Genomic DNA, 56,669 nt, shown 5'->3' on the forward strand with positions numbered 1-56,669 from the left:
CAACGTGGTGGTGTTTGTCCGCGTCTATAACCAGCAGCGCGTGCTGGTAGCCATCAACCGGGGCGAGGCGTGCGAAGTGGTGCTGGATGACTCTCCGCTGCTTAACGTGAGCGCGTGGCAGCTAAAAGAGGGGAAAGGGAGCGTGCAGGAGGGGATCCTCTCCCTGCCGGCGATTTCTGCTTCCGTCTGGGTTGGCTGACGGCGTGATAACAAAAAGGCCCGCATAAGCGGGCCTTTTTCGTAAACCGTGCCGATTACAGGCTGGATACGTTCTCGGACAGGTATTTCGCAACGCCGTCTGGGGACGCAGACATACCTTCTTTACCTTTTTCCCACTGAGCCGGGCACACTTCACCGTGCTCTTCGTGGAACTGCAGCGCGTCAACCATACGCAGCATTTCGTCGATGTTACGACCCAGCGGCAGATCGTTCACAACCTGGTGACGCACGATGCCGTTTGCGTCGATCAGGAAGGAGCCACGCAGCGCAACGCCAGCGTCCGGATGTTCGATACCGTAAGCCTGCTGGATTTCGCGTTTGATGTCCGCAACCATTGCGTATTTCACCGCACCGATGCCGCCTTTGTCGACAGGGGTGTTACGCCATGCGTTGTGTACAAACTCAGAGTCGAAGGAGACGCCAACCACTTCTACGCCACGCTTCTGGAATTCTTCATAACGTTTGTCGAACGCGATCAGCTCAGACGGGCAAACGAAAGTGAAGTCCATTGGCCAGAAGAACAGAACGGTCGCTTTACCGTTGGTGTGCTGTTTGAAGTTGAAGTTTTCAACGATTTCACCGTTGCCCAGAACTGCTGCAGCTGTAAAATCCGGAGCCGGACGAGTTACCAGAACCATATGATTCTCCTGTAGATACTAAGGTTATTTGGAACGCAACGCGAGCCAGTATAGAGAGTGTTCATGGATAAGACAAAGAGGTGGTGACAATCGTTCCGCCAGCTTTTACCTATCAATGCGAATTCTGTCAGAGCTGTTTGTTTTTCGCCTGCGTCATCATTCGCGGGTAAAACTGCCAGAAACGCGTTTCCAGCGCATCGTAATGTTCGTCCAGGTCATGCCATGAGTCGCGTAGTGCATCCAGCCGCGGTCGGCGGCTCGCCATCCCATTTAACACATTCTGGATGAAGTCCATCTCGCGATAGCGCTCCAGCCAGCGTTCCGACCACAGGTAATTACTCAGATTCACAAAGCGCGGCGGCGAGTCAGGCAGAATGAGCGACACCTGCTGGTGAGCATAATGCACAAAATCCGGCAATGGCATCTCCGGCGACAGCTGCTCCCAGTGGCGCGACAGGAAATGGTCCCACATGACATCAAGCGAGATTGGCGCAACGCGGCGCGTTTCGGGGCGAAACCACGCTTTGGCCTCGGTTACTTCTGGCAGATTATCCGTCATGACATCGATACGACGATGCATAAAAATCCCGTCGACAACCTCAGCGGGCCAGGTCTCGGCGGGGTTGCCGCGGACGAAATCGGCCAGCAAATTGCCGGAAAGGGAGCTGTCAGCGAGGTGAGCGAGGTGCAGGTGAGCGAGAAAATTCATGCGTTTTATTTGTCCGGGGGCGGCTAGTTGTTGCAGCAAAAGGGTGTGAGCACTAGACTATGCCGCCTGTTTTTAAGTCACGAGTATACGTCATGCGCGTCGCCGATTTCTCCTTTGAACTACCTGAATCCCTGATTGCTCACTATCCAATGCCTGAGCGCAGTAGCTGTCGCTTGCTGTCACTGGACGGGCCAACGGGCGAGCTGACGCACGGTACTTTCACCGATCTGCTCGACAAGCTCAACCCTGGCGATCTGCTGGTCTTTAACAATACCCGCGTGATCCCGGCGCGTCTGTTTGGCCGCAAGGCCAGCGGCGGCAAGATTGAAGTGCTGGTCGAACGTATGCTCGATGATAAACGTATTCTGGCACATATTCGCGCCTCTAAAGCACCTAAACCGGGTGCCGAACTGCTGCTGGGCGATGACGAGAGCATCAAAGCAACCATGACCGCGCGCCACGACGCGCTGTTTGAAGTGGAGTTCAACGATGAGCGCACGGTGCTGGATATTCTCAACGCCATCGGCCACATGCCTTTGCCGCCGTACATTGAGCGCCCGGATGAAGAGGCCGATCGTGAGCTCTACCAGACCGTCTACAGCCAGAAGCCTGGCGCGGTAGCGGCGCCGACGGCGGGTCTGCACTTTGACGAACCGCTGCTGGAAAAATTACGCGCGAAAGGCGTGGAGATGGCGTTTGTGACGCTGCACGTCGGCGCGGGCACCTTCCAGCCGGTGCGGGTAGACAGCATTGAAGATCACATCATGCACTCTGAGTATGCTGAAGTGCCGCAGGAGGTTGTTGATGCGGTTCTGGCGGCAAAAGCGCGCGGCAGCCGCGTTGTTGCGGTGGGCACCACCTCCGTACGTTCACTGGAGAGCGCTGCCCAGGCGGCTCAAAAAGATCTGATCGAGCCATTCTTTGGCGATACGCAGATCTTTATCTATCCGGGCTATCAGTACAAAGTCATCGATGCTCTGGTGACCAATTTCCATCTGCCTGAATCAACGCTGATTATGCTGGTCTCCGCCTTTGCGGGGTATCAGCACACCATGGCGGCATACAAGTCTGCGGTAGAACAAAAATATCGCTTTTTTAGCTACGGGGACGCGATGTTTATCACGTACAATCCGCTGGCTTTGAATGAGCGTGTCGGGGAATAAGTCCGCGGCACCGGAATAATGTGTTGGACTGTTTTTCTGGCACAGAGGAATAAAAATGAAATTTGAACTCGATACCACCGATGGCCGCGCGCGTCGCGGTCGCCTGGTGTTTGATCGCGGCGTGGTGGAAACCCCCGCGTTTATGCCTGTGGGGACTTACGGCACCGTAAAAGGGATGACGCCGGAAGAAGTAGAAGCCACTGGCGCCCAGATTATCCTCGGTAATACCTTCCACCTGTGGCTGCGTCCTGGTCAGGAGATCATGAAGCTTCACGGCGATCTGCATGACTTCATGCAGTGGAAAGGCCCGATCCTGACCGATTCTGGCGGTTTCCAGGTCTTCAGCCTGGGTGATATTCGCAAGATCACCGAGGAGGGCGTCCACTTCCGTAACCCGATCAACGGCGATCCGATTTTCCTCGATCCTGAAAAGTCTATGGAGATTCAGTACGATCTCGGCTCTGACATCGTGATGATCTTCGACGAATGTACGCCATACCCGGCGGACTGGGATTACGCTAAACGTTCCATGGAGATGTCGCTGCGCTGGGCGAAGCGTAGCCGCGACCGTTTTGACTCCCTGCAGAACAAAAATGCGCTGTTCGGCATTATCCAGGGCAGTGTTTACGAAGATTTACGCGATATCTCTGTTAAAGGTCTGGTAGAGATAGGTTTTGATGGCTACGCTGTCGGCGGTTTAGCTGTGGGTGAGCCGAAGGAAGACATGCACCGTATTCTGGAACATGTCTGCCCGCAAATCCCGGCGGATAAACCCCGTTACCTGATGGGTGTGGGTAAGCCAGAAGATCTGGTTGAAGGTGTGCGCCGCGGCATCGATATGTTCGACTGCGTCATGCCAACCCGTAACGCACGTAACGGTCATCTGTTTGTTACCGATGGCGTGGTGAAAATCCGTAACGCGAAGCATAAGAGTGACACCAGTCCGCTCGATGCCGAGTGCGATTGCTACACCTGTCGCAATTATTCTCGCGCGTATTTGCATCATCTCGATCGTTGCAATGAGATTTTGGGCGCGCGTCTCAATACCATTCATAACCTTCGCTATTATCAGCGCTTAATGGCTGGTTTACGCAAGGCTATCGAAGAGGGTAAATTAGAGAGCTTCGTGACCGATTTTTACCAACGTCAGGGTCGAACCGTTCCACCTTTGAACGTTGATTAATATTAATAATGAGGGAATTTGAATGAGCTTTTTTATTTCTGATGCGGTAGCGGCAACAGGTGCTCCAGCGCAGGGCAGCCCGATGTCTCTGATTCTGATGCTGGTTGTGTTCGGTCTGATCTTCTACTTCATGATCCTGCGCCCACAGCAGAAGCGTACCAAAGAGCACAAAAAGCTGATGGACTCCATCGCGAAAGGTGATGAAGTCCTGACTAACGGTGGCCTGGTCGGTCGCGTAACCAAAGTGGCTGAAAATGGCTACATTGCTATCGCCCTGAACGACACCACTGAAGTGGTTATCAAACGTGACTTCGTAGCTGCCGTTCTGCCGAAAGGCACCATGAAGGCGCTGTAATCCCAACTTTTCCCAAAGGGAACTGCCGTGTTAAACCGTTATCCTTTGTGGAAGTACATCATGCTGGTCGTCGTGATTCTCGTCGGCCTGCTGTACGCGCTTCCCAACCTGTATGGTGAGGATCCGGCTGTTCAAATCACTGGCGCGCGCGGTGTCGCCGCCAGTGAGCAAACGCTGATCCAGGTCCAGAAAACGTTACAAGAAGAAAAAATTACCGCTAAGTCTGTGGCTCTGGAAGAGGGCGCAATTCTTGCTCGCTTCGACACCACCGACACGCAGCTCCGCGCTCGTGAAGCGCTGATGGGCGTGCTGGGTGATAAATACGTCGTGGCGCTTAACCTTGCTCCTGCTACCCCACGTTGGCTGGCTGCGCTGAGCGCAGAGCCAATGAAACTCGGTCTTGACCTCCGTGGCGGCGTACACTTCCTGATGGAAGTGGATATGGATACCGCGCTGGGCAAACTGCAGGAACAGAATATCGATAGCCTGCGCAGCGATCTGCGTGAAAAAGGCATCGCGTATACCACTGTTCGTAAAGAAGATAACTACGGTATGAGCATCACGTTCCGCGACAGTGCGGCGCGCGATCAGGCTGTAGATTACCTGACCCAACGTCACCGTGACCTGGTGATCACCGCTCAGGGCAGCAACCAGCTGCGCGCGGTAATGACCGACGCCCGTCTGAAAGAAGCGCGTGAATATGCCGTTCAGCAGAACATCAACATTCTGCGCAACCGTGTAAACCAACTGGGCGTGGCTGAACCGCTGGTGCAGCGTCAGGGTGCTGACCGTATCGTTGTAGAACTGCCGGGTATTCAGGACACCGCGCGCGCGAAAGAGATTCTGGGCGCCACTGCAACGCTGGAATTCCGTCTGGTGAACACCAACGTTGACCAGTCTGCTGCCGCTTCTGGCCGTATTCCGGGTGACTCGGAAGTGAAAGAGACCCGCGAAGGTCAGCCCGTTGTGCTGTACAAACGCGTGATCCTGACCGGTGACCATATCACCGACTCCACCTCCAGCCAGGACGAGTACAACCAGCCGCAGGTTAACATCTCGCTGGACAGCGCGGGTGGTAACATCATGTCTAACTTCACCAAGGACAACATCGGTAAACCGATGGCGACCCTGTTCGTGGAGTACAAAGACAGCGGTAAGAAAGACGCTAACGGCCGTGCGGTGCTGGTGAAAGAGGAAGAGGTGATTAACATCGCCAATATCCAGTCTCGTCTGGGTAACAGCTTCCGTATTACCGGTATCAACAACCCGAACGAAGCGCGTCAGCTCTCTCTGCTGCTGCGTGCCGGTGCGCTGATTGCGCCAATTCAGATTGTTGAAGAACGTACCATTGGTCCAACTCTGGGTATGCAAAACATCCAGCAGGGGCTGGAAGCATGTCTGGCCGGTCTGGCGGTCTCTATCCTCTTCATGATCTTCTTCTATAAGAAGTTTGGTCTGATTGCCACCTCCGCGCTGATTGCGAACCTGGTGCTGATCATCGGCATTATGTCCCTGCTGCCAGGGGCGACGCTGACCATGCCGGGGATTGCGGGTATCGTTCTGACCCTTGCGGTGGCGGTCGACGCCAACGTACTGATTAACGAACGTATCAAAGAAGAGTTGAGCAACGGTCGCTCTGTTCAGCAGGCGATTGATGAAGGCTATAAAGGCGCGTTCAGCTCCATCTTCGATGCGAACGTAACAACACTGATCAAGGTTCTTATCCTGTATGCAGTGGGGACTGGCGCAATCAAAGGCTTTGCGATTACCACCGGTATCGGTGTTGCAACGTCAATGTTTACTGCTATTGTCGGCACCCGTGCCATCGTGAACCTGCTGTACGGCGGCAAGCGCGTCAAAAAGCTGTCTATCTGAGGAGTGCGTTGTGGCACAGGAATATACTGTTGAACAATTGAACCACGGCCGTAAAGTCTGGGACTTTATGCGCTGGGACTACTGGGCCTTCGGCATTTCAGGTTTACTGCTGATTCTGTCCATCGTCGTTATGGGCGTAAAAGGCTTTAACTGGGGGCTGGATTTCACCGGTGGTACGGTGATTGAAATCACCCTGGAAAAACCGGTCGATATGGACCAGATGCGTCAGTCACTGCAGAAAGCGGGCTTTGAAGAGCCGCTGCTGCAGAACTTCGGCAGCAGCCGCGACATCATGGTGCGTATGCCGCCGGTACACGATGCCAACGGCAGTCAGGAACTGGGCAGCAAGGTTGTTAGCGTGATTAACGAAACAACCAGCCAGAACGCCACGGTTAAGCGTATTGAGTTCGTCGGCCCGAGCGTGGGTGCGGACCTGGCGCAAACCGGTGCGATGGCGCTGCTGGTGGCGCTGATCTCCATCCTGGTGTACGTCGGTTTCCGCTTTGAGTGGCGACTGGCGGCGGGTGTGGTTATCGCACTGGCGCACGACGTGGTGATCACCATGGGCGTACTGTCTCTGTTCCATATTGAGATTGACCTGACAATTGTGGCATCCCTGATGTCCGTTATCGGTTACTCCCTGAACGACAGTATCGTGGTATCTGACCGTATTCGTGAAAACTTCCGTAAGATCCGTCGCGGTACGCCGTACGAAATCTTTAACGTGTCGTTGACCCAGACGCTGCACCGTACCTTGATCACATCCGGTACCACCTTGATGGTGATCCTGATGCTGTATCTCTTCGGTGGTCCAGTGCTGGAAGGCTTCTCGCTGACCATGCTGATCGGTGTGTCTATCGGTACTGCGTCGTCAATCTACGTGGCGTCCGCTCTGGCACTGAAACTTGGCATGAAGCGCGAGCACCTGCTCCAGCAGAAAGTCGAGAAAGAAGGGGCGGATCAGCCGTCTATTCTGCCGTAAGACGTTTATCGCGTTATCGAAATCCCGGTCTGTTGACCGGGATTTTTTTTATCTGCTCCTGACAAACACTCCTGACAGTATGCTGTCAGGAGCCCTGTCGTAGACTCCTGTTGAACCCAAACAAGAGGCAGGAGGATGTATGAAAAGTGTGATTAACTGGTTTGAGATCCCGGTCGCGGATATGGATCGCGCCATCAAATTTTATGAGCCGGTGATGCAGGTTTCACTGAGGCGCGAGAAAATGGACAGCGCCGAGCTGGCGGTATTCCCGCATGAGGATCCGGCCACCGGCGGCGCGCTGGCAAAATTTGAGGGGATTATTCCCTCGATGCAGGGGGCCATTATCTACCTGCATACTGACAATTTGACCGCTACGCTCGATCGCATTGCCTCTGCGGGCGGCGAGTGCGTGTTTGGCCCGCTGGAGTTACCGCGCGGTATTGGTACTATTGCTTTATTTACCGACAGCGAAGGTAATCGCGTCGGCCTTCATCAACCTGCCTGAGAGCGTAAGCAAAAATGACCCGACGCGCTGACCGTTTGTTTCAGATAGTACAGATCCTGCGGGGCCGACGTCTGACAACGGCAGCGCATCTTGCGGACCGGCTGGGCGTTTCTGAGCGCACGGTGTACCGCGATATCCGCGACCTGTCGCTTTCCGGCGTGCCGGTGGAGGGCGAAGCGGGGAGCGGTTACCGGCTGATGTCGGGGTTTGACCTGCCGCCGCTGATGCTGACAAACAAGGAGTCTGAGGCGCTGATTGTGGCTATTCGCCTGCTTACCACCTGGGGTGGGGAGTCGCTGTCGCGCGAACTGGAGTCTGCACAGGAGAAAGTGCTCGCGATCCTGCCCGAAGAGAGCCGCCGAAAGGCAGAGCAGACGCGGATCTACGCCCCGGATTTTGGCATGAAAAGCCACTCCCGCAGTGATTTTGATGTCATACATCAGGCGATCTCGGCCCAGCGCGTGCTCGTGCTGCATTATCGTGACGAAGCGGGGCAATTTTCAACGCGTGAGGTTCAGCCGCTGGGGCTGTTTTTCTGGGGAGAACGCTGGCTACTGGCGTCATGGTGTGAACTGCGCGATGACTATCGCTGTTTCCGTCTCGACAGATGCCTCAAAATTGTCCTTACGGAAAGACGCTTTAGTGAGAGTGCAGACCGATCGCTGGCGGATTTTTTGCGCAAGGTGAAGCAGTAACAAGCCACGGGGAGAGGCAGCCCGCACAGGTTTTGTAGGCCGGGTAAGCGTCAGCGCCACCCGGCAACAATCACATGATTAGAAGTTGTAACCCACTACCAGGTAACCACCCCAACCGGTAGAACGGACGCTGAAGTCGCCGTTGCCGAAGTTCAGGCTGGCGTCGTCGTTCCACTGTCCGCCGTTGTGCCAGTAACGCGCAACAACAGAGTAGTGCCAGTGATCGTAGTTCAGCGCCAGGATGTGGCTGGAGGCGATGGAGTCGTTGGTGCGCGCTTTCTTACCGTTCAGATCGCGGAAGTCGTTGTCGCCCAGATCGGAACCCCAGTCAAAGTTGGTGAAGCCGATATAGCTCAGGTTGCCGCCCCACAGCTGGGTGATTGGCACAAAGTATTTCACTTTGAAACGGTACCCATCCCACTCGTTTTCGTTCGCGGCACCGTAGTTCTGCCATTGATATTTAGCGTACACGTTCAGAGACAGGCTCATTGGCAGGCCCGTGTCGATGTCGGTACCCAGACCCATATACCAGGTGCTCTGGCGACCGGACTTGTTACGGCCCATGTCGTAGATATAGTTGTTCGCGAAATACCACTCTTTGAACGGACCAAACGCCAGGCTGGTACCAGTCAGTTTATCAATAGAGAAGCGCGGTTCGATCTCCATGAACAGTGGGGAACCGTGGTTCCAGATACCTTTTGCGTCGGTGTTACCACCGAAGAAGACCGGTGCATCCATATAGCCGTAGAAATCAAACCAGTCTTTCTTGGCGAACGCTTCGTACTCCAGGTAGGTATCGTTACGGATCTGAGGTCCGAAACGGGTGTGGTAGCTGCCGACCACGTTAACGCTCTGGTGCCACCAGTCGGAGAGGTATTGTGGTTTATCGTTTTCCGCTGCGTTAACAGTGAAAGAGGAGGACAATGCCAGCACGGCGCCGGCTGCGAGTAATGTTTTTTTCATAATCATGCCACTGATTGAAATTCCCTTCCGGGAGTGAAAAATGCGCGAATTGCGTTTCTAAATATTTCGTGTTTCTGCGGAGCCTATTATAGGAATCCTTGCTCACAAAAATATGTGTTGTTTCACATATCTCTCACACGCGTAATCGATTGCGTTCACGTTTGCGTACTTTAAACGGCCGGGATTGTAGCGGCAATCATTTATGTTGCCAATCCATACGAAATGTAAATGTTAGCGGAGTGACATTTCACTCCGCTCAAAAGGAGGGGGATTACTGTGCGGCGGGTTGGATGTCGTGAATGCGGATAAAGCCTAACTGATCGGGCGTAAGGCCGCTTAACTGAAGCGGAATATCCACATCACTCGGCGCTAAAACACTGGCCGGGGCGGTGAAGAGCTGATTCTTCACGTTCACCTCCTGGTAATTCTCGGTGGTGCCCTGGATCTGGCCCCACTCGACGGTGCCGCTAAAGGCTGGCAGCGGATCGTTGGACTCACCCTGAATGCGTAATGTTGCGCGAGTACCATCCGCATTTGCCGCCACATTCACCAGCGACATTTTTAACGTGCCAACCTGGCTGTTGAGACGGGCAGGGGTGTTGGCCCCAGGCAGCAAATACACTCCGCTGGTGGATTTTGCATTCAGCGCGTTTTGCTGGGTGATCTTCACGGTCTCTTTGTTCAGTTTGTCCATTGCCGTATTGAGCGTATTCACGCTCTGTTTCATCTGGCGGACTTCGGTTTGCTGTGCACAGGCACTAAGGGTGAAGAGGCTCCCCACCAGCAGAATTTTCAGGTAACGTCTTGTCATTGCGTTTAATTCCTTGAAATAACGGATCACCGTAATGGTAGCCAGCATCATCCCGACAGACATAGATCCTTTGTCTCAAAAAGCTCTTCCTTTGTTGTCAGGCCAGTTCAGGGTAAAATGAAAGTCAGTTAACCAGATAACAGGGATACCGTATGCATTGCCCATTCTGCTCCGCTGTGGATACCAAAGTCATCGATTCTCGTCTTGTGGGCGAAGGGTCTTCCGTACGCCGCCGTCGGCAGTGTCTGGTATGTAACGAGCGTTTCACGACCTTTGAGGTGGCAGAGCTGGTCATGCCGCGCGTGGTAAAAAGTAACGACGTGCGCGAGCCGTTTAACGAAGAGAAACTGCGCAGCGGAATGCTTAAGGCGCTGGAGAAACGCCCCGTCAGCGCGGATGACGTCGAAATGGCGTTAAACCACATTAAATCTTACCTTCGTGGTCTGGGTGAACGTGAAGTGCCCAGCAAGATGATCGGCAATCTGGTGATGGAGCAGTTGAAAAAGCTTGATAAGGTTGCCTATATCCGCTTCGCCTCTGTCTACCGCAGTTTCGAAGATATCAAAGAGTTTGGCGAAGAGATCGCCCGCTTACAGGATTAAGTCCATGCAGGATGAGATGTACATGGCGCGCGCCATGAAGCTGGCGCAGCGCGGTCGATTTACCACCCATCCCAACCCCAACGTCGGGTGCGTCATTGTTAAAGATGGCGAGATCGTGGGCGAAGGTTTCCACTACCGCGCGGGCGAGCCCCATGCTGAAGTGCATGCCCTGCGTATGGCGGGTGAAAAAGCGCGCGGAGCGACGGCCTACGTGACGCTTGAGCCATGCAGCCATCACGGGCGCACGCCGCCATGCTGTGAAGCGCTGATCGCGGCGGGAGTGTCACGCGTTGTCGCTGCGATGCAGGATCCTAATCCCCAGGTGGCCGGACGTGGTCTGTACCGTCTGCAGCAGGAAGGGATCGATGTTAGCCACGGCCTGATGATGCAGGACGCGGAAGCGATTAACAAAGGCTTCCTGAAGCGCATGCGTACCGGGTTCCCGTATATTCAGCTCAAGCTGGGCGCCTCACTGGATGGCCGCACGGCGATGGCGAACGGCGAAAGTCAGTGGATCACCTCGCCGCAGGCAAGGCGCGATGTGCAACGTCTGCGTGCGCAAAGCCATGCTATCCTCACCAGCAGTGAAACGGTTCTCACGGACGATCCGGCCATGACCGTACGCTGGAACGAACTGAATGCCGATACCCAGGCGCTGTATCCGCAGGAAAACCTGCGTCAGCCGCTGCGTATTGTCATTGATAGCCAGAACCGCGTCACGCCTGAACACCGCATTGTGCAGCAGCCCGGTGAAACCTGGATTGCCCGCACAAAAGAAGATTCACGCGACTGGCCGGAAAGCGTGCGCAGCATTATGGTGCCGGAGCACAACGGTCATCTGGATTTAGTGGTGCTGATGATGCTGCTGGGTAAGCAGCAGGTGAACAGCATCTGGGTGGAAGCCGGCCCGACGCTGGCAGGCGCACTGCTCCAGGCAGGTCTGGTCGATGAACTGATTGTCTACGTTGCGCCTAAACTGCTGGGTAGCGACGCGCGTGGCCTGTTTGTGCTGCCCGGCCTTGAAAAACTGGCCGATGCACCACAACTCAAATTTAGCGAGATTCGTCCGGTGGGTCCGGATGTTTGCCTCCATTTAACGACAGCGTAATTGCTCCTGAAATAGGGAAGCAGTGCGCAAAGTATTATGATAAAATCCGCCCCCCTGCGGGGCCAAATGAACCCGTAAAGGAAGAGTATGAACATTATTGAAGCTGCTGTAGCTACCCCGGACGCTCGCGTCGCCATCACCATTGCGCGTTTCAACAACTTCATCAACGATAGCCTGCTGGAAGGTGCGGTTGACGCCCTGAAACGTATCGGCCAGGTTAAAGATGACAACATTACCGTTGTATGGGTTCCAGGTGCTTACGAACTGCCACTGGCAGCGGGCGCGCTGGCGAAAACCGGTAAATACGACGCGGTGATTGCGCTGGGTACCGTTATTCGTGGCGGCACTGCGCACTTCGAATACGTTGCGGGCGGTGCAAGCAATGGTCTGGCGCACGTTGCACAGGACGCTGAAATTCCTGTCGCGTTCGGCGTGCTGACCACCGAAAGTATTGAACAAGCCATCGAACGTGCTGGCACTAAAGCCGGTAACAAAGGTGCAGAAGCTGCACTGACCGCGCTTGAAATGATCAATGTATTGAAAGCCATCAAGGCCTGATTTTTTTGTAAGGGGAATTCCGTGAAACCTGCTGCTCGTCGCCGCGCCCGTGAATGTGCCGTTCAGGCACTTTACTCCTGGCAGTTGTCCCAGAACGACATCGCTGATGTTGAATACCAGTTCCTGTCAGAACAGGACGTGAAAGATGTTGACGTTCTGTACTTCCGTGAACTGCTGTCGGGAGTGGCGACTAATAGCGCGTATCTCGATGGTCTGATGAAACCCTACCTCTCCCGTCTGCTCGAAGAGCTGGGTCAGGTAGAAAAAGCAGTGCTGCGCATTGCGCTGTTTGAGCTGTCTAAACGTGATGATGTGCCGTACAAAGTGGCCATCAACGAAGCGATCGAACTGGCGAAAACCTTCGGCGCTGAAGACAGCCACAAGTTTGTAAACGGCGTTCTTGATAAAGCAGCACCTGCGATCCGTCCCCACAAAAAGTGATCCGCAAACCGGAGCTCTGCATTGCCTGACGGGCAGTGCGGCTCCGGTTTTTTCTTTTATTTGCTGAGGCATAACGTATGGCATGCGGCGAATTCTCCCTGATTGCCCGTTATTTCGACCGTGTCAGAACCTCTCGTCTTGATGTTGAAACCGGCATTGGCGATGACTGTGCACTTCTCAATATTCCCGAAAAACAGACGCTGGCAATCAGCACCGACACCTTAGTGTGCGGGCGCCATTTCTTACCTGATATCGATCCTGCCGATCTGGCGTATAAAGCGCTGGCGGTCAACGTGAGCGATCTGGCTGCGATGGGGGCCGATCCGGCGTGGTTAACGCTGGCCCTGACGCTGCCAGAGGTCGATGAACCCTGGCTTGAAGCCTTCAGTGACGCTCTGTTTGAGCAGCTTAACTACTACGACATGCAATTGATTGGCGGCGATACCACGGCGGGGCCGCTATCGATGACGCTCGCGATCCACGGTTATGTGCCGGCTGGGCGCGCGCTGAAACGCTCCGGGGCGAAACCTGGCGACTGGATCTACGTCACCGGTACGCCGGGCGACAGCGCAGCGGGACTGGCGATCCTCCAGGATCGCTTAACCGTGAATGACACTGACGACGCGGCGTATCTGGTCAAACGGCATCTGCGGCCAACGCCGCGTATTCTTCACGGCCAGGCGCTACGCGAACGGGCAAGCTCAGCTATCGATCTCTCGGACGGGTTAATCTCAGATCTCGGTCATATTCTGAAGGCCAGCGGTGTCGGCGCGCGCGTTGACCTGGATCTGTTCCCGCTATCAGAGCAGCTGCTTCGACACGTCGAGCCTGAGCAGGCGCTGCGCTGGGCGCTCTCCGGCGGCGAAGATTATGAGCTGTGCTTTACCGTGCCTGAGCTCAACCGTGGGACGCTGGACGTGGCGTTAGCGCATCTCGGCGCGAAATTTACCTGTATCGGCCAGATCATGCCGGAGAGTGAAGGGCTGAAGTTTGTGAAAAATTGTGCGCCCGTTACGCTGGACTGGAAAGGGTACGATCACTTCGGGTGATGTTGTGCTATCTGTACTGCCGGGTGGCGGCTTCGCCTTACCCGGCTTACGTATCAGAGGGTTAGGGAGAGGGATTACTTAAACCCTACCACCGGATGCTGCTGATACGGTGTCTCCAGCTCGGCAACTTGCTCCGGCGTCAGCGTGATATCCACCGCATTCAGTAGTTCATCAAGCTGCTCTTCCCGCGAAGTGCCAATAATCGGTGCCGCGATGCCGCGTTTACCCAGCAGCCATGCCAGCGCGACCTGGGCGCGGGTGGCTCCAGTATCGTCGGCGATCCCGGCTAACCGTTCGGCAATTAACGCATCGCTGGCTTCTGTACTGGAATAAAGATTTTTTCCTACTTCATCCGATACCAGGCGGGCCGTGGTTTCCCCCCACGGACGGGTCAGGCGACCACGTGCCAGCGGGCTCCACGGGATCACCGCCACGCCTTCCTGATAGCAGAGCGGTAGCATCTCGCGTTCTTCTTCACGATAGATAAGATTGTAGTGATCCTGCATGGTGACGAAACGCGCCCAGCCATGTTGCGCCTGCAGAGCCAGCGCCTGGGCGAACTGCGACGCGTGCATAGACGATGCGCCGATGTAGCGCGCTTTACCGGCTTTCACCACATCGTTGAGCGCTTCAAGCGTCTCTTCAATGGGCGTGTTGTAATCCCAGCGGTGAATTTGCAGCAGGTCGACATAGTCCATGTTCAGGCGTCGAAGGCTGTCATCAATGGAACGCAGGATCTGGGCGCGAGAAAGGCCCTCAGCCAGATCGCCCACCGGGTAATAGACCTTGGTGGCGACGACGATTTCATCACGACGCGCAAAATCGCGCAGGGCACGGCCGACGATCTCTTCACTGCTGCCGTCGGAGTAGCTGTTGGCGGTGTCAAAGAAGTTAATGCCACCTTCAATGGCGCGTTTGATGATAGGGCGGCTGCTCTCTTCCGGCAGCGTCCAGGCGTGATTACCCCGGTCAGGCTCGCCAAAGGTCATACAGCCCAGGCAAAGTCGGGAAACGTTAAGATCCGTTTTTCCTAATGTCGTGTATTGCATGGTTCCACTCCTGCTTTTTTAAACAATACGTTTAAGCATAGCAGGAGCGGAAAAGGGGAAGGATCAGGCAAGCCAGCTACGAATTTTGGCTTCAATACCAGCGGCGTCCAGGCCAATTGCCGCGCGGGCTTCGTCCTGAGTACCTTGCGGAATGAAGTGATCCGGCAGACCAAGGTTCAGTACCGGAACGGCTTTACGGTTCGCCATCAGCACCTCGTTTACGCCGCTACCTGCGCCGCCCATGATGGCGTTTTCTTCCAGCGTCACCAGCACCTCATGGGTTTCTGCCATTTCCAGGATCAGGGATTCATCGAGCGGTTTCACGAAGCGCATATCCACCAGAGTGGCATTAAGCGCTTCAGCGACCTTAGCGGCCTCTGGCATCAGGGTACCAAAGTTCAGAATTGCCACTTTCTCACCGCGACGTTTCACCAGACCTTTACCTATCGCCAGTTTTTCCAGCGGCTGCAGCTCAACGCCTACCGCGTTACCGCGTGGATAGCGAACCGCGCTTGGACCATCCTGGTAGTGGTAGCCGGTATACAGCATCTGACGACATTCGTTTTCGTCGCTTGGCGTCATGATAACCATGTCCGGAATGCAGCGCAGGAACGAAAGATCGAATGCACCCTGGTGCGTCTGGCCGTCAGCACCCACGATGCCTGCGCGGTCGATAGCAAACAGCACCGGCAGCTTCTGGATGGCAACGTCATGGATCACCTGATCGTAGGCGCGTTGCAGGAAGGTGGAGTAGATCGCCACCACCGGTTTGTATCCACCAATCGCCAGACCCGCCGCGAAGGTGACTGCGTGCTGCTCGGCAATCGCCACGTCAAAATACTGGTCAGGGTATTTTTTGGAGAACTCGACCATGCCGGAACCTTCTCGCATAGCCGGGGTGATCGCCATCAGCTTGTTGTCTTTCGCCGCGGTTTCACATAACCAGTCACCGAAGATTTTGGAATAGCTCGGCATACCGCCGCTGCTTTTTGGCAGACAACCGCTGGTCGGATCGAATTTAGGTACCGCGTGGAAAGTGATCGGATCTTTTTCCGCCGGTTCGTAACCACGGCCTTTCTTCGTCATGATATGCAGGAACTGCGGGCCTTTCAGGTCGCGCATGTTCTTGAGCGTGGTGACCAGCCCCAGCACGTCGTGCCCATCAACCGGGCCAATATAGTTAAAGCCCAGCTCTTCAAAGAGTGTGCCCGGCACGACCATGCCTTTGATGTGTTCTTCGGTACGCTTGAGCAGCTCTTTGATTGGCGGTACGCCAGAGAAGACTTTCTTGCCGCCTTCGCGCAGCGTGGAGTAAAGCTTGCCGGAGAGCAGCTGTGCCAGATGGTTGTTCAGCGCGCCGACGTTCTCGGAAATCGACATTTCGTTATCGTTCAGGATAACCAGCATGTCCGGCTTGATATCGCCCGCGTGGTTCATGGCCTCAAAGGCCATCCCGGCGGTGATGGCGCCGTCGCCGATCACGCAGACGGTGCGGCGCTGCTTGTTCTCTTTTTCGGCGGCCACGGCAATACCGATACCCGCAGAGATGGAGGTGGAGGAGTGGCCGACGCTTAAAACATCGTACTCACTCTCACCGCGCCACGGGAACGGATGCAGGCCGCCTTTCTGGCGGATCGTGCCAATTTGATCGCGACGACCCGTCAGAATTTTATGTGGATAGGCCTGATGGCCCACGTCCCAGATGAGCTGATCGAACGGGGTGTTGTAGACGTAGTGCAGCGCAACGGTCAGCTCGACCGTGCCAAGCCCGGAGGCGAAATGTCCGCTGGAGCGGCTTACGCTGTCGAGCAGATAGCGACGCAGCTCGTCGCACAGCTTCGGCAGGTTCTCTTTCGGCAACAGACGCAACTCCTGGGTGGAGTCAACTAACGCCAGTGTCGGGTATTTGGCAATATCAAAACTCATCAAAGGCTCATCGAGATAGTGTGTTTATTTATCACGCTGGATTATATAGTCCGCTAGCGCTTCCAGTGCCGAGGTATCGAGAGACTGCGCGGCCAGTTCATTCAGCGACTGGCGGGCTTCCTCTATCAGATCCCGGGCTTTACGCTGGGCTTGCTCAAGACCCAGCAGGGCGGGGTAGGTACTTTTGCCAAGCTGCTGATCCGCACCCTGACGTTTACCCAATGTTGCAGTATCGCCCACCACATCCAGAATGTCATCCTGAACCTGGAACGCCAGACCGATACTTTCTGCGTATCTGTCCAGAATCGGCAGGGCTTTGCGCCCCTGTTCACCCGCGCTCAGTGCGCCCAGGCGTACGGCGGCACGGATGAGTGCGCCCGTTTTATGCCGGTGAATACGCTCCAGCTGTTCCAGATTAACCTGACGTCCTTCTGCCTCCAGATCCAGCGCTTGCCCACCGCACATGCCGGCAACGCCACTGGCCATCGCCAGCTCGGAAACCATTGCCAGACGGTCGCGATCGCTGACTTCTGCCATCGGCGCATCGCTCAGAATAGAGAATGCCAGCGTTTGCAGAGCATCCCCCGCCAGGATGGCATTCGCTTCGCCAAACTTAATATGGCAGGTTGGCTGACCGCGACGCAGATCGTCATCATCCATCGCCGGTAAATCATCGTGGATCAGCGAGTAGGCATGGATGCACTCAACGGCGGCAGCCGGGGCGTCCAGCGTAGTATCGCTGATACCAAACATATTGCCTGTGGCGTAGACGAGGAACGGGCGCAGGCGCTTTCCACCCAAGAGTGCGCCATAGTGCATGGCCTCAACCAGTGGAGTGTTCTGAAAAGGTTGTGGCGCAATAAAACGGCGCAGGGCGTCGTTGGCGCGTATGACTCGCGCCTGAAGCTCGTTAGCAAAATCCATTTACTCGGCGTCCGGTGTGAAAGGCGTTGTCTTAGCGTCTTCGCTATCGGAAAGCAGGATCTGCACACGCTGCTCGGCCTGCTGCAGTTTAACCTGCCCCTGGCGCGCCAGCTGCACGCCACGCTCGAATTCATTGAGCGCCTCTTCCAGCGGTAAATCACCGCTCTCAAGGCGGGTGACGATCTGCTCCAGTTCACTCAGCGCAGTTTCAAAACTGGCCGGTGCGTCGTTCTTCTTCGGCATAGTGAATTGACTCTTATATTCTCAGCCCCGACATGGTAACGGACTCGGGGCAATTATCAAATAACGCGCAATGTGCACAGGAACGGCGCGATGGTGGTATACTTGCGCGCCTGGATGCAGCCACGGGTGTGGGCTGTAATATTATTTTCCATTACAAGCCTTAATACGCTTGCCTAAGAAACATTGCCGCCATGAAGTTTATCATTAAATTGTTCCCTGAAATCACCATCAAAAGCCAATCTGTGCGTTTGCGCTTTATTAAAATTCTCACCGGGAACATTCGTAACGTTTTAAAACACTACGACGAAACCCTCGCCGTGGTGCGCCACTGGGATCACGTTGAAGTTCGCGCGAAAGATGAAAACAAACGTCAGGACATTCGCGACGCGCTGACCCGTATTCCGGGTATTCACCATATTCTGGAAGTGGAAGATGTTCCGTTCACTTCCCTGCATGATATCTTCGAAAAAGCGCTGGTGCAGTATCGCGACCAGATCGAAGGCAAAACCTTCTGCGTGCGCGTGAAGCGTCGCGGCAAGCACGAATTCAGCTCTATCGAGGTGGAACGTTACGTTGGCGGCGGTCTGAACCAGCATGTTGAAACGGCGCGCGTGCGTCTGACCAACCCGGATGTCACCGTGAACCTGGAGATCGAAAACGATCGCCTGCTGCTGGTGAAAGGGCGTTACGAAGGTATCGGCGGCTTCCCAATCGGTACTCAGGAAGATGTGCTGTCCCTGATTTCCGGTGGTTTCGACTCTGGCGTCTCCAGCTACATGCTGATGCGTCGCGGCTGCCGTGTGCATTACTGCTTCTTTAATCTGGGCGGCGCGGCGCATGAAATCGGCGTGCGTCAGGTGGCACACTATCTGTGGAATCGCTTTGGCAGCTCGCACCGCGTGCGCTTTGTGGCGATCAACTTCGAGCCAGTGGTTGGCGAAATCCTGGAGAAAGTGGACGACGGTCAGATGGGCGTGGTCCTCAAGCGTATGATGGTGCGTGCGGCCTCTAAAGTAGCGGAACGCTATGGTGTGCAGGCGCTGGTCACCGGTGAAGCGCTGGGTCAGGTTTCCAGCCAGACGCTGACCAACCTGCGTCTCATCGACAATGTCTCTGACACCCTGATCCTGCGTCCGCTGATCTCTCACGACAAAGAGCACATCATCGATCTGGCGCGCGAAATCGGCACTGAAGATTTTGCCCGTACCATGCCAGAGTACTGCGGCGTGATTTCGAAGAGCCCGACGGTCAAAGCGGTAAAAGCGAAGATCGAAGCGGAAGAAGAGAACTTTGATTTCAGCATTCTGGATAAAGTGGTGGAAGAAGCCTCCAACATCGACATCCGTGAGATTGCCCAGCAGACCGAGCAGGAAGTGGTTGAAGTTGAAACCGTGAGCGGTTTCGGTGCCAACGACGCGATTCTGGATATCCGCTCCGTTGATGAGCAGGACGACAAGCCGCTACAGGTGGAAGGGGTGGAAGTGGTTTCTCTGCCGTTCTATAAGCTGAGCACCAAATTTGGCGACCTCGACCAGAGCAAAACATACCTGCTGTGGTGTGAGCGTGGGGTGATGAGTCGCCTGCAGGCGCTGTATCTGCGTGAGCAGGGCTTTGCGAATGTGAAGGTGTATCGCCCGTAGTTTTTTGCGGGTGTGTGTGTGGCTTGATGCCCTCACCCCGACCCTCTCCCACGGGGAGAGGGCGCAAACATTAAAAACGGCAACCTGAGGTTGCCGTTTTGCTTTTACCTACCGCCACCCGGCTTTTCTTTGCACTACTCTTCATAGTAGTTATAAATCCCCGCCGCCATCACCAGCGTTGAGGCGACTTCGTAGGCTTTCTCCCGCCCGACCAGCAGGTCAACAATCTTTAAGCCAAAGTCTATCGCGGTACCTGGCCCCTGGCTGGTGAGCAGGTTGACGCGCGGATCCCAGACGACGCGTTTATCCACCCACTGCTCTTCCGGGATGGTCTCTTTCAGCCCCGGGAAACCGGTCATGTTACCGATGGGAAAGATATTATGCGGAACCAGCACGGTGCCGGCGGCGGCACAAATGGCAGCAACGATACGTCCCGACAAATGAAACTGTCTGACGGTTTCGACTAACAGAGTGCTGTCGCGAAAATACTCCGCCCCTTTCAGGCCGCCGGGCAGCACGATGATGTCATAGTCCCCGTCGGCCACCTGTACCAGTGGCGCATCCGCGAGGAGTTTCACTCCTCGGGAACAGGTAATAGCCAGATTGCCATCGCTGGCGACGCTGGCGGTGGTCACCTGAATACCACCACGCACCATGATATCGATGGTGGTGACCGCTTCTGTCTCTTCGCTACCAGGGGCGAGGCAAACCAGTGCCGACGCGCTCATATTCACTCTCCTTACGTTTTACCAGGTCATACAGGCGGGCGTTTTCCGGCACAGTGATACCGTGTGCGCGGGCGCGTTTTAGCAGATAGCCGGTGATGTAGTCGATTTCCGTGTGGCGTAGCGCCCGAACATCCTGCAACATGGATGAGATATTTTCTGCCGTACTATCAATAACCTGCTCGACATAATAGCGTAAATCATCCGCCGATGTGTGTAAGCCTTCACGCTCGATCACCGAGGCGACCTCGGCACATAGGGTGGCAACCTCCTGCGGATGGTGCTTCAGTTCCCCGTTCGGGCAGTCCCACAGCGCCGTCAGCGGATTGATCACACAGTTAACGGCCAGCTTACGCCACAGCTGAGGGCGGATGTTGTTGTGCCAGGCCACGTCCGGAAGCACCGTTTGCAGAGTGTCTGCCAGATAACTGTAGTCGCCGTCCTGATCCCGGGCAGGTCCAATATGCGTGACGCCGCTGGCGACATGCACAATGATATTGCCGTCACGGCGTGCGGCGTGCGTGGTGGTGGCCATCAGCAGCGGCTGCACAATGCTTTTCAGTTCATCAATCGTCCCCATGCCGTTATGCAGCAGTAAAACGGGCGACGTGGGGGGAAGCTGGGCGGCCAGCGCTTTTACCGCATCTGAAACTTGCCACGCTTTGAGCGTCACCAGCAGCAGGTCGCTATGCGCCAGGAAATCAGGATCGTTCGCGGTGAGGGATTCGTTAAAGATACTTCCGTCTTCTCCAATCAGGTTTACACTGCAATAGGGCTGAGGTACGCGCAGCCAGCCCTGAACTTCGTGTCCGTGCTTGCATAGTGCGGTCAGCCAGAGTTGACCAAGGGCTCCGCATCCGAGCACTGTAATTTTCATTGTTCCTCCTCACCTGCAACTGCGCCAGGTGTTACGGCCTAAGTATAGCGCCGTCAGCTAAGCTTCTGTTGAGTTATGCCTCGTAGCGGGTATTATGCAACGCAACAAAAATGAAGGGAGAAGAAAAGATGCCATCTTTCGATATTGTTTCCGAAGTTGATATCCAGGAAGTTCGCAACGGCGTAGAAAACGCAACCCGCGAAGTTGAGTCACGTTTCGATTTTCGTGGCGTTGAAGCCTCGTTTGAGCTGAACGATGCCAATAAGACCATTAAGGTGCTGAGCGAATCTGATTTCCAGGTCAACCAGCTGCTCGATATTCTGCGTGCCAAGCTGTTAAAACGCGGCATTGAAGGGACCTCGCTGGATGTACCGGAAGAGTTCGTGCACAGCGGTAAAACCTGGTTTGTTGAAGCCAAACTGAAGCAGGGCATTGAGAGCGCGGTTCAGAAGAAAATCGTTAAGCTCATCAAAGACAGCAAGCTGAAGGTTCAGGCGCAGATCCAGGGCGAAGAAATTCGTGTTACCGGAAAATCCCGTGATGATCTGCAGTCCGTCATGGCGCTGGTGCGCGGCGGCGATCTGGGACAACCGTTCCAGTTTAAAAACTTCCGCGATTAAAACGAAAAAGCCCGGTTTAACCGGGCTTTTTTTCAGGCTTTCAGCGCCTGTTCAACTTCAAAGCGGTTTGTCACCTTACTGTCTATTTTGACATACGCGCTGCGCTCTTCTGCCGCGAGAAGCACTTCACTCACGCCCTCTGTCGATGCAAGACGCTGTTTCAGCGCATCGTTGATCTCAACGTCGTCAGGAATTTCTACCCGCAGGCTACTGACGTAGCGCGGCTCTTTCATGGTACCGGCAACCAGCAGCCAGACCGTCGCCAGCAGTGCGCCTGCGAGGAAGACGGTTTGGGAATCAAACAGGCCGTCGACCCAGCCGCCGAGGGCACCGCCAATGGCCACGCCGATGAACTGGCTGGTGGAGTAAATCCCCATCGCCGTGCCTTTATAACCGGCAGGAGATTCTTTGCTGATCAGTGACGGCAGCAGGGCTTCCATCAGGTTAAACGCCAGGAAGAAGAGCTGCACACCGGCAACCAGTTCCCAGAAGTGGGGGCCAGCGCCCCAGAGCACGATCTCGGCAATCAGCAATACCGCCACACAGCCAATGAAAACGCGCTTCATTTTGCGCTTCACTTCGGCATAGATAATAAACGGTACCACCGAGACGAACGAAATCACCATCGTCACCAGATAGATTTTCCAGTGTTCTGCCGCCGGGAAACCTGCGGCAGCCAGTTGACCGGGCAGGGCGACAAAGGTCGACATCAGCAGAATGTGTAGACACATAATGCCGAAGTTAAGCTTCAACAGGCGCGGCTCAACCAGTACCTTGCTAAAGCAGCCTTTGACCATCCCGGATTCACGGTTGAGGACGTGGTTTTTGCTGTCCGGTACCACCCACAGCGTTAAGGCAATACCGATGGTCGCCAGCACGGCAATCATCCAGAACAGGGCGTGCAGGCCAAGCGTGTGGGTAATAATGGGGCCGAGCACCATCGCAATCGCAAACGTGACGCCAAAGCTCACGCCGATAAATGCCATCGCTTTGGTACGGTTCTGTTCACGGGTTAAATCCGACAGCAGCGCCATCACGGCGGCGGCAATCGCGCCGGAGCCCTGCAGGGCGCGGCCAAGAATAATTCCCCAGATGGAGTGGGAGAGGGCGGCGATGATGCTACCGAGCACAAAAACCAGCAAACCACCGACAATGAGCGGCTTGCGGCCGACGCGGTCAGAGAGCAGACCAAACGGGATCTGGAATACCGCCTGAGCCAGACCATAAATACCAATCGCCAGGCCAATCAGCGCTTCGCTGGCGCCCTGCAATGCCATGCCGTATGTGGTCAGAACAGGCAGGACCATAAACATGCCAAGCATCCGTAGCGAGAAAACAGTCCCTAAACCCCAGGTCGCACGCAGCTCGCCCGGTGTCATTTTATAATCGTTCATTGCCACCTCAATTCAAAAGCAGGCCATAGTGTAGTGCGGGGAAGGGGCGGGGTAAATAAAGGGTTATTTAACAAATATTACATGCGTTATTGATAGATTCAGTGAATAAAAAAGGGTGCCGAAGCACCCCTTTATTCACCTGTTGTGGCTTACCAGACGTAAGTCAGCAGGTTATGCGAATCCGGCACCATAAAGTCCACGGACATCATCACGGACAGCGAGGTGATGGCAACAATCGAGAACACAAACAGTTTGCGCGCCCAGACTTTGTCATCTTCCACTTTGTAACCGCGCAGGGCCATACCGAGCCACCAGACGCTTACCGCTGCGGCCACCGCCAGATATTTATACCCGGCGTAACCTCCCAGCGAGAGCATCAGCGTTGCCACGGCAAAGGCGATGATGTACAGCGTGATGTGGTTCTTGGCAACGGAAATACCTTTCACGACCGGCAGAACCGGAATGTTCGCTGCCTGATAATCCTTAAAGCGGAAAATCGCGATGGCATAGGAGTGCGGCATCTGCCACAGGCTAAAGATAGCTAGCAGGATCAGCGCACCGCTGTCGAACTCGTTCGTGACGGCGCAGTAGCCAATCACCGGCGGCGCAGCGCCGGAGAGAGAACCAATCAGCGTGCCGTAGACGGAGTGACGCTTCATATACAGGCTGTAGACGCCCACATACACCACGAACCCCATCACCCCCAGCCAGCAGGCCAGCGGGTTAGCACCAAACCACAGCAGCATAAAGCCAGCAATACCCAGCAAGGTGGCGTACACCAGCGAGACGGAAGGGGCGATCAGGCCTTTCACCAGCACCCGATTTTTGGTCCTTTCCATCTTCTTGTCGATATCCATGTCGATGTAGTTGTTAAATACACAACCGGACGCAACAACCAGTGACACACCGACCAGCGTGTAGATAAAGAGGGTGTAATCAATGCTGCCTTTGGAGGCCAGCAGGAACCCTCCGATCACGGAGATCAGGTTGCCAAAGATGATGCCTGGTTTCGTTACTTGCAGGTATTGCTTAAACATACTCGCCGCTCTTAGTGAACCATCATGTTGTAGTTAAGGTTCCACATAATCCAGATGGAACCGACTACCAGGATAGCGATGATAATCACGGTAAAGATGAAAGCCGTCATGTTCCAGCCTTCATCGGACTTGGTGTTCATGTGCAGGAAGCAAACCAGATGCACCAGAATCTGAATCACCGCGGTCACCAGGATTGCACCCAGAATAACCGGCTTAGACGCAGAACCGCTCATCACCATCCAGAACGGGATCACCGTCAGGATGATCGACAGGATAAAACCTGTCATGTAGGTTTTTACGCTACCGTGGGAAGCGCCATGATCGTTTGAATGACTCATTACATCGCCCCCATCAGATAGACAACAGAGAACACACAGATCCACACCACGTCCAGGAAGTGCCAGAACAGGCTCAGGCACATGATACGGGTACGGTTAGTGCTGGTCAGGCCGCGACGGGAGATCTGGAACATCAGAACCGCCATCCAGATCAGACCGGAGGTCACGTGCAGACCGTGGGTACCGACCAGTGCGAAGAACGCAGACAGGAAGCCACTGCGATCCGGCCCGAAGCCTTCCATAATCAGGTGATGGAATTCATAGATTTCCATCCCGATGAATCCAGCACCAAACAACCAGGTCAACGCCAGCCAGGAGACAACCTGGCTCTTGTTGTTTTTGTACATGGCGATAGCCGCCATGCCGTAGGTGATGGAGCTGAATAACAGCAGTGCGGTTTCAACCAGAACGAACGGCAGTTCAAAAATGTCCTTGCCGGTCGGGCCGCCCGCTGTGCCGTTCACCAGAACGGCATAGGTTGCGAACAGACAGCAGAACAGAATGCAGTCGCTCATCAGGTAGATCCAGAACCCGAAGACTTTCGTCGGTCCTGTATCGTGGTGCGCATGTTCATGCGCGTGGGCAGTCGAGTGCGCCAGAGTATCAGTTGCCATTTTTCAGCCCCGCTTTAGAAATCTCGTCGAAATGCTGATTTTCCAGCTTTTCAACTTCACGGACTGGTACGTAGTAGTCCACGTCCTCGTCAAAGCTCTTCACAATCCAGCTGATTACGATGCCAGCGAAGCCAACAATCGCCATCCACCAGATGTGCCAGATCATTGCGAAACCAAATACCGTTGCGAAAGCGGCAATCACGATGCCCGCTGCGCTGTTTTTCGGCATATGGATCTCTTCGTAATGGTCAGGTTGCTTGTACGCTTCACCTTTTTCTTTCATTTCCCAGAATGCATCACGTTCGTGAATGTGCGGCACTACGGCAAAGTTATAGAACGGAGGTGGAGAAGAGGTCGCCCACTCCAGCGTACGGCCACCCCATGGGTCACCGGTCAGGTCGCGGTTCAGGTTACGGTCACGGATGGACACGTAGTACTGAATCAGCTGGCACAGAATACCGCAGGCAATCAGCGCGGCACCGCCCGCTGCAACCATCAGCATTGGGTGGAACTGCGGATCGATCTGCTGGCTCAGACGACGGGTCATACCCATGAAGCCCAGCACGTACAGCGGCATAAATGCTACGAAGAAGCCAATGATCCAGAACCAGAACGCGCGTTTACCCCATTTCTCGTTCAGCGTGAAGCCGAACGCTTTTGGCCACCAGTAGGTTACGCCAGCGAAGCAGCCGAAGACCACGCCACCGATGATAACGTTATGGAAGTGCGCAATCAGGAACAGACTGTTGTGCAGAACGAAGTCAGCACCCGGTACCGCCAGCAGTACGCCGGTCATCCCACCTACGGAGAAGGTGACGATGAAGCCGATGGTCCACAGCATCGCTGAGTGGAACACGATACGGCCCTGGTACATGGTGAACAGCCAGTTGAAGATCTTCACCCCGGTAGGGATGGCGATAATCATGGTGGTAATACCGAAGAAGGCGTTTACGTTCGCGCCCGCACCCATAGTAAAGAAGTGGTGCAGCCAAACGATGAACGACAGAACGGTAATACAGACGGTTGCCCACACCAGAGAGGTGTAACCAAACAGACGTTTACGCGAGAAGGTTGCTGCGATTTCGGAGAACACACCGAAGACAGGCAGAACCAGAATGTACACTTCCGGGTGACCCCAGGCCCAAATCAGGTTGATGTACATCATCATGTTGCCACCCATGTCATTCGTGAAGAAATGGGTGCCCAGGTAGCGGTCCAGGGTCAGCAGCGCGATGGTGACGGTCAGAATTGGGAAGGATGCGATAATCAGTACGTTGGCGCACAGAGATGCCCAGGTAAATACCGGCATCTTGAACATGGTCATACCAGGTGCACGCATCTTCAGGATGGTCACGAAGAAGTTGATACCGGTCAGGGTGGTACCGACACCGGAGAGCTGAAGCGCCCAAATCCAGTAGTCAACGCCAACGCCCGGACTGTACTCAATTCCTGACAGCGGTGGGTAAGCCAGCCAGCCGGTCTGAGCGAATTCGCCCACGCCCAGTGACAGGTTAACCAGGATAACGCCGACAACCGTAAACCAGAAGCTCAGGTTGTTCAGGAACGGGAACGCAACGTCGCGCGCGCCAATTTGCAGCGGAACGACAACGTTCATCAGACCGATAACCAGCGGCATCGCCACGAAGAAGATCATGATAACGCCGTGAGCGGTAAAGATCTGGTCGTAGTGGTGCGGTGGCAGGAAGCCGGCTTCACCCGCAGACGCGAGTGCCTGCTGGCTACGCATCATGATCGCATCCGCAAAGCCACGAATTAACATGACGATACCGACGATGCAGTACATGATACCGAGTTTTTTGTGGTCAACCGAAGTCAGCCACTCGTTCCACAGGTAGCTCCACTTACCGAAGTAAGTGATCAAGGCCAGTAAGGCCGCGCCACCGATGATAATGGCAGCCACCGTAACCATGATAATCGGTTCATGGTAGGGCACTGCATCCAGTGTCAATTTTCCGAACATTTTCTTCCTCGGCCCCTTAGTGAGCGGTTTCCGCGTGGCTCATGTCCATGCCTTCCATACCTTCGTGCGCGCTATGCTCGCCTTCAGGCTGGGTCATGTCCATGCTCTTGCCGTGATCCATAAATTTGCCAATAACGTCTTTGAACAAATCAGGTTTCACGTTAGAGAAGTACTCCACCTTGTTGTATTCGCTAGGTGCAGCCACTTTTTCGAACGCCGCCATGTCAGACATGGTGTTTGGAGACTGCTTCGCTTTTGCAACCCACTGGTCGAAAGCGGCACGGTCCGGCGTCGCAATAGCTTTGAACTTCATACCTGAGAAGCCCGGGCCGCTATAGCTGGCGGAGATACCATCATAGGTGCCTGCTTCATTCGCGATCAGGTGCAGGTTGGTCTGCATACCAGCCATCGCGTAAATCTGGCTACCCAGACGTGGGATGAAGAAGGAGTTCATTACGGAGTTGGAGGTCACTTTGAACTGAACCGGAGTGTTCGCCGGGAAGGCGATTTCATTCACGGTAGCAATGCCCTGCTCTGGATAGATGAAGAACCATTTCCAGTCCATGGAGACCACTTCAATGGTAATTGGTTTTTCATCGTGAACCAGCGGTTTGCTTGGCTCAAGTGCGTGAGTGGTTTTCCAGGTCAGCACAGCGAGGAACAGGATGATCAGAATAGGAACCGTCCAGACCACAGCTTCCACTTTATTGGAGTGTGACCAGTTAGGGCTATACTTCGCATCTTTATTGCTCGCACGATACTTCCAGGCGAAACCAACAGCCATCAAAATGGCTGGAATAACCACAATCAACATCAGGCCAAATGCCGTCAGTATCAGTGAACGTTGTTCCAGTCCAATCTGTCCTTTGGGGTCAAGTAGTGCAGAATCGCAGCCACTGAGTAATACAGTGCCTGCGAATAATGACAACCATCCCAAACTTTTATTGTATTTCCTGAGTCTCATTTAACGACCTCAATTCCACGGGAGTCTGGTGGCGTTTAAAGTGTGGGGGCATTTTACGGGAAGGTTACATTACTGTAAACATCATTAGGCCTGTGTCAGGAAGGTGTTACCGGGTTCTGCCGCACGTGTCACAAGTGTTGCAAATTATGTCGGTTTTTATGACCGAAGCCGCATGGCATGGGCTTTATAACGAAAGGACCCCCAAGCATACCCTAAAAGGGGCAATTGGTATAACCATTGTTAAAAATAAACAAAAAATTAACAATTAATTATCAATAAAAAGACAATTAAAAAACGAAAATTCAATCTTTCCCAAGCTGAATCGTTTAATGAAAAATAGCCTGAAAGAAATGGCTCCAATAATTTCCGAATCCTATCCCGCACAAAACAACAAATATTTTTTTTAGCGTTTGTCGGTTATTTCACCGTTATAATTTCAGCCGGTGATTACAACGGGAAATAACCTTTCGCTTTTATCTTCAGGTTGTCTGCGTTTTACGCAGAGCCAGAAAATCGAGCAGCCCACCGAGCAGGATCCCGACGACCGCCAGCAGGGCGCCGACATCAAGGAGAAGGGCTTCAAGAGGAAGCACCAGGGGGGTAGTGGCATTGATGATAAGCACCACGAGCCATAACCCCAGCGCCAGACATCCCACCATTAACAGGCGTAGCGCAAAACGGTAGGCGCGCTGATATTCCGTTCGCGGCATAAAGTGTTCTGTTCGCTGGGTATATTCCAGCGTCTGGCGGCAGACCAGCAACAATAAAATGCCTGGCACGGCTGCAACCACGGAGAAGAGATAAAACGTTGGCCAACCGTGCGCTTCAACAAACCAACCGGCAATCGGCCCCACATATACGCGGCCCACGGCAGAAAGCGCCGAGAGCAGGGCGAACTGCGTTGCAGAAAACGACTTGTTGCAGAGCGTCATCAGCAGGGCGACAAACGCCGCGGTACCCATTCCGCCACACAGGTTCTCAAAGAACACTGCTGCCGCCATGCTAATCATATGTTTATCGGTAATCGACAGCAGCCAGTAACCCGCGTTAGACGCCCCCTGCAGAATGCCGAAGATCAGCAACGCCCGGAACAAGGTCAGGCGCTGCATCAACACCCCGCCGTAAAGTGCGCCGACGATAGTGGCAAAGAGCCCGAGGGTTTTGTTAACCACTCCCACTTCACCGGCATCGAACCCGACGCCGCGGATCAGGAACGTGGTGGTCAGGCTCATCGCGAAGGCATCACCCAGCTTATAAAGGACGATGAGCAGCAGGATCAGCCAGGCATTGTTGCGGCCAAAGAAATCACGCAGCGGTTCGGCAACGGCCTGCTCCAGAGAACGGGGGACCGGAATCACGTCGCTCGGTTCAGGGGCGAGGAGGGTGGCAATAATGCACGGGATCAGCAGGGCGGCCATCAGCCAGTACATGCCCTGCCAGCCCAGATAGCGGTCAGCCAGCCACAGCGCCAGCCCACCAGATACCAACATGCCGAGGCGATAGCCCAGCACGCTGATGGCTGCACCGGCTCCACGCTCTTCTGCGGGTAACACGTCCGTTTTCCAGGCATCAAACACGATATCCTGTGACGCGGAACAGAAGGCGATCACCACCGCAAGCGCCGCCATCCAGCGAAGCTGTGTCGACGGCTCAAGGAATCCCATGGCGGCAATGGCCAGCAACAGCAGGACCTGCGTCATCACCAGCCAGCCACGACGACGGCCCAGGAACGGCGGGGTGTAGCGATCCATCACCGGCGACCACAGGAACTTAAAGACATACGCCTGGCCGACGAGCGAGAAGAAGCCAATGGTTTTGAGATCGATATTCTCAACCGTCATCCAGGCCTGCAATGTGCCGGAAGTGAGCGCGAGGGGTAAACCGGAGGCAAAGCCAAGGATCAGCAGAATGGCTGATTTGGGTTGCTGGAAAATGCGTAAGTAATGACTGGACATGTTCTTAAAAACTGACCCGGTAAAATACCGGGTCAGTCAGCAGGATTAACGCGCGTTTTGCTTGATAAAGTCGTGAATGCTGGTGTCCTGCGCCATATCGGCGATGGTATCGGTCAGCACGCTGTTTACGGCGTTAGCAATGTTCTGGTTAGAAGCCTGGAAAGCACCTTCTACGGAGTAGCTGGCGCGATAGTTTTTGGTCATCTTGTTGCCGTTCTTCGCGGTAGCGATGATGGCGATGTCCGCTTTGGTGGAGATGTTGTAGCGCACGTTACCCTGGGAAACGTCAGCGTACAGGTTGTTAACGATGATCTGCAGATCAACCGCGCCGCTTGGGCCAATCATGTAACCACGAGAGGTCATCTGTTTCTCCAGCACTTCCTGCAGCAGGAAGCGCAGGTCACGGGAAGCGGTCAACGTTACCAGCTGGTTGTCGCGGGTCACTTTCGCCAGGGCCTGATCCTGACGTTGATCGGCACCGTTAATGCTCACGGTCACGCCCATCAGGCTTGGATCCTGCTGGGGCAGCGTGATTTTTGGTGAGACATCAATGGTTGTTGGCGGGGTAGCGCAGCCTGCCAGCATAAAGAGGGCTACCAACGGAAAGAAGAGTTTTTTTAACATTTTCGGGTTCTCAACGAATCGTAAGCATAAAGAGAGAAAAATTGCCGCCATCATAACATCGCTAACGGCCAGGGGAAGTGGTCAACGCATGTAAATTCATCGCCTTGTCTGAAAACTGACCAGTTCGCCCTTTTTCTCAACCTGTGTGTGACAAAACGTATGAGCCTCACAGTGAACTTCATTCGTTTGAATGAGAAAATAAGACGAAAGCTAAATATTTGTTGTCTTGTTGTAATGGAACCGGTAAAAGCGGCTAACATTTAAAGGGATGGGTGACATCCTGGCGTTGTCGGAGGAGTAATTTCATGATGATACGTGAGCAGATAGAAGATAAATTAAGGGCAGCGTTCAACCCTGTGTTCCTCGAAGTCGTCGACGAAAGCTATCGTCATAACGTGCCGGCAGGTTCTGAAAGCCACTTCAAAGTGGTTCTGGTTAGCGATCGCTTCACGGGAGAACGTTTCCTGAACCGACACCGCTTGATCTACAGCACCTTGACGGAAGAACTCTCCACAACCGTACATGCGCTGGCATTGCATACCTACACCATTAAGGAGTGGGAAGGCTTGCAGGATACGGTTTTTGCATCCCCGCCTTGTCGCGGTGCAGGCACCATCGCCTGATAAATCGGATTTGCAACCGCTGGAGTTTTTCCAGTATGTTGCATACAGATTTCCTCAAAACGGCCTTCGGGCCGTTTTGTTTTGTCTGAGTTTTGAGCGGATGGTGCGATTTTAAGGCTAAAAATAGCCTTAAAGTGTGAAAAAAGCCGCAGCAACATGCCCCAACCGTTCTCGACTCACCTAAGTGATGCCGCTATAATGCCGCGTCTTATTGAATGTCTTCGGGATGATTCTGGCGACAGGGAATGTGAATCTGCACTAAGAGAGCATCCCGGTAAAACAGACAGATTCAGAGTTGACCGAGCACTGTGATTTTTTTGAGGTAACAAGATGCAAGTTTCAGTTGAAACCACTCAAGGCCTTGGCCGCCGTGTAACGATTACTATCGCTGCTGACAGCATCGAAACTGCTGTGAAAAGCGAGCTGGTCAACGTAGCAAAAAAAGTACGTATTGACGGCTTCCGTAAGGGCAAAGTACCAATGAATGTTGTTGCTCAGCGTTATGGCGCTTCCGTGCGTCAGGATGTGCTGGGTGAACTGATGAGCCGCAACTTTATCGATGCGATCATCAAAGAAAAGATCAATCCGGCCGGTGCGCCGAACTACGTTCCAGGCGAATACAAACTGGGCGAAGACTTCACCTACTCTGTAGAGTTCGAAGTGTATCCGGAAGTAGAACTGAAAGGTCTGGAATCTATCGAAGTTGAAAAACCGATTGTTTCCGTGACCGACGAAGATGTTGACGGCATGCTGGATACCCTGCGTAAGCAGCAGGCTAACTGGAAAGAGAAAGAAGGCGCTGTTGACGCTGAAGACCGCGTCACCATCGACTTCACCGGTTCTGTAGACGGCGAAGAGTTCGAAGGCGGCAAAGCGACTGACTTCGTACTGGCAATGGGTCAGGGTCGTATGATCCCGGGCTTCGAAGACGGTATCAAAGGCCACAAAGCGGGCGAAGAGTTCACCATCGACGTGACCTTCCCTGAAGAGTACCACGCTGAAAACCTGAAAGGTAAAGCAGCGAAGTTCGTCATCAACCTGAAGAAAGTGGAAGAGCGCGAACTGCCAGAACTGACTGAAGAATTCATCAAGCGTTTCGGCGTGGAAGATGGTTCTGTTGCTGGTCTGCGTACTGAAGTACGTAAAAACATGGAACGCGAGCTGAACGGTGCTGTGCGTAACCGTGTGAAATCTCAGGCTATTGAAGGCCTGGTGAAGGCGAACGAAATCGACGTTCCAGCTGCGCTGATCGACAGCGAAATCGACGTACTGCGTCGTCAGGCTGCACAGCGTTTCGGTGGCAACCAGCAGCAAGCGATGGAACTGCCACGCGAGCTGTTCGAAGAGCAGGCAAAACGCCGCGTTGTTGTTGGTCTGCTGCTGGGCGAAGTGATTCGTACTCACGAGCTGAAAGCTGACGAAGAGCGTGTGAAAGGCCTGATCGAAGAGATGGCTTCTGCATACGAAGATCCATCAGAAGTTATCGAGTTCTACGGTAAGAACAAAGAGCTGATGGACAACATGCGCAATGTTGCCCTGGAAGAGCAGGCTGTTGAAGCGGTACTGGCGAAAGCGAAAGTGACCGAAAAAGCGACCTCTTTCAACGAACTGATGAACCAGCAGGCGTAATTTCGCCCCGAAGGTTTAAAGTTTGAACAAAAACCCGTTGCCTTCCGGCAACGGGTTTTTTTTATCGCACCAATAGCCCAGGAAGGGTGCTAAAACGCCCTTTCGGTGTTAGCGTAACAACAAAAGGTTGTTATGCTTGAAATAGGGCAATGTAAACCCCATAAGTGTGTAATCAGATGAATGAGACTGGCTGATAATCCGTCCGTAAGGTTACAATCAGTACAGCAGGTGTTTTCAATTTTGATCCAGGAGACGGAAATGTCATACAGTGGCGAACGAGATAACTTTGCACCCCATATGGCTCTGGTGCCAATGGTTATTGAACAGACCTCACGTGGTGAGCGTTCTTTTGATATCTATTCCCGTCTGCTCAAGGAACGCGTTATCTTTCTGACCGGCCAGGTGGAAGACCACATGGCGAACCTGATCGTGGCGCAGATGCTGTTTCTGGAAGCGGAAAACCCGGAAAAAGACATTTACCTGTACATTAACTCCCCAGGCGGCGTGATTACGGCAGGTATGTCCATTTATGACACCATGCAATTCATCAAGCCTGATGTGAGCACTATCTGTATGGGTCAGGCAGCATCTATGGGGGCCTTCCTGTTAACCGCAGGGGCAAAAGGCAAACGTTTCTGCCTGCCGAATTCCCGCGTGATGATTCACCAGCCGCTGGGTGGTTACCAGGGGCAGGCGACGGATATCGAAATCCACGCCCGCGAAATTCTGAAAGTAAAAGCGCGCATGAATGAACTTATGGCGCAGCATACGGGTCAATCTCTTGAGCAGATCGAGCGCGATACCGAGCGCGATCGCTTCCTCTCTGCTTCAGAGGCAGTTGAGTACGGCTTAGTCGACTCCATTTTGACCCATCGTAATTGATGCCCGCGACGCGAGTGTGCCGCTATACTAAGGTAAAGCGGCACTCTGCTTGAGAGCAGCTTGCGTCTGAAAATGGCATTTGCGTCGTCATGTGCGGCACAAAGAACTTAAAAAGAGGTTTGGACTCATGACAGATAAACGCAAAGATGGTTCGGGCAAACTGCTGTACTGCTCTTTTTGCGGCAAAAGCCAGCATGAAGTGCGTAAACTGATTGCCGGGCCGTCCGTGTATATCTGCGACGAATGTGTTGATTTATGTAATGACATCATTCGCGAAGAGATTAAAGAAGTAGCGCCTCACCGCGAGCGTAGCGCGCTGCCGACACCGCATGAAATTCGTCATCATCTGGACGACTATGTCATCGGTCAGGAGCAGGCTAAGAAAGTGCTGGCGGTAGCGGTATATAACCACTACAAACGCCTGCGTAACGGTGATACCAGCAATGGCGTAGAGCTGGGTAAAAGTAACATTCTGCTGATCGGCCCAACCGGTTCCGGTAAAACGCTGTTGGCTGAAACGCTCGCACGCCTGCTGGATGTGCCGTTCACCATGGCGGATGCCACCACCCTGACCGAAGCCGGTTACGTGGGTGAAGATGTGGAAAACATCATCCAGAAACTGCTGCAGAAGTGCGATTACGACGTACAAAAAGCCCAGCGCGGTATCGTCTATATCGATGAGATCGACAAGATCTCCCGTAAATCAGACAACCCGTCTATCACCCGTGACGTATCAGGGGAAGGTGTACAGCAGGCATTGCTGAAGCTGATCGAAGGGACCGTTGCCGCAGTGCCCCCGCAGGGTGGCCGTAAACATCCGCAGCAGGAGTTCCTGCAGGTTGATACCTCCAAGATCCTGTTCATCTGTGGCGGTGCTTTCGCCGGTCTGGATAAAGTTATCTCCCACCGTGTTGAAACCGGCTCCGGCATTGGTTTTGGCGCAACGGTGAAGGCCAAATCCGAGAAAGCGAACGAAGGCGAACTGCTGTCTCAGGTTGAACCAGAAGATCTGATCAAGTTTGGTCTGATCCCAGAATTCATTGGGCGTCTGCCGGTTGTGGCCACGCTGAATGAACTGAGTGAAGAAGCGCTGATCCAGATCCTGAAAGAGCCGAAAAACGCGCTGACCAAGCAGTATCAGGCGCTGTTTAACCTGGAAGGCGTTGAGCTGGAATTCCGTGATGAAGCGCTGGATGCGATTGCGAAGAAAGCGATGATCCGTAAAACCGGTGCCCGTGGTCTGCGTTCCATCGTTGAAGCGGCGCTGCTTGATACCATGTACGACCTGCCTTCCATGGAAGATGTCGAAAAAGTGGTTATCGACGAGTCCGTTATCGGTGGTCAAAGCAAGCCGCTGCTGATTTACGGGAAACCGGAAGCGCAGCAGGCATCTGGCGAATAATTCACCAAATCATACAAGCAGTTAATCAAAAAGGGGGGATTTTATCTCCCCTTTACTTTTTCCGTATTCATGGCGTTGAATGTGTGGGAAACATCCCCATATACTGGATTACATGTTAATGGTTGTGTGAAGCACAGTTACATGACCAGTTTACCTGGCGGACACTAAACTAAGAGAGAGCTCTATGAATCCTGAGCGTTCTGAACGCATTGAAATCCCCGTATTGCCGTTGCGCGATGTGGTGGTTTATCCGCACATGGTCATACCCTTATTTGTAGGGCGGGAAAAATCTATCCGTTGCCTCGAAGCCGCCATGGATCATGATAAAAAAATCATGTTGGTTGCGCAGAAGGAAGCTTCGACGGATGAGCCGGGTGTAAACGATCTTTTCACCGTCGGGACCGTGGCCTCTATTTTGCAGATGCTGAAGCTGCCTGACGGCACCGTTAAGGTGCTGGTAGAAGGCCTGCAGCGTGCGCGTATTACCACCCTGTCTGACAATGGCGAACATTTCTCTGCCAAGGCAGAGTACCTTGATTCGCCTCAGCTTGATGAGCGCGAGCAGGAAGTGCTGGTGCGCACCGCGATTAGCCAGTTTGAAGGCTATATCAAGCTGAACAAGAAAATCCCACCAGAAGTGCTGACGTCGCTGAACAGCATCGACGATCCCGCACGTCTGGCGGACACCATCGCAGCGCATATGCCGCTGAAGCTGGCGGACAAACAGTCCGTGCTGGAGATGTCCGACGTTAACGAACGTCTGGAATATCTGATGGCGATGATGGAGTCTGAAATCGATCTGCTGCAGGTTGAGAAGCGTATTCGCAACCGCGTGAAAAAGCAGATGGAAAAATCGCAGCGTGAGTACTATCTGAATGAGCAAATGAAAGCCATTCAGAAAGAACTCGGCGAGATGGACGACGCGCCGGACGAAAACGAAGCGCTGAAGCGTAAGATCGACGCGGCAAAAATGCCGAAAGAGGCCAAAGAGAAAGCGGAAGCTGAACTGCAGAAGCTGAAAATGATGTCTCCGATGTCGGCTGAAGCGACGGTGGTGCGTGGCTACATCGAGTGGATGGTTCAGGTGCCGTGGAATGCCCGCAGCAAGGTCAAAAAAGACCTGCGTCAGGCGCAGGAGATCCTGGATACCGACCACTACGGCCTGGAGCGTGTTAAAGACCGCATCCTTGAGTACCTCGCGGTACAAAGCCGTGTAAACAAACTGAAAGGCCCAATCCTCTGTCTGGTTGGACCGCCAGGGGTAGGTAAAACCTCTCTGGGCCAGTCCATTGCGAAAGCGACCGGACGTAAATATATCCGTATGGCGCTGGGTGGCGTACGCGACGAAGCGGAAATCCGCGGTCACCGTCGTACCTACATCGGTTCTATGCCGGGTAAATTGATCCAGAAGATGGCGAAAGTTGGGGTTAAAAACCCGCTGTTCCTGCTCGATGAGATCGACAAAATGTCGTCGGATATGCGTGGCGATCCGGCCTCGGCTCTGCTGGAAGTACTTGATCCAGAACAGAACGTGGCGTTCAGCGATCACTACCTGGAAGTGGACTACGATCTGAGCGATGTGATGTTCGTGGCGACCTCCAACTCCATGAACATTCCGGCTCCGCTGCTGGATCGGATGGAAGTGATCCGTCTGTCTGGTTATACCGAAGACGAGAAGCTGAATATTGCGAAGCAGCATCTGCTGCCGAAACAGATTGAGCGTAACGCACTGAAAGCCAACGAACTGACCGTCGAGGACAGCGCGATTATCGGCATCATTCGCTACTACACTCGCGAAGCGGGCGTGCGTAGCCTTGAGCGTGAAATCTCGAAACTGTGCCGTAAAGCGGTGAAACAGCTGCTGCTGGATAAGAGCCTGAAGCACATCACCATTAACGGCGACAATCTGCATGCCTATCTGGGCGTTCAGCGTTTCGACTATGGTCGTGCGGACAACGAAAACCGCGTGGGTCAGGTCACCGGTCTGGCATGGACGGAAGTGGGCGGCGATCTGCTGACCATCGAAACCGCCTGTGTGCCAGGTAAAGGTAAGCTGACCTACACCGGTTCTTTGGGTGAAGTCATGCAGGAGTCCATCCAGGCGGCCTTGACCGTGGTTCGCGCACGTGCGGAGAAACTGGGGATCAACCCGGATTTCTACGAAAAACGCGACATTCACGTTCACGTCCCGGAAGGGGCAACGCCGAAAGATGGCCCAAGCGCCGGTATCGCGATGTGTACCGCGCTGGTCTCCTGTCTCACAGGTAACCCGGTGCGCGCTGATGTCGCAATGACCGGTGAAATTACCCTGCGTGGTCAGGTTCTGCCAATTGGTGGGTTAAAAGAAAAACTGCTGGCGGCACATCGTGGTGGGATCAAAACCGTATTGATTCCTTACGAAAATAAACGCGATTTGGAAGAGATTCCTGACAACGTGATTGCCGATCTGCAGATTCATCCTGTTAAGCGAATTGAGGAGGTTCTTACTCTCGCATTGCAGAATGAACCCTCCGGAATGCAGGTTGTGACTGCAAAATAGTGACCTCGCGCAAAGAGCGTCAATAAAAACAAGGCTGGTAAGTCATTTCGCACTTGCCAGCCTTTTTTTGTATAGCTAATTTAGATTGCTGATTAGGTCAGCCATCAACAACGGGTGTTGTAAGGTCATGGCAGGCCTGATATAACTGCTGCGCGGTCGCGTTGTGAAGGATTCAGGCGCGATATAAATTATAAAGAGAGGAAGAGAACAGTGAATAAATCTCAACTGATTGACAAAATTGCTGCTGGTGCTGATATTTCTAAAGCTGCAGCTGGACGTGCGTTAGATGCATTAATTGCTTCTGTTACTGAATCTCTGCAGGCTGGGGACGACGTTGCACTGGTAGGCTTCGGTACTTTTGCTGTTAAAGAGCGTGCTGCCCGTACTGGCCGCAACCCTCAGACCGGTAAAGAGATCACCATTGCTGCCGCTAAAGTGCCGGGTTTCCGTGCAGGTAAAGCGCTGAAAGACGCAGTAAACTGATTGCTTTCCCGTTTCAGGGAAGCCGAAAAGTACAAGGGCGCATCATTTGATGTGCCTTTTTTATTTGTCCAGACCTGATTTGTGCGAGTTTATGCGAGTTGTGGGCTGACAATCGCCCCGTTTTCTTGTCACAATACGCCTTTACGCGCGACGGTCAGGATTTTCCGTTAGCGTCGGGTAACCAGTCACCTACAGCGGAGTGTTGTTACACCATGATGGACAGCTTACGCACGGCTGCTAACAGTCTCGTGCTCAAGATTATTTTCGGTATCATTATCGTGTCGTTCATATTGACCGGCGTGAGCAGTTACCTTATCGGCGGTGGCGCAAATTATGCCGCAAAAGTGAACGGCCAGGAAATCAGCCGCGGTCAGTTCGAGAACGCGTTTGCCGGTGAACGTAACCGTATGCAGCAACAGCTGGGCGACCAATTCTCTGAGCTGGCTGCGAACGAAGGATACATGAAAACCCTGCGCCAGCAGACGCTGAACCGCCTGATTGACGAAGCGCTCCTCGATCAATATGCCAAAAAACTGGGTCTGGGTATCAGCGATGAGCAGGTTAAAAAAGCCATCTTCTCGACTCAGGCTTTCCAGTCTAACGGCAAGTTCGACAATGCTCGCTATAACAGCATTGTGAATCAGATGGGCATGACGGCCGATCAATACGCGCAGGCGCTGCGTAACCAGCTGACGACGCAACAGCTCATCAATGCGGTGGTTGGTACTGATTTCATGCTCAAAGGTGAAACTGACGAACTGGCAGCCCTGGTGGCACAGCAGCGTGTTGTGCGTCAGGCGACCATCGATGTGAATGCGCTCGCGGCGAAGCAGCAGGTGAGCGACGCAGAGGTTAACGCCTGGTACGAGCAGAATAAAAACAGCTTTGTTGCACCTGAGCAGTTCCGCGTGAGCTATATCAAGCTGGATGCTGCTGCGTTGCAGGAAAGCGCGACTGATGCAGAAATCCAGTCTTACTACGATCAGCATCAGGATCAGTTCACTCAGCCGCAGCGTAACCGCTACAGCGTGATTCAGACCAAAACCGAAGCCGATGCCAAAGCGGTGCTGGATGAGCTGAACAAAGGCGCAGATTTCGCCACCGTTGCGAAAGCAAAATCCACCGACATCATTTCTGCCAAAAATGGCGGCGATATGGGCTGGCTGGAAGCGGCGACTACGCCGGATGAGCTGAAAAATGCCGGTCTGAAAGACAAGGGCCAGCTGTCGGGTGTGATTAAATCGTCCGTTGGTTTCCTGGTTGCGCGTCTGGATGATATCGAAGCCGCTAAAACCAAACCACTGGCTGAGGTGCGTGATGATATCGCCGCCAAAGTGAAGCAGGAAAAAGCGCTTGATGCGTACTATGCCCTGCAGCAGAAAGTGAGCGATGCGGCGAGCAACGACAACGAATCTCTGGCCGGTGCAGAGCAGGTTGCTGGCGTGAAAGCGGTGGAGACCGGCTGGTTTGGCCGAGACAACCTGCCGGAAGAGCTGAACTTCAAACCGGTTTCGGATGCCATCTTCAACGGTGGTCTGGTGGGCGAGAACGGTACGCCGGGCAGCAACTCCGATATCATTACCGTTGACGGTGACCGTGCGTTTGTTCTGCGCGTAAGCGAGCACAAGCCTGAAGCGGTAAAACCGCTGGCGGAAGTGAAAGATCAAGTTGTGGCGCAGGTTAAACATAGCAAAGCGGAACAGCAGGCAAAACTGGATGCTGAGAAGATCCTGGCTGACCTGAAAGCCGGTAAAGAAGACGCCCTGAAAGCGGCGGGTCTGAGCTTCGGTGACGCGAAAACGCTGAGCCGAACCGGTCAGGACCCAATCAGCCAGGCTGTGTTTGGTCTGAGCCTGCCAGCGAAAGACAAACCGAGCTTCGGGACAACAACCGACATGCAGGGGAACGTCGTTCTGCTGGCGCTGGATGAAGTGAAAGCCGGCACCATGCCAGAAGCGCAAAAGAAAGCAATGGTTCAGGGTATCACCCAGAACAATGCCCAGATTGCTTTCGAAGCGATGATGAGCAACCTGCGTAAAGAAGCCAAAATCAAGCTGGGCGATGCCATCACTCAGCAGCAATAATTACGTATCTGCTCGCAGATTTTCGTAACGCTCTGCAAACCCTGAAGGCCGCTTTCGCGGCCTTTTCCATTTCTGCAAACGCATGTTTGAGCCTCTTTTGGCTGACGGCTATGGTGACATGGCTGTCAACAAACAAGGAGATAACAGCATGAAATGTGGAATCAAAGCACTGCTAATCACACTGGCTATTGCCACTACCGGAATGAGCGCAGGCGCACTGGCGGCGTCCCCCGCAGCCAAAACGCAGTCTGTACAGAGCAAAACTGACCCCGCTGCACAAGCATCTGCCCAAACTAAAGCCGCTGAACCTGGCAAAAGCACAGAGGACGACGGTACACGCGTCAGCATCAATACGGCCTCGGCTGAAGATCTCGCCCGCGTGATGAACGGCGTAGGGCTTAAAAAAGCGCAGGCTATCGTCAGCTACCGTGAAGAGTACGGCCCGTTTAAAACGGTTGACGACCTCAGGCAGGTTCCGGGGATGGGCAATTCACTGGTTGAGCGCAACCTCTCACACCTGACGTTGTAATCTCAGTTTTACTTGCACAGCAGCAAAAGTTTGCCAGGATAAAGAGGTCATACCAGTCTTGACCTCTTATCCTATAACAACAGTAAAGGCTATTGCGCTATGCAGACAAAAATCAAAGTACGCGGTTTTCATCTTGATGTTTACCAGCACGTGAATAACGCCCGCTATCTCGAATTTCTTGAAGAGGCGCGCTGGGATGGGCTGGAAAACAGCGAAAGCTTCCAATGGCTGACCGCGCACAACATTGCGTTCGTGGTCGTCAACATCAATATCAACTACCGTCGCCCGGCCGTGCTGGGGGATGTGCTTACAGTGACCAGCCAGGTGCAACAGCTAAACGGGAAGAGCGGCGTGCTCAGTCAGATCGTGACGCTGGATCCGGAAGGGCAGGTGGTAGCCGATGCGCTGATCACCTTCGTTTGTATCGATCTGAAAACGCAGAAAGCACTGCCGCTGGAAGGGGAATTGCGGGAAAAGCTGGAGCTGATGATCGTGTGATTTTTTGTCTTTTATAAAAGACAAAGTGTTTTTCCAGGGATAGAATAATGGACAGGGACTATGTTGTTGAGCGTTATCGGACCCGTGACGGCAAAGTGCCGTTTGAGGAGTGGATAACCAGGATGCGCAGAAAGGATCCGGAGACCGTTTTACGGATCCTTATGCGTATTAACCGTGCAATAAAGCATAATTTTGGTGATTACAAATACCTTAGAGAAGGTGTTTGGGAGATGCGAATTGATAGTGGTCCCGGTTACAGGATCTATTTTGCCGTAGAGCATCAGAGGGTCTTGTTGTTACTCATCGGTGGTGACAAGAAGAGTCAAAAACAAGATGTTAAACAGGCGGTAGATTTCTTGAAAGATCATCTATCTAAAGGAAAAACAGATGAGCACTTCTAAACGACACTATTCAAGTTCTGTTAACCATCACGATGCGGTTGTAAAAATGCTTCGTGAGAATCCTTCCTATGCTCAACTTTACCTGCAAATAGCACTGGAAGAAATTTATGAGGATCAGGGGATCCCTGCCTATCTCATTGCACTCCGCCAGGTCATCGAATCCCGCGGCGGCATAGGTGAAATTGCTGCCAAAGCAGGTCTTTCCCGCCAGCAGCTATACCGAACCTTGTCTGATAATGGCAATCCAACACTGACGACGCTAATGAAAGTCACGCGTGCTGCCGGTGTAAAACTGTTCGACAGCACGGTCAAATAACCCTATTTCAGCCCGGTTTTTTTCTGCATTGCGGCCATCACACCGGCTTTATCTGCCAGGTAGTGATTCAAGCCATTGGCACGCAGGTTACAGGCGGCGCACTGGCCGCATCCGTCGCCCTTGATGCCGTTGTAGCAGGTCAGGGTTTCGCTGCGAACCAAATCCAACTTGCCCCAGTAGTCCGCCAGTGCCCAGGTTTCCGCTTTATCAAGCCACATTAGTGGCGTTTCAAAGCGCGTCTCCTTGGCCATCCCCAGATTTACCGCGTGATTGAGCGCTTTCACAAACTCGTCGCGGCAGTCCGGGTAACCGGAGAAGTCGGTTTCGCAAACGCCGGTGATCACCGCTTCGGCTTGCACCTGGTAGGCGTAGATGGCCGTCAGGGTCAGAAAAAGAATATTACGCCCTGGCACAAAGGTATTGGGAATACCGCTGGCGTCAGGTTTGTAATCAGGAACAGGAATACTGTCGCGGGTGAGGCTGCTGACGGCCAGTTCGTTTAACAGCGTGACGTCCAGCACCTTATGCGCGCGTGCGCCCAGTTTCAGCGCCAGTTCGCGGGCAACGTCGATTTCAGCGCGATGGCGCTGGCCATAATCGAAAGTGACACAATGCACTTCATCGTACTGGTGAAGCGCCTGAACCAGGCAGGTAGTGGAATCTTGTCCTCCGCTGAACACGACGACGGCACGTTTCATAAATCATCTCGACAGTTACGGTAAAAACATTATGTTACCGTCTGACTTCGGCGACGACCAGCTTCTTCACGACCGGGAGGCTGGAAGCCAGGCCGCAGTGAAATCAAACCAGCCACGGGTATTCAGTCGTATTCCGTTTACCCCCGGTGGTGCGCTGATTTGATACTGGTAGTTAAACAGCGGCGTCAGCACTGCATTATCCATCAGCCGGGTAAAGATGGCTCTCAGGCCAGCGTGTCTTGCCTGCTCATCGGCCTGAGTCTGAACGGCATCCAGCGTGGCCTGCAGATGCGCAACTTGCGGCGCGCTTAGCAGATGCGGCCAGAGGGTATCGCACCGAAGCCACTGTTCAAGTGTATACTCCGGCGCTTCGCCAATCAGCCTGTCTCCCATCATCATGTCCGCATCGGCAAGCTGCGGACATCCGTCCCACGTCTTCGCATCGTGAAAGATAACGGTCAGTTCGCATCCCTGCTGCGCAAGGTACTGTTTTAGCTGGTTTGCCATGGTGTGTAACTCAACGGGCAAATGGTAAACGAGGGTTAACGCTGCCGGTAAAAGAACGTGCGTTAAATCCGGCCACCGGGGAATAGGCAGGCCTGGAAGCAGCTCTTCTGTTGGTGTAATCAACCCTTCGTTCAGCGGGAGCGTATGCAGCAGCGTTGAGAGATGGATGATATTGATTAGCCGTCGAGCCTGCAGTTCACTCATCCGGTCGCTCTGTTTCAGGGTGAGATAACAGAAGCCCAGGCTGGTGCTGTTACTTACCAGCCGCAGGCTCTCCAGTTCATCAGGCTCGCCAATGGCAATCTGCACCGGATGACGGCAGCTGGTCCCCAGTCCGTAATCAAATAGCGTCGGCGTGATCCAGTATTCAATCGCCTTGATCAGCGGGTGGCTAAGATGGTACTGCTCGTGGCTTTCCAGACGCACCAGCTCGGAATCAAACACGCTCAGCCTGAAAGGGCCGCTGCCCGTCATGGGCTGATCGGGGTGGGCCAGACGGCTACAGTAGGTCGCCAGACGATGGGGCAACCAGTAGTCCGGTTGATGCAGGGTAAACGTCAGGCACTGCGGGTGAGTGACCTCGATGTCTAATACGCTCTGGAACAGTTTGCGCAGGGCTGGCAGCATAAGCAGGGCCTTCAGGCTCCGTTGCAACTGCGCTGTCTCAATTTTGTCGCCATTATGCCAGTGCAGGGTCGAGCGGATATAAAAATGCCAGCGCAGGCCGCCATCCGTGACTTCCCAGTGATGGGCAAGATCGCCCGTTGGTTCGCTGCTGTTGCCATTAAAGCGTGTCAGCCCGGAGAAAACCTGGCCTGCCAGGTGCTGCTCCGCCCGGCCGGGTAAAAAGCCAGGCTGCAGCGCATCCAGTGAGCGGTAATAGGGAATGCGCAGCGTCGGCGTATCGTTTTGCCACTGTCCGCCCAAAAAGGGATGCAGCAACTCCCGCAACTCTTCCGGCGCAAGCTGGGCCAGCTCCAGGGCGTTATGTTGCTGCCCATGCTTCAGCGCTTCTTCCATCATCGTATTGCGCAGTGATTCCGGGCTGACATAAAACCTGAGCTCACCGCGCTTGCCGCGACCAGACTGTGCATGCCAGTTCAGCCAGCCAGCCTCCTGCGCCTGACGCAGCAGGGTGCGAACATGCCGCTCGCTGCAAAAACAGCGGCTGGCGAGCTCCGCAATGGTGACCTGCTGCGGTGCCCCTTCGGAAGGCTGCCACAGGCGCTGATACTGTTTGAGGCGGTTGAGCTGGCGCATAATAAACCCGGAACAATAATTCTCATCTATTCACTATTACTTCCGTATATCTCACGCAATACTGATGCACAAGTTAATCGCATCACATTTCGGGAGTTATGATGGCTCGGCTCGCTGCATTTGATATGGACGGCACGTTGTTAATGCCGGATCACCGTTTAGGGGAGAAAACCCTGAACACCCTTAAGCGCCTGCGTGAGCGTAATGTAACCCTGACGTTTGCCACTGGCCGTCATGTGCTGGAGATGCGCCATCTGCTGGGCGCATTTTCCCTGGATGCATTTCTGATTACCGGCAACGGAACACGAATTCATTCGGTCGAAGGGGAGGTGCTGCACCGTCAGGATCTCAACCCGGAAGTGGCGGATATCGTGCTGCACAGTACCTGGGATACCCAGGCCAGCGTTCATGTCTTTAACGATAACGGCTGGTTTACCGGTCGTGAAATCCCTCAACTTCTCCATGCGCATGTCTACAGCGGTTTTCGCTATCAGCTGATGGATCTGCGCCGCATACCTGCCCACGCGGTGACCAAGATCTGTTTTTGTGGCGATCACGACGATCTCTGCCGCTTACGTATTCAGTTGAATGAGGCGTTAGGCGACCGGGCCCATCTGACCTTTTCGGCGGTGGACTGTCTGGAAGTGTTGCCGGTGGGGTGTAACAAAGGTTCTGCCCTGGCGGTCCTGAGCGACCACCTGGGCTTGACGCTGCAGGAGTGTATGGCGTTTGGTGACGCCATGAACGACCGCGAGATGCTGGGCAGCGTCGGGCGCGGTTTGATTATGGGGAATGCTATGCCGCAGCTGATCTCTGCGCTTCCTCATCTGCCGGTTATCGGACACTGCCGTAATGAAGCGGTGTCCCATTTTTTAACACATTGGCTGGACAACAACACCCTCCCATATTCCCCCGAATAGTGAGACCCTTCCAGCAAGCCAGACTTCGGTCTGGCTTTTTTTTATTTCACCAGTTGTGCAATTTGCGCTTGCCACGGCGCAATATCGCCGATGTTTGCCTGCACCCACTCCGCGTTGTAGTAGGTTTCCAGATAGCGCTCTCCGCTGTCGCACAGCAGCGTGACGATAGAGCCCGTGCGGCCCTCTTCACGCATGCGTGCTGCCAGCTGCAGCGCACCCCACATATTGGTACCGGTAGAGGCACCCACCTTGCGGCCCAGCTGCGTCTCCAGCCAGTGGGCCGTCGCGACGCTGGCGGCATCCGGTACGCGGAGCATTTCATCCACCACATCAGGAATGAACGACGGCTCAACGCGCGGGCGGCCAATCCCTTCAATTTTACTGCCCACCGGACTGCGCAGGTCGGCATTGCGGCTTTGCCAGTAGTCGAGGAATACCGAGTTTTGCGGATCCACCACCATCAGTTGCGTATCGTAGCCCTGACAGCGGATATAGCGGCCAATGGTGGCCGAGGTTCCGCCCGTACCGGCGCTCATGACGATATATGACGGAACCGGATGAGGCTCATGAGTCATCTGACGGAAAATACTGTCCGCTATATTGTTATTGCCACGCCAGTCGGTTGCACGCTCGGCGAAGGTGAACTGGTCCATATAGTGGCCGTTCAGCTCACGGGCCAGCATTTCCGAGGCGGCGTAAATTTCGCAGGCGCTTTCTACAAAGTGGCAGCGTCCGCCATAAAATTCGATCTGTTCGATTTTGCGTTTCGCGGTGCATGAGGGCATGACAGCGATAAACGGCAGGCCCAGTAAACGGGCGAAATAGGCTTCGGAGACGGCGGTTGAACCGGATGACGATTCAATAATTGTCGTGCCTTCTTTAATCCAGCCGTTACACAAGCCATACAGGAACAGCGAACGCGCCAGACGATGCTTCAGGCTCCCCGTAGGATGGGTGCTTTCATCTTTCAGATACAGCTGAATCCCCGCAAACCCCGGCAGGGCGAGGCGGATTAAATGGGTGTCGGCCGAGCGCTGGTAGTCGGCATTGATTTCGCTGATGGCATGTTTAACCCAGTTGCTATTCATCGTAATTATCCGTTTGTCATTTTGTGCCCAGCATAGCGAAAAGCACAGAAAAAATTGTTGCTATCTGGCCTTTAAAATAGAATGAAGGGAGAAAAATTTTCTCTGTGAGGTGGGTATGCTAGATAAAATTGACCGCAAGCTGCTTTCATTGCTGCAAAGTGACTGCACCCTCTCTTTGCAGGCGCTGGCAGATGCCGTTAATCTGACCACCACACCGTGCTGGAAGCGCCTCAAGAAGCTGGAAGATGACGGCATTCTGCTGGGGCGTGTCGCGTTATTAGATCCCGAAAAACTGGGGCTGGGCCTGACGGCCTTTGTCCTGATAAAAACGCAGCATCACAGCAGCGAATGGTATTGCCGCTTCGTAAACCAGGTCTCTGACATGCCGGAGGTCCTCGGCTTCTGGCGTATGGCCGGGGAGTACGATTATCTGATGCGTGTCCAGGTGGCAGACATGAAGCGCTATGATGATTTCTACAAGCGGCTGGTGAATAGCGTACCGGGCTTGTCGGACGTCACCTCAAGCTTCGCCATGGAACAGATAAAATACACCACAGCGTTACCCATTGAATAACTCCATAAAATACCTTCAGGAACAAACCGCGTGCGATTATTTGCCCAACTAAGCTGGTACTTTCGTCGGGAGTGGCAGCGCTACCTCGGCGCAGTTCTCCTGCTTATCATCATTGCCATTTTGCAGCTGATCCCGCCGAAGGTGGTGGGCTACGTTGTGGATGGCGTTACGGAACAGCATTACACCACCGCACGGGTGTTGATGTGGGTTGGCACGCTGGTGCTGACGGCCGTCATCGTCTATTTGCTGCGTTACGTCTGGCGCGTGCTGCTGTTTGGCGCGTCCTATCAGCTGGCCGTTGAGCTGCGCGAGGATTTTTACCGTCAGCTGAGTCGCCAGCACCCCGAGTTTTACCTGCGCCATCGCACCGGGGATCTCATCGCCCGCGCCACCAACGACGTCGATCGCGTGGTGTTCGCGGCCGGGGAAGGCGTATTAACGCTGGTGGATTCGCTGGTGATGGGCTGCGCGGTTCTGATTGTGATGTCCACTCAGATCAGCTGGCAACTTACCCTGCTGGCATTGCTGCCGATGCCGCTGATGGCGCTGGCGATCAACCGTTATGGCGAACAACTGCACGAGCGTTTCAAGCTGGCGCAGGCGGCGTTTTCGTCGCTAAACGATCGCACGCAGGAGAGTATGACCAGCATCCGCATGATCAAAGCCTTTGGTCTGGAGGATCGGCAATCTGCCTTGTTTGCGGCCGATGCCGCAGACACCGGCGCAAAAAACATGCGCGTTGCGCGTATTGATGCGCGCTTTGATCCGACCATCTATATCGCTATTGGCATGGCCAACCTGTTGGCCGTCGGTGGCGGGAGCTGGATGGTGGTGCAGGGCACCTTGACCCTGGGGCAGTTAACCAGTTTTGCCATGTACCTGGGGCTGATGATTTGGCCGATGCTGGCGCTGGCCTGGATGTTTAACATCGTGGAGCGCGGCAGTGCCGCCTATAGCCGCATTCGCGCCATGCTGTCTGAAGCGCCAGTGGTCAACGACGGTACCGAACCGGTACCGGAAGGGCGTGGGGTGATGAACGTCGACATCCGTACGTTTGTTTATCCGCAGACGGAACATCCGGTGCTGGAAAACGTCAGCTTTACGCTGCAACCGGGGCAAATGCTCGGGATCTGTGGCCCGACGGGATCCGGTAAAAGTACCGTTCTTTCGCTGCTCCAGCGTCACTTTGATGTCACGCAGGGGGAGATTCGTTTCCACAATCTTCCTCTCACGACACTGCAACTAGACGACTGGCGTCGCCGTTTGGCCGTGGTCAGCCAGACGCCGTTTCTCTTTTCTGACACCGTGGCGAACAACATAGCCCTTGGCTGTCCATCGGCCACGCAGGAAGAGATAGAGCATGTGGCGCGCTTAGCCAGCGTACATGACGATATTTTGCGTCTGCCGCAGGGGTATGAAACGGAGGTGGGTGAACGTGGCGTTATGCTCTCTGGCGGGCAAAAACAGCGAATTTCCATTGCCCGTGCGCTGCTGCTCAATGCTGAAATCCTGATCCTGGATGATGCGCTTTCTGCCGTGGATGGTCGAACCGAGCACCAGATCCTGCATAATCTTCGCCAGTGGAGCGACGGACGGACGGTGATCATCAGTGCCCACCGTTTGTCAGCGCTGACGGAAGCCAGTGAAATTCTGGTGTTGCAGCACGGGCACATTGCCCAGCGCGGGCAGCATGACCAGCTTGCGGAGCAACCGGGCTGGTATCGCGATATGTATCGCTATCAGCAGCTTGAAGCGGCACTCGACGATGCCCCGGAACAGGAAGAGGAGGACGCTAATGCGTAAATCAAAAACGCAGTGGCCGACGCTAAAACGCCTGCTGGCCTACGGTTCGCCATGGCGAAAACCCCTTGCTCTTGCCGTCGTGCTGCTGTGGATTGCGGCGATTGCAGAAGTGAGCGGTCCGCTGCTCATCAGTTATTTCATCGACAATATGGTTGCGAAAAGCTATTTGCCGCTGGGGCTGGTGGCGGGGTTAGGCGTGGCCTATGTGGGGCTACAGCTGGCAGCGGCTGGCCTGCACTATGCGCAGTCGCTGCTCTTTAACCAGGCGGCGGTGGGGGTGGTTCAGAAGCTGCGTACCGACGTTATGGATGCTGCGCTGCGCCAGCCGCTGAGCGAGTTTGATATCCAGCCGGTCGGGCAGGTGATTTCGCGGGTGACCAACGATACCGAGGTGATCCGCGATCTGTACGTGACGGTTGTGGCGACCGTGCTGCGCAGTGCCGCGTTGATTGGCGCCATGCTGGTGGCGATGTTCAGCCTTGACTGGCGCATGGCGCTGGTGGCGATCGCTATTTTCCCGGCGGTGCTGATTGTGATGGTGATCTATCAGCGCTACAGCACGCCCATTGTACGTCGGGTGCGGACCTACCTGGCCGATATTAACGATGGCTTCAACGAAGTGATCAACGGCATGAGCGTCATCCAGCAGTTCCGCCAGCAGGCTCGCTTTGGCGAACGCATGGGCGAAGCCAGCCGTTCGCACTATATGGCGCGTATGCAGACGCTGCGCCTTGATGGTTTTCTGCTGCGTCCGCTGCTGAGCCTCTTCTCGGCACTGGTGCTTTGCGGCCTGCTGATGCTCTTTGGCCTGAGTCCGGGCGGAACGATTGAGGTGGGGGTTCTGTATGCTTTTATCAGCTATCTGGGACGCCTGAACGAGCCGCTGATTGAACTCACAACCCAACAATCCATGTTGCAGCAGGCAGTGGTTGCCGGCGAGCGCGTCTTTGAACTGATGGACAGACCGCGTCAAACCTATGGTGAGGATACAGCACCGCTGCAAAGCGGGGCGATTACGTTTGACCATGTCTCGTTTGCCTACCGTGAAGACAGGCTGGTGTTGCAGGACATCAATCTTGATGTGCCGTCGCGCGGCTTTGTGGCGCTGGTGGGGCATACCGGCAGCGGCAAGAGTACGCTTGCAAGCCTGTTGATGGGCTACTACCCGTTAACGAAAGGCGAAATTCGTCTGGATGGACGTCCGCTGGCGTCGCTCAGCCACAGCGTATTGCGTAAAGGCGTAGCGATGGTGCAGCAAGACCCGGTCGTGCTGGCCGATACCTTTTACGCCAACGTGACCCTGGGGCGTGATTATACCGAGGAGCAGGTCTGGGCAGTGCTGGAAAAAGTGCAGCTCGCTGAGCTGGCACGCGGATTCAGCGACGGAATCAACACCCGGCTGGGCGAGCAGGGGAATAATCTTTCTGTCGGGCAAAAACAGCTTCTGGCGCTGGCGCGTGTGCTGATTGAAACGCCACAGGTGCTGATTCTGGATGAAGCGACGGCCAGCATCGACTCCGGTACTGAACAGGCTATCCAGCAGGCACTGGCCGCCGTGCGCGACCACACGACGCTGGTGGTTATCGCGCACCGTCTTTCAACGATTGTCGACGCAGATACCATTCTGGTGCTGCATCGCGGACAGGCCGTTGAACGCGGTACGCACCGGGCGCTCCTGGAGGCGAAAGGCCGCTACTGGCAGATGTATCAGCTGCAACTGGCGGGTGAAGAGCTGGCGGCCAGCGTCCGTGAGGAAGAGTCGCTTAGCGCCTGATGCACCAAAAACAGGCAACGTGCTAACAGTCACCGCTGTTGGTGCAAAACCGAAACGCGCCATGCACTGCCATGGTGCGTTTTTTTTCACCTGTTGATCATGAATGGTCTTTTAACGCGCATTGCGCCGCTTTTCCCTTCCGTTTTCATTTCTGGCACACCCCTTGCAATGTCTCCTGCGTGTTAGCTGCGGCCATTACCGAATTCTGACTGGAGGGGATCTATGAAGCTGGTTACGGTGGTAATCAAACCATTCAAACTCGAAGACGTACGTGAAGCGTTGTCTTCAATGGGTATTCAGGGACTGACTGTCACCGAAGTGAAAGGCTTCGGTCGTCAGAAGGGTCATGCCGAGCTTTATCGCGGGGCGGAATACAGCGTTAACTTCCTGCCAAAAGTAAAAATTGATGTCGCGATTGCTGATGACCAGCTTGATGAAGTCATCGATGTGATCAGCAAAGCGGCCTATACCGGCAAAATTGGCGACGGCAAAATTTTCGTTGCCGAACTGCAGCGTGTCATTCGCATCCGTACCGGCGAATCTGACGAAGCGGCACTGTAAGTAACTCCTGGCACACAGTGATAGGGATCGAGAAAATGAAGATAGCAACAATCAAAACGGGTCTGGGTTCGCTGGCACTGCTGCCGGGCCTGGCAATGGCTGCTCCTGCGGTGGCAGACAAAGCCGATAACGCCTTTATGATGATCAGCACCGCGCTGGTGCTGTTCATGTCTATTCCGGGCATCGCGCTGTTTTACGGCGGCCTGATCCGTGGCAAAAACGTTCTCTCCATGCTGACGCAGGTTGCCGTGACGTTCGCGCTGGTTTGCGTGCTGTGGGTGGTTTACGGCTACTCTCTGGCCTTCGGTGAAGGTAACGCTTTCTTCGGCAACTTCAACTGGGCCATGTTGAAAAATATTGAACTGACCGCAGTGATGGGCAGTTTCTATCAGTACATCCACGTTGCGTTCCAGGGATCGTTCGCCTGTATCACCGTGGGGCTGATTGTGGGTGCGCTGGCTGAGCGTATTCGCTTCTCCGCCGTTCTGATCTTTGTGGTGGTCTGGCTGACGCTCTCCTATGTGCCGATTGCACACATGGTCTGGGGTGGCGGTCTGCTGGCGTCGCACGGCGCGCTGGATTTCGCAGGCGGTACCGTTGTTCACATTAACGCCGCGGTAGCGGGTCTGGTGGGGGCATACCTGATTGGCAAACGCGTGGGCTTTGGCAAAGAAGCGTTCAAACCACACAATCTGCCGATGGTCTTTACCGGTACAGCAATCCTCTATTTTGGCTGGTTCGGCTTCAACGCAGGCTCTGCGAGCGCTGCTAACGAAATCGCTGCGCTGGCCTTCGTGAATACCGTGGTGGCCACGGCGGGTGCAATCCTCTCATGGGTGTTTGGTGAGTGGGCGGTACGCGGTAAACCTTCTCTGCTGGGCGCGTGCTCGGGTGCCATTGCCGGTCTGGTGGGGATCACCCCAGCATGTGGTTACGTCGGTGTCGGTGGTGCGCTGCTTGTCGGTCTGGTGTCAGGTCTGGCGGGTCTGTGGGGTGTGACAGCGCTGAAACGTCTTCTGCGCGTGGATGACCCTTGCGATGTCTTTGGCGTGCACGGCGTGTGCGGTATCGTCGGTTGTATCATGACCGGTATCTTCGCTGCGAAATCGCTGGGCGGAGTGGGTTACGCTGAGGGCGTTGACATGGTTCACCAGGTGCTGGTGCAGTTGGAAAGTATCGCCATTACCGTTGTGTGGTCTGCGGTGGTGGCCTTCATTGGCTACAAACTGGCGGACATGACTGTGGGTCTGCGCGTACCGGAAGAGCAGGAGCGCGAAGGTCTCGACGTCAACAGCCACGGCGAGAATGCGTATAACGCATAATAAACAGCAAAACGGCAATCTCCGATTGCCGTTTTTAGTATTTATTCCCTCTCCCTGTGGGTGAGGGCATCATCACCCGCGATTACGCATCACCCCTTCCTGCACCGTCGAGGCGACCAGCACGCCGTCCTGCGTATAAAACTCCCCGCGTACAAACCCGCGAGCGCTGGACGCCGAGGTGCTTTCCACGCTGTAGAGCAGCCAGTCATTCATGTTAAATGGACGATGGAACCACATTGAGTGATCGATCGTCGCAACCTGCATCCCTTTTTCAAGGAACCCCACTCCGTGCGGCTGCAGTGCAACCGGCAGGAAGTTAAAATCTGACGCATAGCCCAGCAGATACTGATGCACGCGGAAATCCTCTGGTACGGTGCCGTTGGCGCGGATCCAGACCTGGCGTTTCGGCTCGGCCGTATGGCCTTTCATCGGGTTATGGAATTCGACCGGGCGGATCTCCAGAGGTTTATCACAAAGGAACTTCTCTTTGACCTGCGGTGGCAGCAAGTGGGCCAGCGCGCGGGCGATATCGGTCTCCGATTTGAGATCGTCCGGCGACGGTGCCGCTGGCATCGTTTTCTGGTGCTCATAACCCGGTTCCGGTGCCTGGAAAGAGGCGGTCATGTAAAAGATGGGCTTGCCATTCTGAATGGCTGCCACGCGGCGCGCGCTAAAGCTGTTGCCGTCACGCAGCACTTCCACGTCGTACACAATGGGTTTTGCGCTATCGCCAGGACGCAGAAAATAGCTGTGAAAGGAGTGCACCAGACGGTCTGCCGGGACGGTCTCCTTGGCAGCGTACAGTGCCTGTCCGACGACCTGCCCTCCGAAGACCTGACGCAAGCCCAAATCTTCGCTCTGTCCGCGAAAGAGTCCTTCCTCAATTTTTTCCAGATTCAGTAATGTCAGCAGATTGTTCAGTGCCTGACTCATAGTTGTCCTCAATAAACGCCGTGGCGAAAGATAGGCAGAGTATAACGCAGAAATGAAAGTGGTCCGACGGGTAGAATTATCTGAATATCAGGGAGAATTTAGGCATTAATCAGTGATCTGTGCCACACTTGAATACGATATGTGTTTGAAACGACATCGGATGGGATCGATCCCGCTGGTGCATTGATGATAAGGAGACTTCAATGAAACTCGTGCCCATGCTAAGTGGTGTAGCTATTGCGGTGGCGTTGTCCGCCTGTGCAGGTAAGAGCGCCCAGGTGCCGGTGCCAGCAGCAGATCCAAATGGGATTAATACACTCTCACAGCAATCCATTCAGCAACCTAATGTTTCCGGTACTATCTGGATCAAACAGCGAGTCGCTTTACCACCGGATGCGGTATTAACGGTCACGCTGTCTGATGCTTCTCTGGCCGACGCGCCGTCGAAAGTGGTGGCCCAGCGTGCTGTTCGTACCGAAGGTAAGCAGGCACCGTTTAGCTTCGTGCTGCCGTATAACCCGGCAGACGTACAACCGAACGCCCGTATCCTTCTGAGCGCTGCGGTAACCATCAACGGTAAGCTGGTGTTTATTACCGATACGGTTCAGGAAGCCATCAACAACGGTGGGACGAAAATCGACCTGAACCTGGTGCCGGTGCAGCAAACCGAAGTGCCGATCGCACCACAGACGAACCAACCGTCTGTACCTACCCCACCGACTCAGCTGTAATGTGTTCCCCTCTCCTTCGGGGGAGGGGGTCAATACACCCAGCGATACTTCTGCAAATCAATCTGCCCTGATCCGGACACCTGTATCCCTTCTGAAAGTAATGCCTGCCTCTGGCGCTGCAAATCCGGCCCGGTGAGCGAGATGGCACCATGACGATTCACAACCCGATGCCAGGGCAATGTACTGCCTTCAGGAAGCCGTTTTAGCACGCCACCCACCTGACGCGCCGCGCGGGGGGAGCCGGCAAGACGTGCGATGTCACCATAGGTTGTCACGTAGCCCTCCGGAATGGAGGCCACAATTTGCCACACTCGCTGTGGAAAGGAGTCGTGTTCGTCCATCAGTACACCTGTGGGGATGAGTGAAGTGTCATGTTAAACGAAGATTGCGCCGATTGCTGTGCCTGTTTGCGCAAGAAACCACCATCCGGTTGCTGGCAGCTTGCAATTGACCGTTAGCACAGGGATAATGCGCCAGCGCGTTGGGTAACAACGCTCACAATGGGGGCTCTGTTGGTTCTCCCGCAACGCTACTCTGTTCACCAGGTCAGGTCCGGAAGGAAGCAGCCAGGGCAGACGACGTGTGTGCCGGGATGTAGCTGGCAGGGCCCCCACCCATTTGTGCTTCTGGCAACATCTTCCCGTTTTTTACCTCCTTCCAGCATGGCTATTCCACAGAATTAACAGGGTTTAATTCGTGGTGTAATATATATTTCATCGCGCTGAAATATTACTGTCATAAACCTGTAATAATAGACTGTCATTTTATTTCTGGGCGTCTTTTTTCTGTCATAAGTTAAAAATATATATCTGGATTACATTGTTAACATCGTGTATTAAATAAAGCACTTATTCCGAAGGGAAGTGACAATCATGGCTACTGCGGTATTAAACGTTAAGATTGACGAAGCGCTAAAAGAAAGACTTCGCCACTATGCGGAAGTGAATAACGAGAACTTAAGCGTGACCACAGAGAAGTTGCTGCTGCTGGCATTTGAAGCCGCAGACGAGGTGGGAGTATCGGAAGAGGATATTGATAATCAGCATACGGAAGAAGAGAGTGTAACGCCTTTTACTCCTAAAGAAATCAAAGCTCTACGTAAACTTCTGAAGAAGAGAAAATGAAACAACAACTATCGACCGCCAGTGACTACAAAGAAGCCTGCGATCTGTTGCGTTCAGGCTACGTGAAGCATGTCCGTCTTGGCTGGAATGTAGGAAGTGATGAGTTCTTTCGTATTGCGTCTGACTGGTGTGATACCGGCGCAAAAATAAAGAAAGACGGTGAAAGTTTTGTTATTTCACTGAAGGGTTTTCCTATTCCTCCTCAGCACTGATTCCTGACTGGTGAAAACTGCTGACTGCCGTATGACAGTCAGCAGTTTTTATTTTATGATCCACTTCAAACTTTTATATTAAACAAGACTGCGTTTTACCGACGGCGCGGTTTTATTTAATGCGAGCCAAACCGGTTTGATTCGTAGCAACGCCTGCTCAAGCTCTGCCGACTCAAGCGAGAAGGGCATGCGTAAGTAGCGGTCAAACGCACCCGATAAACCAAAGCGTGTGCCGGTTCCCAGATTAATCCCCAGCATTTCTGCACGTGCGGCGAGCTGTGTCGCCAGCATGCCCGGCAGCTCGATCCAGTAGGATAGCCCGCCTTCCGCCTCCTGAAACCGCCACTGGGGAAAATGTTCGCGCAGCAGTTCACCGCAGCGGTCGCGTCGCTCCTTCAGTATTTTCCGGCGCGCAGGCAGAAATGTCTCGCTATTTTTGATGAGCCACAGCGTGGCCAGCTGTTCCAGCAGCGGCGAGCCTAAATCCAGCGTATCCCGCGTCTGGGCAAGTGTGGCAATGGTGCGCGACGAGGCGCGGATCCAGCCGAGGCGCAGCCCACCCCAGAAACTTTTTCCCGCCGAACCCAGGGTGATCACCGTAGCCTGCGAATTAAACGACGCCAGCGGCGGCGGGGGCGGTGCTTCAAACCAGAGATCGACCATCGTTTCATCGACCACCAGCGTGGTACGGGTGCGAGCGGCAATGTCGGTTATTGCCTGACGGGTGGCGATATCCATGCATCGCCCTGTTGGATTGTGAAAATCCGGCATCAGGTACGCCAGGCGCGGTGCTGTCTGCGCAAGTGTGGCGGCAAAGCCATCCGTATCCCAGCCGCTTTCCGGCAGCGACACGCCCACCGGCCGACACGATGCTCCCTGGATGGCTGCAATCGCCAGCGGATAGGTGGGATGATCGACCACGACGCGATCGCCCGGGCCGGCCATCATCCGCAGTACCAGTGCAAAACCGCTGACGGCACCATTAACCACCATCACTTCGTCTGCGCGG

Annotated in this window: 59 protein-coding genes and 1 other RNA gene (2 of these 60 cut by a window edge); 36 read left to right on the forward strand and 24 right to left on the reverse strand. The window is 54.3% G+C overall.

Features of this window, described 5'->3' with window-relative positions:
* Nucleotides 1-199, forward strand: the 3' end of a protein-coding gene (gene malZ / locus APU11_RS10620) for a maltodextrin glucosidase (protein ID WP_058651621.1). Its footprint begins 1,616 nt before the window's first position; 199 of the gene's 1,815 nt are visible here — the last part of the coding sequence; the start codon falls outside the window, past its left edge; its stop codon occupies nt 197-199.
* Nucleotides 200-254: 55 nt separating this feature from the next.
* Here malZ and APU11_RS10625 read toward each other — a convergent pair whose 3' ends face one another.
* Nucleotides 255-857: a peroxiredoxin gene (locus tag APU11_RS10625; RefSeq protein WP_013095829.1), complete on the reverse strand. Its 603-nt coding sequence runs from the start codon at nt 855-857 to the stop codon at nt 255-257.
* A 127-nt stretch (nt 858-984) separates the two neighbouring features.
* Complete coding sequence (acpH, locus tag APU11_RS10630) at nt 985-1,566, reverse strand: ACP phosphodiesterase (protein ID WP_058651622.1); 582 nt, start codon at nt 1,564-1,566, stop codon at nt 985-987.
* A gap of 92 nt (nt 1,567-1,658) precedes the next feature.
* Here acpH and queA point away from each other — a divergent pair, with 92 nt between their 5' ends.
* The 7 genes from queA to APU11_RS10665 all read left to right on the forward strand — a co-directional run bounded on the left by queA (nt 1,659) and on the right by APU11_RS10665 (nt 8,324).
* Nucleotides 1,659-2,729 (forward strand): tRNA preQ1(34) S-adenosylmethionine ribosyltransferase-isomerase QueA, encoded by a 1,071-nt coding sequence (gene queA, locus APU11_RS10635; RefSeq protein WP_029883413.1) that lies wholly within the window; start codon nt 1,659-1,661, stop codon nt 2,727-2,729.
* A 55-nt stretch (nt 2,730-2,784) separates the two neighbouring features.
* Entirely contained in the window at nt 2,785-3,912 is a 1,128-nt protein-coding gene (gene tgt / locus APU11_RS10640; protein WP_013095832.1) for a tRNA guanosine(34) transglycosylase Tgt, read from the forward strand.
* A 22-nt stretch (nt 3,913-3,934) separates the two neighbouring features.
* Nucleotides 3,935-4,267, forward strand: coding sequence for a preprotein translocase subunit YajC (gene yajC / locus APU11_RS10645; protein ID WP_000007629.1), 333 nt, complete (start codon nt 3,935-3,937; stop codon nt 4,265-4,267).
* A gap of 27 nt (nt 4,268-4,294) precedes the next feature.
* On the forward strand, nt 4,295-6,142 hold the full coding sequence (secD, locus tag APU11_RS10650; protein WP_071830016.1) for a protein translocase subunit SecD: 1,848 nt from the start codon (nt 4,295-4,297) through the stop codon (nt 6,140-6,142).
* A gap of 10 nt (nt 6,143-6,152) precedes the next feature.
* The gene (gene secF / locus APU11_RS10655) at nt 6,153-7,124 is read left to right on the forward strand and encodes a protein translocase subunit SecF (RefSeq protein ID WP_013095834.1); all 972 of its coding nucleotides are present in this window, start codon (nt 6,153-6,155) and stop codon (nt 7,122-7,124) included.
* A 139-nt stretch (nt 7,125-7,263) separates the two neighbouring features.
* On the forward strand, nt 7,264-7,629 hold the full coding sequence (locus tag APU11_RS10660; protein ID WP_045292953.1) for a VOC family protein: 366 nt from the start codon (nt 7,264-7,266) through the stop codon (nt 7,627-7,629).
* Between the two features lie 14 nt (nt 7,630-7,643).
* On the forward strand, nt 7,644-8,324 hold the full coding sequence (locus tag APU11_RS10665) for a YafY family protein (RefSeq protein WP_020686374.1): 681 nt from the start codon (nt 7,644-7,646) through the stop codon (nt 8,322-8,324).
* A 78-nt stretch (nt 8,325-8,402) separates the two neighbouring features.
* Here the strand turns inward: APU11_RS10665 and APU11_RS10670 are convergent, their stop codons facing one another.
* Together APU11_RS10670 and APU11_RS10675 are read right to left on the reverse strand one after the other, a co-directional pair.
* Nucleotides 8,403-9,287, reverse strand: a complete 885-nt coding sequence (locus APU11_RS10670) for a nucleoside-specific channel-forming protein Tsx (RefSeq protein WP_025756198.1) — start codon at nt 9,285-9,287, stop codon at nt 8,403-8,405.
* Nucleotides 9,288-9,558: 271 nt separating this feature from the next.
* Nucleotides 9,559-10,098 carry a DUF3251 domain-containing protein gene (locus tag APU11_RS10675; RefSeq protein WP_014830864.1) on the reverse strand — a complete coding sequence of 180 codons (540 nt, stop codon included), beginning with the start codon at nt 10,096-10,098 and terminating at the stop codon, nt 9,559-9,561.
* Nucleotides 10,099-10,250: 152 nt separating this feature from the next.
* Here APU11_RS10675 and nrdR point away from each other — a divergent pair, with 152 nt between their 5' ends.
* The 5 genes from nrdR to thiL all read left to right on the forward strand — a co-directional run bounded on the left by nrdR (nt 10,251) and on the right by thiL (nt 13,856).
* Complete coding sequence (nrdR, locus tag APU11_RS10680) at nt 10,251-10,700, forward strand: transcriptional regulator NrdR (RefSeq protein ID WP_008503337.1); 450 nt, start codon at nt 10,251-10,253, stop codon at nt 10,698-10,700.
* A 4-nt stretch (nt 10,701-10,704) separates the two neighbouring features.
* On the forward strand, nt 10,705-11,808 hold the full coding sequence (ribD, locus tag APU11_RS10685) for a bifunctional diaminohydroxyphosphoribosylaminopyrimidine deaminase/5-amino-6-(5-phosphoribosylamino)uracil reductase RibD (protein ID WP_058651623.1): 1,104 nt from the start codon (nt 10,705-10,707) through the stop codon (nt 11,806-11,808).
* An 87-nt stretch (nt 11,809-11,895) separates the two neighbouring features.
* Nucleotides 11,896-12,366 (forward strand): 6,7-dimethyl-8-ribityllumazine synthase, encoded by a 471-nt coding sequence (gene ribE / locus APU11_RS10690; RefSeq protein WP_003859098.1) that lies wholly within the window; start codon nt 11,896-11,898, stop codon nt 12,364-12,366.
* A 21-nt stretch (nt 12,367-12,387) separates the two neighbouring features.
* A complete protein-coding gene (gene nusB, locus APU11_RS10695; protein ID WP_006809908.1) occupies nt 12,388-12,807 on the forward strand; it encodes a transcription antitermination factor NusB in 420 nt (139 codons plus the stop codon).
* A gap of 77 nt (nt 12,808-12,884) precedes the next feature.
* Complete coding sequence (gene thiL, locus APU11_RS10700) at nt 12,885-13,856, forward strand: thiamine-phosphate kinase (RefSeq protein ID WP_057071128.1); 972 nt, start codon at nt 12,885-12,887, stop codon at nt 13,854-13,856.
* Nucleotides 13,857-13,930: 74 nt separating this feature from the next.
* Here the strand turns inward: thiL and APU11_RS10705 are convergent, their stop codons facing one another.
* From APU11_RS10705 to xseB, 4 genes are all read right to left on the reverse strand, one after another.
* Nucleotides 13,931-14,905, reverse strand: coding sequence for an aldo/keto reductase (locus tag APU11_RS10705; RefSeq protein WP_057071127.1), 975 nt, complete (start codon nt 14,903-14,905; stop codon nt 13,931-13,933).
* A gap of 63 nt (nt 14,906-14,968) precedes the next feature.
* A complete protein-coding gene (gene dxs, locus APU11_RS10710; protein ID WP_023622252.1) occupies nt 14,969-16,831 on the reverse strand; it encodes a 1-deoxy-D-xylulose-5-phosphate synthase in 1,863 nt (620 codons plus the stop codon).
* Between the two features lie 24 nt (nt 16,832-16,855).
* Nucleotides 16,856-17,755, reverse strand: a complete 900-nt coding sequence (gene ispA / locus APU11_RS10715; RefSeq protein WP_014830869.1) for a (2E,6E)-farnesyl diphosphate synthase — start codon at nt 17,753-17,755, stop codon at nt 16,856-16,858.
* Nucleotides 17,756-17,998, reverse strand: a complete 243-nt coding sequence (gene xseB, locus APU11_RS10720) for an exodeoxyribonuclease VII small subunit (RefSeq protein ID WP_008503331.1) — start codon at nt 17,996-17,998, stop codon at nt 17,756-17,758.
* A gap of 191 nt (nt 17,999-18,189) precedes the next feature.
* Here xseB and thiI point away from each other — a divergent pair, with 191 nt between their 5' ends.
* Entirely contained in the window at nt 18,190-19,638 is a 1,449-nt protein-coding gene (gene thiI, locus APU11_RS10725) for a tRNA uracil 4-sulfurtransferase ThiI (protein WP_020686381.1), read from the forward strand.
* Nucleotides 19,639-19,772: 134 nt separating this feature from the next.
* On the opposite strand, the gene yajL is transcribed toward thiI, so the two are convergent.
* Together yajL and panE are read right to left on the reverse strand one after the other, a co-directional pair.
* On the reverse strand, nt 19,773-20,366 hold the full coding sequence (yajL, locus tag APU11_RS10730; protein WP_013095845.1) for a protein deglycase YajL: 594 nt from the start codon (nt 20,364-20,366) through the stop codon (nt 19,773-19,775).
* On the reverse strand, nt 20,329-21,240 hold the full coding sequence (panE, locus tag APU11_RS10735; RefSeq protein ID WP_045902413.1) for a 2-dehydropantoate 2-reductase: 912 nt from the start codon (nt 21,238-21,240) through the stop codon (nt 20,329-20,331). Before panE ends, yajL begins: the two co-directional genes overlap by 38 nt.
* A gap of 128 nt (nt 21,241-21,368) precedes the next feature.
* On the opposite strand from panE, the gene APU11_RS10740 reads away from it, so the two are divergent.
* Entirely contained in the window at nt 21,369-21,860 is a 492-nt protein-coding gene (locus APU11_RS10740) for a YajQ family cyclic di-GMP-binding protein (RefSeq protein WP_008503327.1), read from the forward strand.
* 32 nt (nt 21,861-21,892) lie between these two features.
* Here the strand turns inward: APU11_RS10740 and APU11_RS10745 are convergent, their stop codons facing one another.
* The 8 genes from APU11_RS10745 to APU11_RS10785 all read right to left on the reverse strand — a co-directional run bounded on the left by APU11_RS10745 (nt 21,893) and on the right by APU11_RS10785 (nt 30,767).
* Nucleotides 21,893-23,254: an MFS transporter gene (locus tag APU11_RS10745; RefSeq protein ID WP_013095847.1), complete on the reverse strand. Its 1,362-nt coding sequence runs from the start codon at nt 23,252-23,254 to the stop codon at nt 21,893-21,895.
* A 149-nt stretch (nt 23,255-23,403) separates the two neighbouring features.
* Complete coding sequence (cyoE, locus tag APU11_RS10750; RefSeq protein WP_013095848.1) at nt 23,404-24,291, reverse strand: heme o synthase; 888 nt, start codon at nt 24,289-24,291, stop codon at nt 23,404-23,406.
* An 11-nt stretch (nt 24,292-24,302) separates the two neighbouring features.
* A complete protein-coding gene (locus APU11_RS10755; RefSeq protein ID WP_006176899.1) occupies nt 24,303-24,629 on the reverse strand; it encodes a cytochrome o ubiquinol oxidase subunit IV in 327 nt (108 codons plus the stop codon).
* Complete coding sequence (locus APU11_RS10760; RefSeq protein WP_003859057.1) at nt 24,629-25,243, reverse strand: cytochrome o ubiquinol oxidase subunit III; 615 nt, start codon at nt 25,241-25,243, stop codon at nt 24,629-24,631. Before APU11_RS10760 ends, APU11_RS10755 begins: the two co-directional genes overlap by 1 nt.
* Complete coding sequence (gene cyoB / locus APU11_RS10765; RefSeq protein ID WP_013095850.1) at nt 25,233-27,224, reverse strand: cytochrome o ubiquinol oxidase subunit I; 1,992 nt, start codon at nt 27,222-27,224, stop codon at nt 25,233-25,235. Before cyoB ends, APU11_RS10760 begins: the two co-directional genes overlap by 11 nt.
* Before the next feature lie 16 nt (nt 27,225-27,240).
* Entirely contained in the window at nt 27,241-28,188 is a 948-nt protein-coding gene (gene cyoA, locus APU11_RS10770) for a cytochrome o ubiquinol oxidase subunit II (RefSeq protein ID WP_013095851.1), read from the reverse strand.
* Between the two features lie 479 nt (nt 28,189-28,667).
* Nucleotides 28,668-30,143 (reverse strand): muropeptide MFS transporter AmpG, encoded by a 1,476-nt coding sequence (gene ampG, locus APU11_RS10780; RefSeq protein WP_038985373.1) that lies wholly within the window; start codon nt 30,141-30,143, stop codon nt 28,668-28,670.
* A 45-nt stretch (nt 30,144-30,188) separates the two neighbouring features.
* Nucleotides 30,189-30,767, reverse strand: coding sequence for a lipoprotein (locus APU11_RS10785; RefSeq protein ID WP_013095854.1), 579 nt, complete (start codon nt 30,765-30,767; stop codon nt 30,189-30,191).
* Between the two features lie 305 nt (nt 30,768-31,072).
* Here APU11_RS10785 and bolA point away from each other — a divergent pair, with 305 nt between their 5' ends.
* From bolA to APU11_RS10840, 11 genes are all read left to right on the forward strand, one after another.
* Nucleotides 31,073-31,390 carry a transcriptional regulator BolA gene (bolA, locus tag APU11_RS10790; RefSeq protein WP_013095855.1) on the forward strand — a complete coding sequence of 106 codons (318 nt, stop codon included), beginning with the start codon at nt 31,073-31,075 and terminating at the stop codon, nt 31,388-31,390.
* 330 nt (nt 31,391-31,720) lie between these two features.
* A complete protein-coding gene (gene tig / locus APU11_RS10795) occupies nt 31,721-33,019 on the forward strand; it encodes a trigger factor (protein WP_013095856.1) in 1,299 nt (432 codons plus the stop codon).
* Nucleotides 33,020-33,277: 258 nt separating this feature from the next.
* Nucleotides 33,278-33,901: an ATP-dependent Clp endopeptidase proteolytic subunit ClpP gene (clpP, locus tag APU11_RS10800; RefSeq protein ID WP_013095857.1), complete on the forward strand. Its 624-nt coding sequence runs from the start codon at nt 33,278-33,280 to the stop codon at nt 33,899-33,901.
* Between the two features lie 127 nt (nt 33,902-34,028).
* Entirely contained in the window at nt 34,029-35,303 is a 1,275-nt protein-coding gene (gene clpX / locus APU11_RS10805; protein WP_013095858.1) for an ATP-dependent protease ATP-binding subunit ClpX, read from the forward strand.
* 184 nt (nt 35,304-35,487) lie between these two features.
* A complete protein-coding gene (lon, locus tag APU11_RS10810; RefSeq protein WP_013095859.1) occupies nt 35,488-37,842 on the forward strand; it encodes an endopeptidase La in 2,355 nt (784 codons plus the stop codon).
* 210 nt (nt 37,843-38,052) lie between these two features.
* Nucleotides 38,053-38,325 carry a nucleoid-associated protein HU-beta gene (gene hupB / locus APU11_RS10815; protein WP_002444653.1) on the forward strand — a complete coding sequence of 91 codons (273 nt, stop codon included), beginning with the start codon at nt 38,053-38,055 and terminating at the stop codon, nt 38,323-38,325.
* Nucleotides 38,326-38,537: 212 nt separating this feature from the next.
* Nucleotides 38,538-40,409, forward strand: a complete 1,872-nt coding sequence (ppiD, locus tag APU11_RS10820; protein ID WP_058651624.1) for a peptidylprolyl isomerase — start codon at nt 38,538-38,540, stop codon at nt 40,407-40,409.
* Nucleotides 40,410-40,557: 148 nt separating this feature from the next.
* On the forward strand, nt 40,558-40,938 hold the full coding sequence (locus tag APU11_RS10825; RefSeq protein ID WP_029883402.1) for a helix-hairpin-helix domain-containing protein: 381 nt from the start codon (nt 40,558-40,560) through the stop codon (nt 40,936-40,938).
* Nucleotides 40,939-41,037: 99 nt separating this feature from the next.
* Nucleotides 41,038-41,436 (forward strand): YbgC/FadM family acyl-CoA thioesterase, encoded by a 399-nt coding sequence (locus tag APU11_RS10830; protein ID WP_013095862.1) that lies wholly within the window; start codon nt 41,038-41,040, stop codon nt 41,434-41,436.
* A 47-nt stretch (nt 41,437-41,483) separates the two neighbouring features.
* On the forward strand, nt 41,484-41,837 hold the full coding sequence (locus tag APU11_RS10835) for a type II toxin-antitoxin system RelE/ParE family toxin (protein ID WP_020686128.1): 354 nt from the start codon (nt 41,484-41,486) through the stop codon (nt 41,835-41,837).
* Nucleotides 41,824-42,153: an addiction module antidote protein gene (locus APU11_RS10840; protein ID WP_013095863.1), complete on the forward strand. Its 330-nt coding sequence runs from the start codon at nt 41,824-41,826 to the stop codon at nt 42,151-42,153. Before APU11_RS10835 ends, APU11_RS10840 begins: the two co-directional genes overlap by 14 nt.
* Nucleotides 42,154-42,155: 2 nt before the next feature.
* Here APU11_RS10840 and queC read toward each other — a convergent pair whose 3' ends face one another.
* Both queC and APU11_RS10850 read right to left on the reverse strand, forming a co-directional pair.
* Nucleotides 42,156-42,851, reverse strand: coding sequence for a 7-cyano-7-deazaguanine synthase QueC (gene queC, locus APU11_RS10845; RefSeq protein ID WP_013095864.1), 696 nt, complete (start codon nt 42,849-42,851; stop codon nt 42,156-42,158).
* Between the two features lie 66 nt (nt 42,852-42,917).
* Nucleotides 42,918-44,618, reverse strand: coding sequence for an SgrR family transcriptional regulator (locus APU11_RS10850; RefSeq protein WP_058651625.1), 1,701 nt, complete (start codon nt 44,616-44,618; stop codon nt 42,918-42,920).
* Between the two features lie 101 nt (nt 44,619-44,719).
* Here APU11_RS10850 and cof point away from each other — a divergent pair, with 101 nt between their 5' ends.
* A complete protein-coding gene (cof, locus tag APU11_RS10855) occupies nt 44,720-45,538 on the forward strand; it encodes an HMP-PP phosphatase (RefSeq protein WP_058651626.1) in 819 nt (272 codons plus the stop codon).
* 41 nt (nt 45,539-45,579) lie between these two features.
* Here cof and APU11_RS10860 read toward each other — a convergent pair whose 3' ends face one another.
* Nucleotides 45,580-46,626 (reverse strand): PLP-dependent cysteine synthase family protein, encoded by a 1,047-nt coding sequence (locus APU11_RS10860; protein WP_013095867.1) that lies wholly within the window; start codon nt 46,624-46,626, stop codon nt 45,580-45,582.
* Nucleotides 46,627-46,741: 115 nt separating this feature from the next.
* Between APU11_RS10860 and APU11_RS10865 the strand changes: the two genes are divergently transcribed.
* The 5 genes from APU11_RS10865 (at nt 46,742) to amtB (ending at nt 52,660) form a co-directional block, all read left to right on the forward strand.
* The gene (locus APU11_RS10865; RefSeq protein ID WP_020686133.1) at nt 46,742-47,200 is read left to right on the forward strand and encodes an Lrp/AsnC family transcriptional regulator; all 459 of its coding nucleotides are present in this window, start codon (nt 46,742-46,744) and stop codon (nt 47,198-47,200) included.
* Between the two features lie 30 nt (nt 47,201-47,230).
* Nucleotides 47,231-49,003 (forward strand): SmdA family multidrug ABC transporter permease/ATP-binding protein, encoded by a 1,773-nt coding sequence (locus APU11_RS10870; protein ID WP_045292937.1) that lies wholly within the window; start codon nt 47,231-47,233, stop codon nt 49,001-49,003.
* A complete protein-coding gene (locus APU11_RS10875; RefSeq protein WP_058651627.1) occupies nt 48,996-50,777 on the forward strand; it encodes a SmdB family multidrug efflux ABC transporter permease/ATP-binding protein in 1,782 nt (593 codons plus the stop codon). The genes APU11_RS10870 and APU11_RS10875 overlap by 8 nt, the downstream gene beginning before the upstream one ends.
* A gap of 222 nt (nt 50,778-50,999) precedes the next feature.
* Nucleotides 51,000-51,338, forward strand: a complete 339-nt coding sequence (gene glnK, locus APU11_RS10880; protein WP_008503304.1) for a P-II family nitrogen regulator — start codon at nt 51,000-51,002, stop codon at nt 51,336-51,338.
* A 35-nt stretch (nt 51,339-51,373) separates the two neighbouring features.
* Nucleotides 51,374-52,660, forward strand: coding sequence for an ammonium transporter AmtB (amtB, locus tag APU11_RS10885; protein ID WP_013095872.1), 1,287 nt, complete (start codon nt 51,374-51,376; stop codon nt 52,658-52,660).
* Nucleotides 52,661-52,732: 72 nt separating this feature from the next.
* Here amtB and tesB read toward each other — a convergent pair whose 3' ends face one another.
* Nucleotides 52,733-53,593 (reverse strand): acyl-CoA thioesterase II, encoded by an 861-nt coding sequence (gene tesB / locus APU11_RS10890; protein WP_013095873.1) that lies wholly within the window; start codon nt 53,591-53,593, stop codon nt 52,733-52,735.
* Between the two features lie 203 nt (nt 53,594-53,796).
* Between tesB and APU11_RS10895 the strand changes: the two genes are divergently transcribed.
* Nucleotides 53,797-54,324: a YbaY family lipoprotein gene (locus APU11_RS10895; protein ID WP_013095874.1), complete on the forward strand. Its 528-nt coding sequence runs from the start codon at nt 53,797-53,799 to the stop codon at nt 54,322-54,324.
* Nucleotides 54,325-54,353: 29 nt separating this feature from the next.
* On the opposite strand, the gene APU11_RS10900 is transcribed toward APU11_RS10895, so the two are convergent.
* A complete protein-coding gene (locus APU11_RS10900; RefSeq protein ID WP_058651628.1) occupies nt 54,354-54,665 on the reverse strand; it encodes an MGMT family protein in 312 nt (103 codons plus the stop codon).
* Between the two features lie 169 nt (nt 54,666-54,834).
* Between APU11_RS10900 and ffs the strand changes: the two genes are divergently transcribed.
* The 3 genes from ffs (at nt 54,835) to APU11_RS10915 (ending at nt 55,660) form a co-directional block, all read left to right on the forward strand.
* An RNA gene (gene ffs / locus APU11_RS10905) (signal recognition particle sRNA small type) lies at nt 54,835-54,931 on the forward strand.
* 265 nt (nt 54,932-55,196) lie between these two features.
* Nucleotides 55,197-55,448, forward strand: a complete 252-nt coding sequence (locus APU11_RS10910) for a hypothetical protein (RefSeq protein WP_020686138.1) — start codon at nt 55,197-55,199, stop codon at nt 55,446-55,448.
* Nucleotides 55,445-55,660, forward strand: coding sequence for a hypothetical protein (locus tag APU11_RS10915; protein ID WP_013095877.1), 216 nt, complete (start codon nt 55,445-55,447; stop codon nt 55,658-55,660). Before APU11_RS10910 ends, APU11_RS10915 begins: the two co-directional genes overlap by 4 nt.
* Nucleotides 55,661-55,738: 78 nt before the next feature.
* On the opposite strand, the gene APU11_RS10920 is transcribed toward APU11_RS10915, so the two are convergent.
* A protein-coding gene (locus APU11_RS10920) for a PLP-dependent aminotransferase family protein (RefSeq protein ID WP_058651629.1) crosses the window boundary here: on the reverse strand, nt 55,739-56,669 show its 3' portion. The gene runs 491 nt beyond the window's last position; 931 of the gene's 1,422 nt are visible here — the last part of the coding sequence; its start codon lies beyond the right edge, outside the window; its stop codon occupies nt 55,739-55,741.

Origin of the sequence: Enterobacter sp. 50793107 (genome assembly GCF_001463365.1) — a bacterium.
GTDB classification, from domain to species: domain Bacteria; phylum Pseudomonadota; class Gammaproteobacteria; order Enterobacterales; family Enterobacteriaceae; genus Enterobacter; species Enterobacter cloacae.

Coding starts and splice junctions, on each gene's coding strand:
- APU11_RS10625 (WP_013095829.1), bottom strand. CDS start 857: ATGGTTCTGGTAACTCGTCCGGCTCCGGATTTTACAGCTGCAGCAGTT.
- acpH (WP_058651622.1), bottom strand. CDS start 1,566: ATGAATTTTCTCGCTCACCTGCACCTCGCTCACCTCGCTGACAGCTCC.
- queA (WP_029883413.1), top strand. CDS start 1,659: ATGCGCGTCGCCGATTTCTCCTTTGAACTACCTGAATCCCTGATTGCT.
- tgt (WP_013095832.1), top strand. CDS start 2,785: ATGAAATTTGAACTCGATACCACCGATGGCCGCGCGCGTCGCGGTCGC.
- yajC (WP_000007629.1), top strand. CDS start 3,935: ATGAGCTTTTTTATTTCTGATGCGGTAGCGGCAACAGGTGCTCCAGCG.
- APU11_RS10660 (WP_045292953.1), top strand. CDS start 7,264: ATGAAAAGTGTGATTAACTGGTTTGAGATCCCGGTCGCGGATATGGAT.
- APU11_RS10665 (WP_020686374.1), top strand. CDS start 7,644: ATGACCCGACGCGCTGACCGTTTGTTTCAGATAGTACAGATCCTGCGG.
- APU11_RS10670 (WP_025756198.1), bottom strand. CDS start 9,287: ATGAAAAAAACATTACTCGCAGCCGGCGCCGTGCTGGCATTGTCCTCC.
- APU11_RS10675 (WP_014830864.1), bottom strand. CDS start 10,098: ATGACAAGACGTTACCTGAAAATTCTGCTGGTGGGGAGCCTCTTCACC.
- nrdR (WP_008503337.1), top strand. CDS start 10,251: ATGCATTGCCCATTCTGCTCCGCTGTGGATACCAAAGTCATCGATTCT.
- ribD (WP_058651623.1), top strand. CDS start 10,705: ATGCAGGATGAGATGTACATGGCGCGCGCCATGAAGCTGGCGCAGCGC.
- ribE (WP_003859098.1), top strand. CDS start 11,896: ATGAACATTATTGAAGCTGCTGTAGCTACCCCGGACGCTCGCGTCGCC.
- thiL (WP_057071128.1), top strand. CDS start 12,885: ATGGCATGCGGCGAATTCTCCCTGATTGCCCGTTATTTCGACCGTGTC.
- APU11_RS10705 (WP_057071127.1), bottom strand. CDS start 14,905: ATGCAATACACGACATTAGGAAAAACGGATCTTAACGTTTCCCGACTT.
- dxs (WP_023622252.1), bottom strand. CDS start 16,831: ATGAGTTTTGATATTGCCAAATACCCGACACTGGCGTTAGTTGACTCC.
- ispA (WP_014830869.1), bottom strand. CDS start 17,755: ATGGATTTTGCTAACGAGCTTCAGGCGCGAGTCATACGCGCCAACGAC.
- xseB (WP_008503331.1), bottom strand. CDS start 17,998: ATGCCGAAGAAGAACGACGCACCGGCCAGTTTTGAAACTGCGCTGAGT.
- thiI (WP_020686381.1), top strand. CDS start 18,190: ATGAAGTTTATCATTAAATTGTTCCCTGAAATCACCATCAAAAGCCAA.
- yajL (WP_013095845.1), bottom strand. CDS start 20,366: ATGAGCGCGTCGGCACTGGTTTGCCTCGCCCCTGGTAGCGAAGAGACA.
- panE (WP_045902413.1), bottom strand. CDS start 21,240: ATGAAAATTACAGTGCTCGGATGCGGAGCCCTTGGTCAACTCTGGCTG.
- APU11_RS10740 (WP_008503327.1), top strand. CDS start 21,369: ATGCCATCTTTCGATATTGTTTCCGAAGTTGATATCCAGGAAGTTCGC.
- APU11_RS10745 (WP_013095847.1), bottom strand. CDS start 23,254: ATGAACGATTATAAAATGACACCGGGCGAGCTGCGTGCGACCTGGGGT.
- cyoE (WP_013095848.1), bottom strand. CDS start 24,291: ATGTTTAAGCAATACCTGCAAGTAACGAAACCAGGCATCATCTTTGGC.
- APU11_RS10755 (WP_006176899.1), bottom strand. CDS start 24,629: ATGAGTCATTCAAACGATCATGGCGCTTCCCACGGTAGCGTAAAAACC.
- APU11_RS10760 (WP_003859057.1), bottom strand. CDS start 25,243: ATGGCAACTGATACTCTGGCGCACTCGACTGCCCACGCGCATGAACAT.
- cyoB (WP_013095850.1), bottom strand. CDS start 27,224: ATGTTCGGAAAATTGACACTGGATGCAGTGCCCTACCATGAACCGATT.
- cyoA (WP_013095851.1), bottom strand. CDS start 28,188: ATGAGACTCAGGAAATACAATAAAAGTTTGGGATGGTTGTCATTATTC.
- ampG (WP_038985373.1), bottom strand. CDS start 30,143: ATGTCCAGTCATTACTTACGCATTTTCCAGCAACCCAAATCAGCCATT.
- APU11_RS10785 (WP_013095854.1), bottom strand. CDS start 30,767: ATGTTAAAAAAACTCTTCTTTCCGTTGGTAGCCCTCTTTATGCTGGCA.
- bolA (WP_013095855.1), top strand. CDS start 31,073: ATGATGATACGTGAGCAGATAGAAGATAAATTAAGGGCAGCGTTCAAC.
- tig (WP_013095856.1), top strand. CDS start 31,721: ATGCAAGTTTCAGTTGAAACCACTCAAGGCCTTGGCCGCCGTGTAACG.
- clpP (WP_013095857.1), top strand. CDS start 33,278: ATGTCATACAGTGGCGAACGAGATAACTTTGCACCCCATATGGCTCTG.
- clpX (WP_013095858.1), top strand. CDS start 34,029: ATGACAGATAAACGCAAAGATGGTTCGGGCAAACTGCTGTACTGCTCT.
- lon (WP_013095859.1), top strand. CDS start 35,488: ATGAATCCTGAGCGTTCTGAACGCATTGAAATCCCCGTATTGCCGTTG.
- ppiD (WP_058651624.1), top strand. CDS start 38,538: ATGATGGACAGCTTACGCACGGCTGCTAACAGTCTCGTGCTCAAGATT.
- APU11_RS10825 (WP_029883402.1), top strand. CDS start 40,558: ATGAAATGTGGAATCAAAGCACTGCTAATCACACTGGCTATTGCCACT.
- APU11_RS10830 (WP_013095862.1), top strand. CDS start 41,038: ATGCAGACAAAAATCAAAGTACGCGGTTTTCATCTTGATGTTTACCAG.
- APU11_RS10835 (WP_020686128.1), top strand. CDS start 41,484: ATGGACAGGGACTATGTTGTTGAGCGTTATCGGACCCGTGACGGCAAA.
- APU11_RS10840 (WP_013095863.1), top strand. CDS start 41,824: ATGAGCACTTCTAAACGACACTATTCAAGTTCTGTTAACCATCACGAT.
- queC (WP_013095864.1), bottom strand. CDS start 42,851: ATGAAACGTGCCGTCGTCGTGTTCAGCGGAGGACAAGATTCCACTACC.
- APU11_RS10850 (WP_058651625.1), bottom strand. CDS start 44,618: ATGCGCCAGCTCAACCGCCTCAAACAGTATCAGCGCCTGTGGCAGCCT.
- cof (WP_058651626.1), top strand. CDS start 44,720: ATGGCTCGGCTCGCTGCATTTGATATGGACGGCACGTTGTTAATGCCG.
- APU11_RS10860 (WP_013095867.1), bottom strand. CDS start 46,626: ATGAATAGCAACTGGGTTAAACATGCCATCAGCGAAATCAATGCCGAC.
- APU11_RS10865 (WP_020686133.1), top strand. CDS start 46,742: ATGCTAGATAAAATTGACCGCAAGCTGCTTTCATTGCTGCAAAGTGAC.
- APU11_RS10875 (WP_058651627.1), top strand. CDS start 48,996: ATGCGTAAATCAAAAACGCAGTGGCCGACGCTAAAACGCCTGCTGGCC.
- glnK (WP_008503304.1), top strand. CDS start 51,000: ATGAAGCTGGTTACGGTGGTAATCAAACCATTCAAACTCGAAGACGTA.
- amtB (WP_013095872.1), top strand. CDS start 51,374: ATGAAGATAGCAACAATCAAAACGGGTCTGGGTTCGCTGGCACTGCTG.
- tesB (WP_013095873.1), bottom strand. CDS start 53,593: ATGAGTCAGGCACTGAACAATCTGCTGACATTACTGAATCTGGAAAAA.
- APU11_RS10895 (WP_013095874.1), top strand. CDS start 53,797: ATGAAACTCGTGCCCATGCTAAGTGGTGTAGCTATTGCGGTGGCGTTG.
- APU11_RS10900 (WP_058651628.1), bottom strand. CDS start 54,665: ATGGACGAACACGACTCCTTTCCACAGCGAGTGTGGCAAATTGTGGCC.
- APU11_RS10910 (WP_020686138.1), top strand. CDS start 55,197: ATGGCTACTGCGGTATTAAACGTTAAGATTGACGAAGCGCTAAAAGAA.
- APU11_RS10915 (WP_013095877.1), top strand. CDS start 55,445: ATGAAACAACAACTATCGACCGCCAGTGACTACAAAGAAGCCTGCGAT.